We start from the raw sequence: 57,671 nt of genomic DNA on the forward strand, positions 1-57,671 counted from the left end.
CGCTACCAGCTTCGCCTGGCCGCTCGGGCCCGGGAGATGGTCGACCAGGGTACCGCCCTGGAGGCTGCCTGCCGGATCATCATCCTCGAAGACCAGCTGGAGGAAGCCCTCCGGCAAAACCAGAACCAGCAGCATGGGACGCGGCACACTGACGCCTGAGGTCATCGGCGGGCGGTGAGCTGACTGGCTCGCCAGCGCGAACCACCTCGGCTCTGCCGGCGTACTCCTGCTCGTCGCACCTCTTTCCATGTCGGCCGCCAGCCGCCAGACGCCCCCACCGAAGACCGGACATCGGCTCGGACTCGGCGGATGGCGCGGGCGTCCGGTTATCGGATCGGTGCCGTTCGTGCGTCGGTGAGATGTTTGGTGATGCGGAGCAGCACATGGCCCGGTGGCCCGTCGACGAAGGCTGCCGTGTCGGCGAGCGCGGCGATCAGGGGCAGTCCACGACCGCCGACGGTGAGCGGGGCGGGGAGTTCGGCGTCGAGGCCACCGCCGTCGGGGATGCTGCCGCGGTTGCCGACCTCGAGGAGGCAGACGTCGTCGTCGATGACGATGGTGATGTCGACGACGCTGTCGGGATCGGCGTGCAGCACCGCGTTGGCGCACGCCTCGCTGATCAGTACGGCGAGGTGGTCACGGGAGTCCTCGGCGACATCGGTGAGGCTCAGCAGGGTGGTGAGGACGTGGCGGGCGCGGGTCACCGACGACGGTTGCCGTGGAAGTGACAGGTTCATGCTCACCCGCACTGCACAGCTCCTCCCCGGCCCGTGCCTGAACCGTCGGCCTACCGCGTCACCCTGAGGCGCGATGCTCCAGTGGTGATCAGCCCTACCCCGGTTCTGCTGAGGCGAAACAGTCAGAGGTGCCGGCTCGACGTGCCCGGGCCGACGGCGGTTCACCCGTCGGCAGAATAGGGTAGGCGGGGATCATCGGGGCGTGGGGGAGGTTGCTGTGGAACTGCTGCTGTCGGTCCGGCCGGGCCGGGGTTGCACCGTGCTGGAGGCGCGCGGCGAGCTGGACATGGCGACATCCCCGCAGCTGCGCGAGCGTCTGCAACGGTTGGTCGACGCCGGTGACCACCACGTGGTGGTGGACCTGGCCGGGGTGGGATTCATGGACTCCAGCGGACTGGGCGCGCTGGTCGTGATGTTCAAGGCGCTGCGCGACGTGGGCGGTCGGATGAGCCTCGCGGCACCGCAGCCCGCCGTGCACAGCGTCCTGACGGTCACGTCGGTGGATCGAGTGATCCAGGTTTATGACAGCGTGCAGGCGGCCGAAGCCGATGTGCCGTCCACCGACCACGCGCCAGGCCGGTAGTCAGTCGGGCAGAGCGGCGCTGGCACGCTCCTGGTCGGCGCCGGCGCTGGTACGCCGGTCCTCGCGGTGCCCGCCGTGCCAGTCGAGGATGAACAGGGTGGCGTCATCGGCCAGCTTTGGTCCGCTGACCTCCAGGACGGCGTCGGCCAACGCCCGGGCGGCCTCTCGTGGATGCAGACCGGTGATCGACCGCAACATGGTCGGTAAATCCAGGTTGGCGGCGTTGCGCTCCCGCATGCCATCGGTGATCACCACCAGACGGTCGCCCGGCCGCAGCTCGACCTCGCCAGCGCGGTGTCCGGCGTCGGCGAACATTCCCAGCGGGAAGTTGGGCGGTAGTGGCAGCACCCGAGTGTTCCCGTCGCGTACCAGCATCGGCGGGACGTGCCCGGCGTTGAGCAGCGCGCACACGCCGGTGCGCAGGTCGAGACGGCCGAGGACCGCGGTGATGTAACCGCCGGGCACGGTGGCATGGCCGGCCACGTCGGCATTCGCGGCGTCGGCCTGTTCCACCAGACCGACCCCGCGGCGGCGGCTGTTGCGCAGGCTGCCCACGCCCAGGGTGGCCGTGAGCGCGCTGGCCACGCCGTGGCCCATCGCATCGGTGACGCTGAAGTGCAGCACGTCGCGGGCGAGGCTGTAGTCGAAGGTGTCCCCGCCGATGCTGGCGGCGGGTTCCAGCCAGCCGGACAGGGTGAACGCGCTGGCCTCACAGGTGAACGAGGCGGGCAGCAGGCGCCGCTGGATCTCCCCGGACAGGGTGAACGGGGTCGTCCGTTGCCCCCACTCGAACAGATCGGTGTGCCGCCGGTTGGCGATCACCACGAATGCCAACACGTGTGCCGTACGGGTGATCTCCTCCAGCGCCCGCGGGTCCGGCTCGTCCGGCAGGCTCATTTCGAGCAGGCCGATGGCCTCACCGCGGTCGGTCACCGGCGCCAGCACCGTCCACGTGTCAGGCTGCGGGACAACATGCACCGTCTGGGTGCGTAGCGCCTGCTCGGCGGGGCCGCCATCGAACGGCATCACCGTGGCGACCTCGTCACCGCCCCGGCGTCCCGCACCGGTTCCGCCGAGCGGCACGCGGGTCAGCCGGACCAGCGCCCGGCCGCTGAGGTCCGCGATCAAGAACGCGACGCTCCGCGCCCCCAGCGCCACACCGAGTTCCCGGGTGACCGCGTCGACCGCGTCGACGGGGGAGGCGTTCTCCGCCGCATCCAACAGCTGCGCCATGATCCACCCTCGGCTGCTTTCCACGGCCTGAGCCTACGAGACCCGGCTGGTCATCGCCGAGCACGAGGATCCTCACCACAGCGTCGACAGCCCAAACCAGGTTTCACATTCAGGGGCCTGGAGTGAGCTTCCCCTCGTTCCCGGACACCTGAATCTGGCATGTGCGGACACGTGGGGACCGTCGTGGCCAGGATCGCGGCGGGTCCAAGCGAACCGGGGACAGACCCGCGCTCCCAGGTTCTTCGGTGGCAACGCCGGCGACGGGGTATGGGGACGAAGGCCATTGATCCTCGACGATGTGTGCGGTGTGTGCTCTCCAGCGGATGCCAACCGGTGCCAACCGGTGCCAACACGGGTCACTGCGGCCGACCGCCGGTCGCAAACCGGCGTTCGTGTGCTCGGGGTGGTCCTCGGCTGGGAGAGGCGGTCAGGGCAATCGGGCAGGCAGGGGTAATGGGCAAGGCAGGCAGGCCGATCACGAGAAGTGGATCACGACAGGCTGCATCCGTGTCGCAGTCCGGTGCCTGGCGGTCGGCCGGCTTCCCGCTCGGGCCGTCGGCTCGCCAGGGCTACAGCCTGAGCATCGGACCTGGTGAACCTTCCAGATCAGAGCCAAATTGCTCGTCAGGCGTTGGAGTGAACACCGATGCCGCCGGAGACGGTGAGGTTGTCGCCGGTGATGTAGCCGGCGGCGTCCGAGGCGAGGAAGGCCACGGCTTCGGCGATGTCGGCGGGAGCGCCGACGCGGCCGAGCGGGACGTCCCGGGCCCAGGAGTCGATCACTTCCTGGGAGATACCCATCCTGCTGTAGACAGGGGTGTTGATCATTCCCGGGCTGACCGCGTTGACGCGAATGCGGCGGGGGGCGAGTTCGAGCGCGAGGGACCGCATGAGGGGTAGCAGAGCGCCCTTGGCTGCTGTCATCGCGGCCCCGAGCCCTTCGGCGGCGCCCACGGTGAACACGACCGAGGCGCCCTCGTTGAGGAGCGGCAGCGCCTTTTGCAGGGTGAAGAAGTTTCCCTTGACGTTGATGTCGAACAGCACGTCGAAGGCGTCTTCGTCGGTTGATTCGATCGGGCCGGGGCGGGAGATGCCCGCGTTGAGGAAGAGCAGGTCGAGGGAGCCGAGTTGCTGGCGCGCCTGGTCCATCGCCTGGTCGATGTCTGGCAGGGACCGTGCGTCGGCCCGGACGGCCGTGACGTCTTCGGGAAGCCCGGCGTCGGCGACATTGCCGAGGCCGGTGACCATGACGCGGTAGCCGCGGGAGTGGAGTAGTTCGGCGGTCGCCTTGCCGATGCCGCTGGTTCCACCGGTGATCAAAGCTGTGGGTGCAGGCATGATGCGCTCCTTTGCGTACTTCTGGGCCGGGGGCGGCCCTGTCCGTGGGGCCGTGGGCATGCTGCGTCACTGCCTCTGGCAGCGTACGACATCCTGGCAGTGACTGCCAAACGTGATGTCACTGTCAGGATGGCAGTGCCGGGCTAGTCTGGGTGGCATGAAGCAGGAGGCCAAGTCAGCGACGGGCGCACCGACCACGCTGTGGGACCGGACACGGCAGCTGGCTTCCCAGGAGATCCTCAAGACGGCGCTGCGCCTGTTCACCGAGCAGGGCTACGACGAGACGACCATCGCCCAGATCGCCCGGGAGGCCGGCGTCTCCCAGCGCACCCTCTTCCGCTACTTCGGCACCAAGGAGGACCTTCTCGGCGGAGGTCAGGACCGGTTCGGGCAGGTCCTGATGGACACGATCGGCGAACAGCCTGCCGATTCCGGTGTCTGGGAGGCCCTGCGCGCAGGGGTTGCTGCCGTACTGGCCTTGCACGACAGCCGAGAACAGGCCCTGGAGCGGTTCCGCCTCCTCCACAACACCGCCTCGTTGCGTGCCGGTTGGCTTGAAAAGCGACTGCGATTCCAGGAGAACCTGCTGCCGCTCATCGAGACCCGTATGGACGCAGCTACCGACAAGGAGGGCGCGAAGGCGCGCGCGGTGATCGCGACGGCGTTCGCGTGCCTGGATGCCGCATCGATGACGTGGGTCGCCAACGACGGCAAGGGCGACATCATGGACCTGTACGACGAGTGCCTGGCTGCGGTGCGGGGCTGACCCGCAGCGGCCAACGCAGGTGACCTTAGGGTTTCCTGCTCCTGCAGCGCGGGCGCGGGCGCGGGCGCGGGTCGCAGGGACGTACTGCTGTGATCCCTTGTGACCGCGCTGGCACCCGCCCGTGCGACTGGAGGCGCACGGTGCGGTCGCCGGATGGCTGACCTTCCAGCTACCCGCCGACCTGTTCTGACAAGGCGTTGGTATCCAGCGCTACGACGCTGCAGGACGGTCGGGGTATCGCCGTGACAGTCAGTGCGTCAAACGTCGGTGGCCAAGCGGCCGGCGAGACGAGCGCTAGTTCCGCTAGGACGGTGCGGGCCAGACGGCGTCGATGAGCTGGCCGGGATGCTGCGGCTCGCGCTGGCCGACGCGGGCGCGACTCGGATCGACGCGGCGGCGACCGGCACCGCGCCCGACGGCGCCCGGGATCGAGCGCTCGGCGTGATCGCGTTCATCGTCACCGCCCTGCGGACCGCAGGGGCCTCACGAAGGTAGTGGAGGCGATCCGCGGCTGCCTCGCCCGCGTCGCCGGCCGCCGCCGGGTGCGGCTGACCGTAGCCGGGGTCGACGTGGAGGTCGCCGCCGACGTCGATGTCGCGCCGATCGTGGCAGCGCTCCTGGCTCAACCCAGCCGGCCCGTGACCGGGCTGCGGCGGGCGCTCGTGGTCGCGAACGCCCGGTACGACGACCCGGCACTCGCCGCGTTGCGCGCTCCGACCCGCGACGGGCGGACCTTGGCGTTCGTGCTCTCCGGCGGCAACGTCAACGACTGCAGCCGCTTCACCGAGGTCATGGCCGCGATCCGGGTCGAGCGGTCCGGGCCCGTTCGACCTCGGGTTCGCCCGGATCACGTCATCGCCGACAAGGGCTACAGCTCCAAGGCCATCCGGACCGACCTACGCCAGCGCGGTATCGGGCACACCATCCCCGAACGCGCTGACCAGCAGGGCAGCCGTCGACTCGGCAGCTGCGGCGGCCGGCCGCCAGTCTCCGACAAGCAGCTCTACAAGCACCGCAACGTGGTCAGTCCCTGCCAACGCGGGTCAACGCGCAGGTCGTTACACTGACCACTCGCGCCCTCGTAGCTCAGGGGATAGAGCATCGGTTTCCTAACCCGACGCTCCGCCGATGCCCACAGGCCGATGACCTGCGGGTTCTTGTTTTCTACCTGTATGTGCCGGTCGCTTCGCGGCCTTGCTGCGATCGCTTGCCGAAGATCAGCTGGAACGCTGTGGGTCCTGAGTGCAGGCTTAATGCTGCCGCGAGCCGGAAGCCGAGGCATCCTCGGCGGGTTCGTTCTCGCCGAGCAGCTCCCGGCGCCATTCGGCGAATCGGCTACGAAGATCGTCCAGCGCTCGGTCGGCGACGCCGTACTGGGCGAAGTCGTCAGGATCGAGCAGGGTGGCTTGTCCGAGAGCGTCGGCGAAGACGCGGCGGTCGAAACCACGGTCGGCGCGCTGCGCGAGGGTGAGAAGGGCCTGGCGCGTGTAGCGGCCGGATCGGAGCGTGGCGTCGATGTCGATGAAGTCACGAGCGAACGCTCGCCCGTAGAGTGCGCTCATCTTGTTCGCGACCGCGTCGTCAGGGTGCAGTACCGGTCCGATCGCCATGAGGATCGGTTCGTTGGCACGCCAGTCCACGCCGAGTTCGACCTTGGAGATCCGCATGCCGTCGGTGACGGCCAGCCGGGCGAACGTGTCGTACTGCCGCTCGGTCTCGACGGTCAGGCCGTCGTCTCGGTAGGCGTGCACGACGGCGGTGACCGCGGTGGTGAACTCCTCGCGGCGGTCCCAGGCGGTGAACAGGTCGACGTCCTCGCTGGGTCGCTCCAGGAGCCCGGCGGCCTGCACCGCGTAGCCGCCCGCCAGAGCGAAGCCGTATCGATCGGCTGCCCCGAGCCCGGTACGGGCGAGGCGTTCGTGGAAGGGGTCCACCGCTATGCCGCGTTGCTGCGGTTTGCGGCGAGTTCGGGAAAGGCATCTTCCCAGCGCTGGCGGAGCTGGGGTGGCAGCCAGAGGGTGGGCCAGAGCCTTCGGAGGAGGTCGGCGTCGAGCCAGGTGTTCAGGTCCTCGACCGTGCTCGCCTCGGTGAGTACCACCTTGTACATGCTGGCCAGGCGTGTGGTCCGGTTCAGGTCGTACTCGGGGTGCCCGGACCAGTCGAGATGACGCGGAAGCGTCACCGCGCCTTCGGTGGGGCCGTGCAGTTCGGCAAGGGTTTGGGCCACGACGTAGGGCCTCCGGTCGCCGTAGGGCTGGTAGTCCGCCGGCGGTTGGGGTGATGTCCTGCGTCGGTTGATGTTGGTCGCCCGCCGGACCTCCGGTCGTAGCACCTGACGGATCGTCTCCCGGCTGTATCCGGTGACCCGCTGCAGGTCCACCGGCCGCCAGCCGGCCGCATGAAACGCCCGCAACTGCTCGTCCCGCTCGGTCAACGCCTGTGCCCGCGTCGCCTCATACCTGGAGACAACCGCGTGCAGCTCATCCTCGGAGAACCGACCCATGCCCGTCAGCCTACTACGCTAGGCCCAGCACGCTTGGCTTGTTTCCCATCGTGCTGGCGAAGACGTTGCTCCTCGTGGGCATGGTTGGGATCAGCCGCCGCATTGGCACCGAGCGAAGTGGATCAGCCGGCCGCTTACCGCTCCCTGTTCCTCGTTCCGCCAGGCAGTGATGACCGCGATCGGAGGCATTCATGTTTTGGTGAAGCCGAGGGCCCGGTATCCGGGCATGCGGCGTTGGAGTGAGGCGGCGAGGATAGGGGTGGCCGGGTCGTGGTAGTCGTGGACCTCGGCGAGGTCCTTGCCGGGTGCGGCGCGGATGACGCGGCCGGCGCATTGGACGAGTAGCCCGTCGTAGGAGATCGGGCCGGCGAGGAAGAGGGTGTCGAGGGCGGGGGCGTCGAAGCCTTCACCGATGAACGGTGTGGTGCCGATGACGAGGAGGCCTTCGCCGGTCTTGGCCTGGTCGAGTCGTTCGACGATGGTCCGTCGGTTGGTGGTGCTCATCGTTCCTTGCAGCACGAGCGCCTGGTGTCCGAGCGTCGAGAGCAGGGCGCTGAGTGCCTCGACGTGAGCGACCCGCCGGGTAAGGACGAGACAGTTGCGTCCACGGGTCAGGGCCGCGACGACGTCGTCGGCGATCCGAGCGTTGCGTGACTCGTCGACGGCGAGTCTTCGGTGCACCTCGGCGAGCGCGCCGGGCGCGTCAAGGTCGATGTAGCCGGGCTGGAATGTTGTCTCGTGAATGAACAGCGTTCGACGGGGTCCGGCGTCGGCGTGCATCGCTGCCGCGAGGGTGCCCGGTTCCTCGTCGGTCAGGGTGTGGCGGACGGGTCCGAGTTGCCAGGTGACGAGTTGGCCGAGGCCGTCGCGTCGAGTGGGGGTGGCGGTGAGGCCGAGCCAGAACTGCGCGGCGATCCGTTTGACCGAGTGCTCGTACGCGGCCGCGCCGAGGTGGTGGCATTCGTCGACGATGACGTGCCCGTACCCCTGGGTCAGGGAGGCGACGTCGTCGCGTCGCGCGAGAGACGGCAGCAGTGCGATGTCCACCGTGCCGGTGAGTTTGCGTCGGCCGCCACCGAGTTGACCGGGCTTGATTCCGAGGAACTGCTCAATGCGGACGCGCCACTGGTCGGCGAGGGCTTTGCGGTCGACGAGGACCAGGGCGGACGTGGTGCGTTCGGCGATCACGGCGCAGGCCATGACGGTCTTGCCGGAGCCCGGTGGGGCGACCAGAATTCCGTTGTCGTGGGCGAGAAGCGCGCCGACCGCGTCGGCCTGCTTGCCGGTGAGTTCGGCGGCGAACGCGGTTTCGATCTCGGCCCCGGAGTTTCGTACGTCCGTGACAGCCAGCCGCGACTCGGCGCGTTCGACGATCGTGGCGATGGTGTGCCGCAGGCCCCGCGGGAGAACCAGGCGGTCATCGAGGGTGAGGTCGTAGCCCTGGATGAAGCGAGGGGTGTCCCAGGTGGATTTGCGGAGTCGCTGCAGCTCGTAGAACTTCGGGTTGGCTATGGCGGCGGCGTGCTTGAACGTCGCCAGAGCGGCGGGGGTGAGCTGTGCGGCGTCGATGCTCAGCCCGGGACCGGCCTCCGCGTGGACCACCGGAGGCAGCGGAGGATGGACCTGCGTCGCGGCGGACCGGCTCATCGTGGCGACGTCGGCACCGGTGACGGCTTGCTTGGCCTGCCGGGCGACGTGTTCGGCGTCGCCGGGGCTGAGCCGGTCCAGCGTCGACAAGAACGCCCACTGGTCCGCGTACGGCTCGAGCGTGCCGAGGTCGAGAAACGTGGTCAGCCCGTCCTTGCGGCGCCGCCCCTGCAGCGGTGCGGCGATGAGGTTGCCGAAGCCACCCTCGGGCAGGACGTCCTGGTTGGGGAACAGTCGGTCGTACGAGCGCAGATCCATCGACCCGCGCAGCACCATCGCCTCACGCAGCAGGACGGTGCCGACGGCCCGCCCGGTGGCCGCGGGAACCGCGCCGGTGAAGAAGACCCACACGTGGGCGCCGCGGCCCGACTGGGAGATCTCCAACGCGGCGGGCACCGCGCTGGCCCGTGCCGCCTTCACGTACGCGAGGGCGTCGAGCATCGCCGTCGGCCCGTCGAAGTCGGCCACGACGAAGTGGCAGGTGTTGCCGGGCATCAGCGGGTACAGGCCCACGAACACGTCGCCGACCAGATGCGCCGCAACGACCTCCGTCGTCCGTGGCAGGTAGGTGGCACCGCGCCGGTCCATACCCTTACGCCAACCGCCAGCGACCGCGGGCATCCACCCGACAGCGCCGGTACGGGCGTTCTCCCACCGCACGGCGTACACGTCGGACCGGGCCCGGAACCGGTCGGCGAACAACGCCAGCTTGTCCCGAGTCGGCGAAGCCATGGTGACCAGCCCTGGCGGCTCAACCGGCGCGGACAACTGCTCCGGTGCCGCGGTCGTGTCCTGGCCGCGCAGTTCCAGCAGACGCGCCAGTCGAGTGTTCTCCGCCCGTAACCGCTCGACCTCCCGGCGAAGATCGACGAACTCGGCCACCGAACTCATGCCGACCATCCTCGCGTATCTGGCTCCGAACACCCCGACACCGGTCCGATATCCTCCGCCGATGGCATCGAAGGGACACGCCGCACTGGAGGCGATGATCGAGGAAGCCACGGTCGACGCGTACGGCGACGACGAGCAGCTCACCGGCCTGTTCACCATGATCGAGGAGCACCTGGTGGTGCCGTTCACGACCACCGTCCTCGGCGTCGAGGTCACGGTGCTAAAGGTCGACCTGATCGCGGACAGCATCGTCGCGGTCTGCACCCGAGGTCGCCACCGGCAGAGGATCGGCCTACTCGACCTGCCGCTACCCACCCCCGCGCCGGACGGCAGAGCGTGGATCGACGCCTACCGGCAATGGGCCGGAAGGTAGGCCACGATGAGCGAGTACCAGTACTACGAATTTACCGCCGTCGACCGGCCTCTCACCGGCCGGGAGCGGGCCGACCTGCGGTCGATGTCGACCCGGGCCGACATCACCGCCACCAGCTTCGTGAACACCTACGAGTGGGGCAACTTCAAGGGCGACCCGCGCAGGCTGATGGAACGGTATTTCGACGCGCACCTGTACCTGGCCAATTGGGGCACCCGCCAGCTCATGCTGCGGCTACCGAAACACGTGCTCGACCCCGCAACCGTCGCCCATTATTGCCAGGGTGACAGCGCGTCCGTGTGGGCCGCCGGCAAGCACGTCATCGTCGACCTCCATGACGAGGACGAGGACGGCACCGACGAGTGGGACCTCGACGGCCACGGTCTGCTCACCTCCATCATCCCGGTCCGGGCCGGCCTCGCCGCCGGCGACCTGCGCCTGCTATACCTGGCCTGGCTGCGCTGCGTACAGTCCGAGGAGATCGCCGACGACGAGCCCGAACCGCCCGTCCCCGCCGGCATGGGCACCCTCGACGCGCCCCTCACCGCCGTCGCCGAGTTTCTGCGCATCGACCCCGACCTGATCGCGGCCGCGGCGGCAGGGTCGGTGCCGGTCGCCTCCGGTGAACCGACCGCGGCGCAACTCCGCACCTGGGTCGTCGGGCTTCCCGCCCGGGACAAGGACGCCATCCTGACCGACCTGATCACCGGCGGCGACAGCCACCTACGCAGCCAACTGCTGCGCCGCTACCGCGACGCACACCGCACCGATACGCCCACCCCGGCAGTCGCCCGCACCGCCGGGGAGCTACTCGCCATCGCCGCGGACCTGCGCGCCGAACGGGAACGACGGGACGCCGAGCAGCGCGAACGCGACTGGGCTCGCAGGGAACGGTCCGCAGCGGCCGCCCGGCAACGGCACCTCGACGCCCTCGCGGTCGACCAACCCGCCGCCTGGCAGCGGGTCGACGAACTCATCGCCACGAAGAAGCCCCGCGAGTACGACACCGCAGTTCAACTCCTCGTTGACCTGCGCGATCTCGGCGACCGCGACGGAGCCAGCGCATCGTTCCGAAACCGGCTGGCCGAGCTACGGGCGGTGCACGCCCGCAAGCCCAGCCTGCTCGAACGCCTCAACCTCGCAGGCCTCGACACCTAAACAGCCTGCCCGGCGACCGATGGCCTCGCCGCTGTCGGCCGCTGCCCCGATACCACCGTCATGCCGTCGTTCTCCTCCCTGTGCGGACTCGTCGGACGACGTACGGATCGCCGCCGAGTGACCGTCGCCGGAGACGGGAAGGCCGTGAGGCCGCCGCGGCGTGCCGGCGTGACGTCCCGAACAGCCGATGCCAACGGCAGCAGGCTCCAGGAGTTCGTCCGAACCCGCAACCAGACATCGAATGATGTCGTTTGCCGATTGGACCCGGAGGGTCGGGTGACTGTCTGGGTGTGTGCTGCCGATGTCATGGCCAGCTAGGAGTAGGACGCCCCGGCCCTCGCTGACGACCGCTGTATCAGCACTGGATGGAGACTTGCGACCGATCGCCCTTTCCGAAGTTGTGGCTACTGAACCGCGGCGGGTCCATGCCCCTTGACCAGCACGAGCGAGAAGGACCGCCCGCATCCAGGACCTCCTGACCATGATCAGCCCCGCCTTGGAGAAGGCGCTGAATCTGCGCAGCAGAGGTGCGCTCCGGCTCCTCGCGCAGTGGCAGACCCCCGCCGGGCTGCGCCGCGCCGGCGAAGCCCGCATCCTGGCCTACCTACGCCAGCACGGCGTGTGGGCCGCCAAGACACTCACCGCCAAAGTTCACGCCGCCGCGCGGACACAAACCGTCTCCGTCGCGGGAGAGGCCACCGCGGCCCTGATCGTGGGTCAGATGGCCACCGACCTCGAAGCGGTCAACGACCGCATCACCGCCATCGAGGAAACTATCGCCGCGGTGGTCGCCGAGCACGAGCTGGGGGAGATCCTCACCAGCCTGCCCGGCATCGCCACCACCCTCGCCGCCGAGTTCCTCGCCCACGCCGGCACCCTCACCACCTACTCCAGCCCCGCTGCACTCGCCGCCCACGCCGGGCTCGCGCCGATCTCCCGAGACTCCGGCCGCAGGCAGGGTCATCAGGTTCGGCCCCACCGCTACCACCGCGGCCTGCGCCGGGTGTTCAGCATGTCCAGCTTCACCGCCCTGACCCACTGCCCACGATCACGCGCCTACTACGACAAGAAAAGAGCCGAAGGAAAGACTCACCGCCAAGCCACCGCCGCCCTTTCCAGACAACGCCTCAACGTCCTCTGGGCCTGCATCCGCGACAAGACCCTCTACCAGCCCAAACAGCCAAGATCGGCAGAGGTGGCGCTGTGCGAACTCGCATAGAGACTCCCTGGGCTGGGCGAACGGCGGTCCGGGGAACGTGGGTGAACGTGGGCCACTCCCTGCCACCCCAGGTGAACCCCCAGGTCGCTAGACTATGCGCTCGCGCCCTCGTAGCTCAGGGGATAGAGCATCGGTTTCCTAAACCGTGTGCTTCTATAACCCGCAAGCCGATGACCTGCGGTTTCCCGTTTCTTAAGGTCAGTAATTGGTCGCAGGGCGGCACTGCTGTGATCGCTTGCCGAAGATTTGCGGTGCGGCGTTTAGCCTGCTCAGAGTTCCGATGGTGCGATGAACATCCAGTGCCTAATCCGGAAGCAGCCGGCTCAGCGCGGCTCCCCAAAGCCATGCGACGGATGCGCGTGGCGCAACCTCGGGCATGGCCGTTATTGTGTGGTACGCCATTTCATCGACTTCTTGGCTGTCGCTGCGATCGCTGGGTCCTCCTCGTTTAGAAACATGCGCTCAAGGCCACCGATGGTGTTGAGGTACTCCGCCATTTGTGCATCTATACCGCTGACGGCGGCTGAAAGGGAACTGCATGTCCCCGGCTGGTATACGCCGGCTCGGTCGAGAAACCTGCGCATGAGTGTCAGGGAGGTAGCTATAGCCGGCGGGCAGGTTTCAAGCGCAGGCCCCAATCGAGTGACCAGTGCACCCTCGTGTGCCCAGAACGTGCCTGCGCCACTGATGGCAGCGCCATGGATTGAGGCAGAGAGGTATCGGTAAAATGGATAGATGTCCGCCATGCCAGCCTGTTCCGCTCGTACGGCGACCGATCCTGCATGCCAAGATCTGAGGTATTCGCGGCCGTAGCGATTAAGTAGCGAGGTGACTTCGCGCTCAGTGTCGTGGAGCAGTGTCCGCCGGTGATGAGCTGCTGCCTTGGCTGCCTTTCCCGTCAGGTAGCGTGAAAGGGGCCCAGGCCATTGCATGGCGCACGCCAATTGGCCAATGCTCGATGCAACGCTCAGCCAGATCCTCGTCGGTTGACACAGCGTGGAAACTGAGGACATCCTCGATCAGCGTTCGCGTGCCTCTGAGAGCGGAGGTGCCCCGGCCGGCCATCCCGTCGAACAACACATCGTTGAAGTCGTTGAAAGTCTGGCTCGCTACCAACTTTACCGCTGGGTGCTCCATCGACAGAATGAGTTCTTGATAGACCGCCGCGAGGCGGTCGTTGTAATCGTTCACCGATGCGGCCATGCCGGGACTGTTGTCAGTGATCAACTCAAGCATTCGCGATGGGGAGTTGACCGGAAGGTTGAGGGGGTGAAAGTTCATGCAGATCTCCTCGACAGCACGCTTCAAGGAGATCGCCACCCAGCACCGGCATCCGTAGTGGACCGATCTCGCGAATTGACACGGGCTGACCCTGTCGTTTCACTCTGCTCGTGGCCCTAGCCGGGCGCTAGCTTGATTACTCAAAGTAGCCTGACTGACGCGTGCTGGGTCGTGTAGTTGGCTCGGATAGATTGCGGTTCTTCGTGTAATAGCCTTACATGGCCTCGTTGTCGTGCATCGTCCGGACAGCGGACGGACCGGGATGATGGATGGTCGACACAGTGGGGTGGTCGTAGTCGAAGTCAATCTCTGAGAACTCGCGTCGCACCGTGCTAGGCAGTTGGTTGTCGGCGACGATAAACTGCAGCTTTCCCGGGAGGGCGGCCGCAGTGTTCGCGAGTCGCTGGTAGAGGGCTGTCGAGATGTCGGTTGCCGCGTTCAACGCCATGCGAGGGCTGTCAATAAGAAGAAATGACGGGAAGCTGGTGTCGCCGCGGGAGACCACCACGTAGAGAATCGATGTCCAATAGGCTATCTGCGTGGCGGTGATGATGCCGCCGCCTTTGCTTGCTTTCGAGAAGAGCCGCCCGTTCAGCAGCGGGAGGTAGTTCGTGGGGTGGATGGTAGCGGTTTCGATGCTCGGGACCCCGATGCTGCGCATTGCTCGGGCGAACTCGGTGTTCAGGTCATCGAGGATGGACTGCCGCCGCTTGTTGAGGTTCGTCTCGCGCTGGGCAAGGTTTGCCCGGACGCGATCGCGTTCAGCGCTGAGGCGCTTCTCGGAGGCGGCGAGGTCGTCCACACGATCCCACTGCCTTAAGACAGTCTCGAGTTCCCGTTGGCGGGACCGAGCCTCGGCTAATTTGTTGGATGCGTCGGTGTATGCCTGCAGGCGGGGCGTGACCCGCTCGGAGGTACGCGTTTCAATCTCGAGGGTCAGGTGTTTGATCAGCGTTTCACGTTCGTCGACCGCCTCGTTGACGGCGTCGAGTTGACTGTCTAGAGCGTCGAGTTGCTCATCCATCTCCCGTAGCTGGCCGGTTAGCTGGTGTTGTTCGTACTGGTCGTCGTCAGGCCCGGTGGTGACGGGATCGTTCTGTAGGCAAACACGGCATGAACCCTCAGGGACCGGGCGGCTTGCCAGCGACTGTACGCATCGTGGGCATGTAATGAATTCGATATTCGCGATCCTGGCGCCGGCGTCGCGCATGCGCTGCAGGCGCGCGAGATCTGCCTCGACGCGGCGCCGCTCGCTGGTCAAGTCCCGGCGTTGGCGGGTTAGTGTCGTTACCGCAGCACGAGCGTCGGCTAGTCGTCGCTCGGTGTCGGTGAGGAGGTCCCGCATTACTTGGGTCTCCCGGTCGGTGACCGGATTGATCGCTGCTCGCAGCACACGTAGTTGTGCCTCAGCGGCGATCTGATCGTTGGTGGCATCCCCGTAGGCGTCGAGCGCCTCCTCCTTGCCCGTGGTGTTGGTGGTGTGGAGGAAGCTGCGAACGGTCTCGGTCTCTTTCTGCGCTGCGGCTACCTGACCGTGAAGCCGATTTGCCTCTGAGCGCAGCGACAGAATATCCGCATCAGTGAGTCTGAATAGCAGCTCAAACACAGCCTTGCGCTTGGACTCCAGGTACGTGTCCTGGCTGCGGGCGATGTCACGGTTCATCTCAGATTGAGCTATGTACATAAACGAAAGGATGTCTGCGAAGGATATTCGCGTACCAGCGTTTGTGCTGCCCCCGGTCCGAGCGGCAGCACGCATGTTGTCGGGAAAGCCCAGTGCGTTCATGAGCAGCGAGTTCAGGCTGGGCACGTGATCCAGGTTGACGCTGTGGTCCGGCAGCCGCTCCTGTATACGCAGGTCGGTCACTCGCACACTGCCACGCTTGTTGGCGTCGGTGCTACGCACAAGGAGGTAGCGGGCTCTTCCGATGGTCACATCGACGCTGACGTCGGTGACGCTTTCGGTAATGACGGGAGCGAGCATGCCGTCGCTGCCAAAGCCGAATTTGATCGCTTCTAACAACGTGGTCTTCCCGACACCGGTTGGCCCGGAGAGAATCGTCAGATCCGTAGGGAACGCATACCGCACCGGTCCTTCGATGGTGTCGAGAAGAACCCTGTTGAGGCGGAAGTTCGTGGTCAACGGATTACCTGCCGGTGGGGTCGGTCCATGAGGTCAGCCAACCTCTGGTAGATGAGTTCCTTCAGAGCGTTACCAGTTAGGCCGATAGACGCTTGCGCGATGGCCTGGCTACGGTCCGCGATCTCCGACCAAGCGGACGAGCGGGCCATCTCATCGGCCATTTCCCGACCGGCGGCTGTGGCTACGAGGGCTACGCTGCCTTTGCGGCCTCTGGTGTAGCGCAGTAACCCGCGGCCCACCAACGCGCCGATGATGGCGTAGTAGCGGTCGTCCCAAGGCCCGTACTTGTAGCGAGTCATCGGCGCCTCTACCGCAGTCGGCTCCCGGCGCTCCTCGTCGTTAAGATGCAGGCGAGGGTCGTCGCTGCCTAATGCGTCCAGAACCTGAGTTGCCAACGCTGGGTATCGCAGTAGGAAGTCCAACTTCGCAAGCTTCGTCAGACCGTCGAGCTTGCGATTGTGTCCTGGCTCGGCTGCGGTGGCGGCTACCAGCAGCAGGACGCGTGCCTGGTGGTAGGCCAGATCCTCTCGCAGCAGGGCCAGCTCGGCGGCCTGGAAAGTCGTCGTCACAGGCCGGCACCTCGTTCGCCTCGACGGTGAGCCACTTCGGCATCGATGTCGAAGCTCTCGCTGAACCACACTTTGCACTCATTCGACAGGTCACACAGACCGCCGAGAGCTAGGTCTACATCGACCTCGTGCGGCAGCGTCGCGGCCTGCTGCTCCAGTTGAGCTTCGAGTTCGCGCCACAGCTCGGCACCCCAGCTGGTGGTAGGTGCCTTTACCTTTGATGTTGCGACGTCGCTGATGCGAAGCAGTGCACGCCGTAGCCGCATCTGGTCTACGCGTGCCTGGGGATCGGACGCTGTACGGTCACGCCAGAGATCTTGGTAGTCCAGGCGAAGCTGCTCGGCTCGCTCGACGGCGTTGTCAGAACATCCGCCGACCTGCATCTTGATGGCGAGCCGGCTGGTGCGAACCATCCGTGGCAGCCTGGCGAAACCTGCTGGGTGGGCGATCGCGGTGCGGATGGCCATATCGATATCTCCGAGTGTCACGATCCGGCTCGTAAGTTCCTTCTCACGCTCGACGACGCTCGGCGCAGCGGCACCCACGGGAGCGACCAGAACTGCTGGTAGGCCGCCTGCCTCCGTTGGTCCACCAGCTCGCATGCGGGCCCGGAACAAGGAAACCACGGCCTGCCACACCGACTCCGCCGCTACAGTGCTGCCAAGGCGGTTGAGTACTGGTTGGGCGTACATGTTGGGGGCCGCGAAGGTGACAACCTCCTTGGTCGGACTTGCTTGATACCTGAACATGGAGAGGAAACGAGCCATCTGCTGCCGGTGCTCGGCGGTCGGGACCGTCTCGCCCAGGCCACTGGCGTCGGCTTCCCACCGATCTGTAAGCCCGTCGCAATGCTTGAGCAGAGCCTTGCCGAAGGCGGTCAGCAGCTCGTCGAACTCGCCCGGTGCGATTAGCTCTCGCCCGGCCAAACGGCGGTCACGCAGCGTTTCTGCCAGAATGCCCAGATGCTTCGGTTGTCCATCACCCAGTCCTGCGGTGGTAACAAGCCGGCAGATCGCCTTCTCCTGCATGACCAGCCAACGACCGAAGAGGTGTCCCACACCGCCGTCGTCCGCCAGAGAATTCAACGTGGTGTAAGCGCCGAACGACAGCCCCCAGTGCTTGGCTGACACTAGTTCGGCGTCCTCGCCGCGGAGCGTCACCCAGTCCTCATGCCGCTCACACAGCACCCGACAACCATCGGCTGACACCAGGCGCCCGCTCACGTCCAATGAGTCGAGGTACAGCCGTAGGCCGTCGGCCGCCGCCATGACCGCCTGCCACTCGTACTGATCTGCAGTCCGCGCACCGGCATCATCCGGCGGCACCTCTGTCACGACCAGCTCGGCAGCCGTAGCCACACTCTCTGCAACCTGCAAACGCCACCCGCCCGGTCATCCGTGGCCGCTCGACCACTCAGCGTTCTGTGATCGTTCCGGAGTCTGCCCGACTGCTTGAGTGCTAACCCGTTCTCTGTCTCGTACTTGACAGCAGAGGGGGTCTGTCGAGCCTTCGACGGAGAGTTCTTGTCAGACGCCCACGACCACCTGAAACCCGGGCCTCGGCGTCGGCCGAACAACTCATGAAGTCAGCACTGTCGACGCCGCGTGAAACTGACCCCGTGGTTCCTGGAACCCACCCGGACCAGCGGGGTCACATTTCAGCCGGCGTTGACAAGCACCCCGCAGGTTGCAGCACGGCTACGGTCAGGCTGACAGCAACGCGGCGCGCGTCGTCGTCACGCCAGGTCGCGCGGGCCCTCTATGAGCGGCGGCGGCGAATCTCGGCGAGGCGCTCTTCGTAGCTCGTCACGCTGTCTCGCCTGAGCCAGTAGACGTTCGGTTGGCGGGCCGACGCCAGTGCGCAGATCCGGGCCAGGTTCAGCCGCACCAACTCGATGATGTGGTCGCGGGCCGCATCGCCGGGGAAGAGGAACATGTGCACTTTGGCCTTGACGAAGGCTTGCAGCTCCAGCTCCCGCTTGAGGATGTACTGGTCGCGGCCGAACACGACCCAGCCCTTTTCGCCGATCACCGGCAGCCAGTCCTCGTCCCTGACACCCTGCTCCAGCCGATCCCGGGTGAACACAGACGCGGGGCTGTGCACCTGGTAGCCGAGGTCGGTGATGCACCGGCGCAGTGACCGGCCGTGCATGTTCTCGTCGATGTAAAACTCAGGCGGCGCGGCCCAGGAGGACGCGTGCGGCGGCTCGGGCGTCGTGGATGCCGATTCCGAACTCGTCCGCGACTGTTTCAGCGCTCTCACCCGCCTTCATCATGCCGGCGACGTCCACCACCCGGGTTCCCGTGGCTGCGAAGATCGGCTGCCCGAACGAGCGCCGCATGTTGACGATCACCTTGGCTGGCTGCCAGTTGGACAGCGTCAGCTGCTCGGGGATCCCTTCGCTGTCGAAAGCGATGTACTCCATGTGATCGGCCACGATTTCCTTGATCACATGTTGGTTGGTGCCACCGACGATCAGGCCCTCCCCGGGGCGGGTTTTGTTGAAGTCCCACAGCACGTCGATGCCGTCAGTGGCCAGCTCGGGTGCGATAAGGACGTACTCGCGGCCGAACTGCCGCTGGAGTTCCGTCAGGGCTGGGCGGATCTTCTGCGGACGCACGCCTGCGCTCCGCAGCGCCTCCAGCACGTGTGCCTCGGCTAGGGCGATGAACGTGACCGGCAGGACGTCCGGATGACCATCGGCGACGTGCAGCAGCGGACCGCCGCGTTGGTAGCCGCGCGCCCACCGGTGGAAAGTCTGTTGCGGGACCCGGAGATGACGCCCGGCTTGGGCCAGATTGAGAATTCCTTCCGTAAAGCGGACGTCGCTCATTCCTGCCCCCTTTCGGTGCGTCATTGATCTGCTGTCAGCAGCATTGCATACGTGGCGTAGGGAGCGCACCAACGTGGGTCGCGTCCGTGCAGGTGGTGTAAGAGACGGCCACCGCTGGATCCGGTTTGATGTTATGCGGCGATCGGGGTCGGGTTGGGTGGCTCGTTGGTGTGTTGGTCTGAGCCGACGGTGGCGAGGCGAATCCTGGCGACTAGCTAGCCGCTCGTATCCCGCTGTGCGTGCCCGTTCCGAACCGTCACCAATCCCGCTATTAGTCCTACGGCGAGCTGCCGTGCGAATTCTTCGCTTTGCCGGGTGGCGGAACGAATCGCGTCCTCGAGCAGCTGCACCTGCCGGAAGGCCGTGCCCTGCCGCTGCTGTTCGTCGAGCGGGATCCGGGGCACCTGCGCCCGGCGCACATCGAACCGTTGCACGCCAGAGAGACTCAACGCCTGCCGCTCGTTAGAAGCAGTCCGCAGGTGGCCGGCGAGGAACCAGGGGTCGAGTGCCTCCGGGTGACCCCGCAACAAGATCAAGCTTCGCCCGAGCAACTCACCACCGTCAACGATGACCCGGGCGGACAGTGCGGGCGCGGTCGTCGGCACGACGACGTCACCAGCACGCACGACAATGCGCGGGGTGAACATCTCGCCGGCCCGACCGGTGCCGGGCCGCCCGGCAATGACGTCGTCGCTGGTCAGCACCGCTTGGTCAGGCTCTGGCAGCCCACCGGCCCGTACCGGCCCAAGTAGCTCCAGCTGCCCTGAGCGCACGAGATCGCTGACCGCCACCGCGAGCGGCGACTGGGGAGCTGCGGTGGCGTCGACCGCTGGCAGCAACGGCGGAAGGCTGGCCAGGAGGCCCTCCAGCCGATCGCGGCTCTGCCGCAGCGCTGCGACCGTGTCGAGGCTGGATTCGGCCGCCGCTACGTGTCGGCTAGGCGTAAGGTCCACCTCCTCGTCGAGCAGGTCGATGACCGAAGTCGTCGAGCCCAAGCCGCCGTCGCCGTCCACTGCCGCCACAATTCGCTGGTACGCCTGGTCCAGCGGCTCGGTCGAGGCGTCTACCAGGCGGACCGTCGCCGTAGGTTGCGTGGTGCGCTGCAGCACCCACAGATGCAGTCCGATGGCGTGCGGGGCAGCCGCTCCCGGTGGTAGCGCGATAATCGCTACCATAGTGCCTCGACGCAGCAGCTCAGCGCGGATGCGTCGGCCGGCACGCCGGCTCGCTGCCGCGGGCGGCATCAGCACAACGGCGCGGCCGCCCGGCTTGAGATGAGCGAGCGCGTGCTGCACCCAGGCCAGCTCGGGTTCGGTACGAGGTGGGACGCCGAATTCCCAGCGACGGTCGTAGCCGAGTTCCCCGTGGCCCCAGTTGGTCAGCCCGAATGGCGGGTTGACCACGACCGCGTCGGCCTCGAGTCCTCCGAAGGCGTCCTGGCGCAGCGAGTCGCCGAGGCGGACCTCGCCGGGAAGTTCGTTAATCTCCACCCACAGCTGCGCCAGCCGGGTAGCGGCGGGGTCGTTGTCCTGCCCGTACACCGTGGTGGCCCCGGCTGCGGCCGCTGCGCGCAGCAGTCGACCGGTGCCGCAGGCTGGGTCGAGGACCGTGCCGCCTCGCACCCGCGCCAGCCGGGTTATCAGCTCACTGAGCGCCTCTGGCGTGGTGACCGTGCGCTTCCCCGGCAGGTCGGCAAAGCGTCGCCACAACGCCTCGAACGCGTTCCGGACCCCGTGCTTCGCGCTGAGGCCGGTCAGCTCCTCGCGCAGCGCCTCGAACGGGAGGGGGCGGTCGCCGCACAGGTGCTCGCCGGCCGCGGCCAGAGCCGCAGCCGGGTCACCGGCGGCGGCCAGCAGGTTGCGCCAGAGCCGGTCCTCGTCCGCGACCGCGGGCAGCTTGCCGTGCTCGGCCAGCCATCGCTCGATCTCCTCGAGGTCGAACTGAGGACTTGCGGCGGTACCGCCGACCGGCACCGGGAAAGAGTCGTACCGCTTGCGCCAGTTGCTCACCGCTGCCCGACCAACACCGGTCAGGCGGGCGATGTCGGCGGCGGTGACTGTTGGTCTGTGCTGCACACGGGGAATGTACAGTCTCGATGAAGACGTCATACGTGAACAGTGATGTCAGATCTTCCCGTCAATTAGGCGGACATCAGCTTGGCCATCAAAGCGCCTGGCCGGCGGAGGAGATCGAAGGACGTCTCGAGCAGGACGCCGCTGTGCTGCCGACGGATGCGGTCCACGCGCAGGTTGGCGGACGTCGGGGACTGGTCCTCGAACGGGTGCATGATTGCCAGTGGCCGCCGCCCGCGCGCCTGGATGATCGGCACGTTGCCGTCGACTTCGACCGTATAGGAGAAGTCGCGGGCGAACTTCTTCGCCGCGTTGAGATCGCGATCAAGCTGACGGTCGACCGCTAGCGGTCGTCCGCGCAGGAGGTCCAGGAGATCCACCGCCAGCCGCCAGTCCAGCAGCGGGTGCCAGGCACGGTTGTTGTAGTCGCGCAGGCAACTGTGGCAGCTGGAGTCGCAAGGCCGGCCACCCCCGTGCACCCAGAGTGCCTTGGCGTGCCGGTCGGCCTCGTCGAAGAGGACGTCGATCTTGTCGGCCAGTCGGGACGCATATCCGGCGCCGTTCTCCAGGGTATCGGCGATGAACAGCTCGCCGAGCAGGTGCTCGTCCCGCCTGCGCGGGTGTACGCCGACCTGGATTTCATCCGGGCCGATGTCCAGCCACTTGACCGCGGCGTCGCGCAGCAGGTAGCCGAGTGAGGCCCAACCGCCGCGTCCCGCCGCAATCTGCGGGTTGACCACCAGCCCGGGCTCGAGCTGGTCCAGGCCGACGACGAGCACGTCGGTCCGCCGCCGGGCGGCGAGGGCGACCGGCGGACGTGGCGTGCCCTCCTGGGTATGCCCCCAGAGCCTTGCCCGATCCTGGCGCTCCTTGTCGGCGACCAGCGTGATCTCGATCAGCCCGGGAGCCGGGTACGTGTTCTTCTGGACGACGCGGTTGGCCGGGGTGAACTGAAACAGTTCGCCATTGTTGTCGTTGACCGCGAGGATCTCGCTGTTCGTCGACCGGACCACCGCGTTCTCGTAAGTCCGGTCCGCCGTCTCGTCCAGAGCCAGCCGGGGCTGGGAGGCACGCGCGGTCGGCTCGCCAAGCTGCTCGTAGTCTCGGGGCCAGTATGACGCCCGGTAGCCCAAAGGCTCAGCCAGGCTCAACTGGGCGAATTCGGGCTCGCCGGCACCGCAGTGCGGGCACTTCTCGACCGGGTCGTTCGTGACGCCGAGGCAGGACCGGCAGATGCCGGCGAGGCGGGGTTCGCCCAGCGGATCCTCGGCGCTCTCCTGCCAGCTTCCGTCGGGACGGCGCAGATAGTCCACCACGCCGACCGCGGTGTGCACGGACTTGTCCTTGACGATCTCCGAGCCCGGCGCGAACTCGGAGATCGCGATCCCGGCGTCGCGGTCCAGCGTGCTCGGCTCCTCCCAGCCTCGCGGCCGGCCGGTGTAGAGCACGCGCACCTGGGTTGGGAACCCGAACATCGGCAGCAGACCGGCCTGGGCCAGCGCCTCCGACAGCTCCGGCACCCGCGCCGCTTTTGCCACCGCCGCGATCTCGTCGGCCAGCAGCGTTGCCGCCCAGGTGGCCAGGTCATCGGCGTACGTGTCGGCCAGCAGGGTGCCGGCGAGCAGGCCACGGGCGACGTTCGCCCACTGGTCGTGCCCGGTGGCAAGCGTTTCCCCGACCACGTCCGCAAGATCGGGATGTTCCGCCCAGGTCCGGGTCGAGCCGAACTCGCCGTGCACGCTGCGGCCGCCGTCGAACCGGACCCGCAACGCCGCGGCCCGGAAGACCTGGGTGAGCACCTCGGCGGTGAACGCCCGCCGGAAGATCGGCTCGGACCGCATGTCGAGGAACGGCTGCGGCGGCTCGTCGCCGGTGATCGAGGCCGGGTTCGCGAAGTAGTGCTCGTCGTGGCTGCGGGCACCGCGGCAGACGGTGAGCGCGACCGCGAGGTGCTCGCTGCGCCGCCCGGCGCGACCGACCCGCTGCTGGTAGTTGAACCGTTGCGGGGGCATGTTGGCCATAACCACGCCACTGAGGGCGCCGATGTCCACGCCCGCCTCCATCGTGGTCGTCACCGAGAGTACGTCGATCTCGTCGACCGCCGGCACTTCGGTCCCGTCCAGGAAGACTCCCTGGAAGCGCGCCTGCCGGGCCTGTGCGTCGAGCGGGTCGGTCTGTCCGGTGAGTTCCTCGCAGTGCAGCCGGAAGGCCCCGCCGTCCTGGTCGGCGAGCCACGCGTAGTAGTCGTCCTTGTGCGGGTCGAACGGCTCCGGATCGGCCGGCAGCGGCCGCTTACAGGTGACGCAAATGCCCGCGCTGGCGTGCAGGTGCTTGGTGCGGCAGGTCAGGCACCGCCACACCTTCGGCTGATCGGCCAGTGCGATGCGCATCTGCCCCGGATCGACGCGGTACCCGGAGGACTCGCCGACCTTAAGCCGGGCGCCGAGGGCCTCGAGTAGTCCTTCGCCGTCAAGACCACTCCCGTGCGCCGCCGCCACCTTGTCGGCGTACTCTTTGAGTTCCGTCGGCCAGTCGAACACCGCGTCCTGGGTCCACGGCAGCCGGCGGCGCCGCCCCAGGATCCGCAGTGTCGAGCAGGCGAACTCGTGGGCGACCCGGGCATCGAGGGCGCCGAGTGAGACCGGCGCCGCAGGCACTACGTGCGCCACCCCGAGCGACTCGACATCCCGGTCGCCACCCGCGAACACCGTCGCGACCACCTGCTCGGCGAGGGCCTTCTCGATCCGGCCGAGCAGGTTCCTGGCGTCGCTGTCGAGCACGCTGCCCCGGTCGCGGACCGGATTGGTATCCCAGTCGTAGAGCGTGGTCCACGAAGCGTCGCCCACCTTGCTGCGGCTAGGTGCCGGTCCGCCAGGATTCACTCCGAGCGCCAATAGCATCGGCTGGAGGTCCCGGACGAGGTCGATGAGGCTGGGCCGGCCGCCTAACCGCTCGGTGACCGCGGCGAGCGCGCGTTCGTCGCCTGCGTCCAGGGGCGGGAACCCGCTCATCTTCTTGAGCACGGCAGCGGCGCCGTCCCGGTCGGCGGCCTGCAGGCGGTTGAAGAACTCACTGACCTCCGGTGCCTTGTCGCCGTCGAGCAGCCGCTGCAGCAGCGTCCCGTCCCCCGACTGGGCGCGCAATAACGTGAGGAGCAGGGCCCGGATCAGGTCGAGGTAGTGGGCAAGCTCGAGGTTCGCGGACACCCGGGCGGCGCCCTGCCGGCTGTCCGAGAAGGCCACCAGCCGGGAATTCAGCCGCCGCTTGAGGGCACCGGTGAGGACCTGGTTGGCGCGGTCGAAACCGACACCCTGCGTACGGATCGACGACCGCGACCGCTGCCGGTCCTCCACCCGCTTGCTCTTCTGCACCCATTCCTTGTCGTCGCCGCAGGACGGGCACCGCGTGGGGAACGCGGGCATCCGGTCCTCCGCGCCGTCGGCCGCCAGCACGAACACGTATCCGGTGGGCCTTCGCTTGTTGTTTAGGTCCAGCAGCCCGGTACCCGGCGAATAGCTGACGCCGACGAACCGCATCTTGTAGACCGGAGCCTTGGCGTCGTTGCCAATCCGGGTGCCGGTGCGCTGCCAGGACTTGGTGACCACCGGCTTGCGGTCGGTCGGCCAGTAGACCCGGTAGTTCTGCGCGTTTCGACCGGCCGGGGCACGGTCCGGAAGCTCGTCTAGTGAGGCGATCGAAGAGACCAGGAAATCGCGGTTCCCAGCGCGCGCCACGTACCCGCCGAGCATGCTCTCACCGCACGACTGGCAGTACAGCAGCTCCAGGACGCGGGCGCCGCACTCACAGGTGAACCGCTGCGACGCGTACAGCGCACCCATCCGCCGCTCGTCGTCGCGCAGCCCGGCGGGCACCTCCGAACACTCTGGGTCGGTGCACGCCCAGAGGCCCTGCAGCGTACGCACGAAGAGGTGCCCGCGCAGCCGGGCGGCCGGCGACGACTGCTGGCCCAGCAGGCGGACCAGATGGTCGAGCGCTTTGCGTGCCTGATCCGGGTCAGCGCCGGGGAACAGCCGCTCGGCGACGGTGGTCACCGAGCGCGGTCGGAAGCCGTCGTCGCCCGACATGGCCAGCGTGAACGCCCGCTTGACCGATTCGTCGGCCGGCAGGTCATCGACGGTAGCCGTCCTCGCCAGCAGCGGCTCGAGTAGACGGCTGAGGTCATCCGAGCCGGCCGGTTTGCTGGGATTGGCCTTGATGAAGGTGAAGTCCCTGCTGCCGTTGCGCGCGAAGAACTCCCCGAGGAAGGCACGGCCCTCCTCATCGTCCTGAATGCTGGCCGACGTGCCGATCACCCGGAGCTGATCGGGGCGCCGGTTCAGGCCGAGCGCGCTCATTAGGCGGCGCAACAGGTAGGCCACTTCGGTGCCGGCGGTTCCCCGGTACATGTGCAACTCGTCGACGACCAGATTGAACTGGTGCGCCGGCGACGCCTCCAACCAGCGACGGGTCGCCTCGATCATCGGTGCCTCGTCCGAGCGGGACAGCGCGATAGACAGCATGCTGTAGTTGGTGATCAAAATGTCCGGCGCAGCGTGCTGCATGTCCCACCGCGAGCGCATCTCCGCACCGTCCAGCGCGGGCAGGAAGTAGCGCGCGGTCCCGGCGATTTTGCCCGCGTCGATGCCCTCTTGCAGGCGCCGGTGCCGGGCCTCCGCCGAGCGCATCAGCCGGGCGAGGTGCCGCACTTTCTCGGCGCTCGCGGTCTCCCGAGTGCCCGGCAGCGGGGTCCGGCCGGTGTACCGGCCGAAGTAGAAGCGGTGTCCGCTACGGTGTCGGCCCAGCCACTCACGGGCGGCGGGTGAGTCCAGCGCGGTCCGTAGTCGCACCAGCTGGTCCTCGACGAGCGCGTTCATCGGGTAGAGCAGCAGGGCCCGGATTCCTGCGAGCCGGCCCATTTCGCCGCTGCGCTGCGGCTGGAAGGCGCCGCCCTTGCCGGCCCACCAGCGCGGGGCGCTGGGCGTCGATGCCTGGGTCTTCCAGTCCCGCGACTCCTGCACCAGGCCGGTCACGACCGGCAGCAGGAAGGACTCGGTCTTACCCGAGCCGGTGCCGGTGCCGACGATCACGTCTCGGCCGGCCAGCGACTCGCGGAGCGCCTTCTCCTGGTGCGCCCACGGCGAGGGGTGCGGCAGCAGGCCGGCGCCGACGAGTTCGGCAGCCTCTGGCAGGCCGAGGCTGTCGAAGATCTGTTCCCGAGTCGCGGACGATGACGGGTACGACGGCATCAGCTCGACGTACGGGTCGATGAACGCCGTGCCCCGGGCGCTGAGCAGCTGCCGCCGCTCGGCCGCCAGCTTGGCGTCGCGCAGCTCGTAGGCGGTCTCGTAGTAGCGCAGGAACGCGTCCTCGAGGTAGCCCTGCAGCCCGTCCAGGGTGAGAGGGAAAGAAGTCATCGATGCAAGCTCCTTATGCAGCGAGGCGCGTCGTGATGCCAGTGTGATCAGGGGTCTGCGCGAGCAGGTGGGCGACTCGCTCTGCGGTCCGCGCGTCAACGTTCCCGTAAATCCGATAGGGCTTGTCGCCGATACGAGGCTGGGCGATGCGCGGCGGCAGGCCGGTGCGCAGCACGAGCGCCCGGGACAGCATTCGGGGCAGCGGCAGGTCCGCCGGAGCGGCCAGCAGCCGGCGGGCACCCTCCTCGGCCAGCAACAGCCGGGTCTTGCCTACCTCCGCCCGAGCAAGCCATTCGCCGACTTCGTACGCGACCCGGACCAACTCGGCGCCGACTGTCGGCCGCCAGGCGTACATCTTCCGGTAGCTGAGCTGGTAGCAGTAGAAGCCAGGGGCGGCATCGACGGAGACCTCGACCCAATCGAATACGTTCTGCGGCGTGCGCCGTCGCGTCCACATCTGCCGGCTCGGCGACATCGTCAGCGGCTCACCGACCAGGTCTAACCGTCGGATTTCGGGCAGCAGTTCCAGCAGCGCGTCGGCCGTCACGCCGGTCAGCTTGACGCCCAGACGCAGGAGGCCGGCTCGGATGGTCACTCGCTGCGCCGGGTCGCACTCTAGATAGATCACCTGAGGACCGGCAGGTCGGCCTTCGCCGTCCAACGGGCTACGAACGTGCACGGCCCAAGCCTCGGCGGCGTCCGCCACGAGCGGGTCCGGGTCGTCCGGAGTGGCCAGCCGCTCGACCAGCCGAACCGGCCGGGCGCCGGTCAGCACGTACAGGCCCGAGGAGGCGGGCAGGGCCACCAGTACGGCCGGGGCGACACCGACCTGCCGGGTCCCGTAGTCCCGCTCGATGTGGCCGAGTTCTTCGAGCGTTCGCAGCGCCCGGCGCCACCAGAGCGCCATTTCCGGGTAGCCGTTCCGGTCGCAGGCCCACTCCCAGGCCTCGCCGAAGTCGCGGATCGACGCCCGCCCATACTCGCGCTCGGAGAGCCAGGTCAGCACATCGTCGTACGGATTGTCGGGGAGCGGACCGTCGTCCACGTCGGTGCGTACGGCGACCTCGGCGGGCCGGCGCCAGACCGTCACGGGTGGCGACGACGGCGTACGGCGGATCGCCATGCTCAGGATCTGCCGAATCCGCGGATGCGGCGTGCTGATCCACGACCAGGTGCCGACGGTGGTGGCAAGCTGGCCCAGCACGTCCGGCCGCGGCCGCAGCTCGACCCGGCCGTCCATGCGGGGCGTGCCGGGCGGGACGGCGATCGCCTGGACGCGGTGCTTGTTGCAGAGCACGACGCAGGCCACTGGGGCGTCCGTCGAGGTGCGGATCGCGGCCAGCACGTCGATCGTGGTGGGCTCCAGGTCGAGCGCACGCAGCCAGTGTGCGGTGCCGGGGCGTACCTCGCTGATCTCGCCGTGCTCGGTGATCAAAAGCATTTCGGCCGACGCTGAACGCCGGACCACCATCGGCTCGGCGACTTCGACGCCGGTCAGCAGACCGCCGGCGATCATTTCCGGTGTGCGGTCGCGTACCGCGGAACCGAAAACCGGTTCGCCGCCCGGCTGTCGCTTGACCGGTATGCCGATGTCGCTCGCCGCCGCTTGCTCCCGGCAGAAGTTAACCGTGGTGAACGTGAGGTCGCCGAGCGGGGTGCCGATCGTGTGCTTGGCAGGGTCCAGGTAGAGGTCGGCCAGGCGCAGCCGCGGCGGCTCCGCGGCGAGCGGCTGAGGTGAGCCGTCTATTTCTACTTTCGACAGCTCGTCGCCTTCGACGACGAGATCAGGCTCACCGCCGACCAGGTAGGTCGTGTTGCGCAGGCGAAGACCGCCCTGCAGGAGCACCGGCTGGGACTGCGTGGCGGCGGCCACCCGAGCGAGGCCCAGGCAGGCGAGGACCGCGGTGTCGGTGGGGCTCACGGTCAGATGCCGGAACCAGCTCCAGCCCGGCTTGGCCGCGGGGCTCTCCTTGGCCGCCACACCATGCTCACTCAGCGCAGCCCGTACGGTCGGCAGTCGGTCCTGACGTACCAGGACGTCCGCCGTGCCCCGGCGATCCCAGGAGCGGACCTGGAGCAGGCCGGTGACCAGCGGGTCCCCGCGCAGGACATAGACCGACTCGCCGCCGAACCGCTGCACCACGCCATCGGTGAGCCGGTGCTCGAAGCCCTCGCGCAGCAGCACCTCGGTGGTCACGTCGGTGGCCACTGTGAGTACGCCGTCGGACTCATCGGCCGTCCGGAACTCGCCGGAACCCAGGTCCACGACCCGACCCGCGAGGGCGTCGTCCACCCGGAGCGCGCCGTGAAACGAGCCCATCCAGTCGTCGTACAGCAGCAGGCCGCGACCGCCGGAGCGGTTCGGCACCCGCGGTCCCTCCTGGCGCCAGCGCGCGGTCTCCTCATCGAGAACGTCGCCGAGGATGACCAGGGCCGGCTCCTCCCGGAAGCGACGCTCCATGTCAGGGCGGCGCAGCCGGAGCCAGGCCAGGAGGTCCGGGAACGAGACCACGCCGCCGTGGGCGGCAATGTACTGCTCGATCTGCAGCCGGTCGGCGAAGCGCACCAGCGCCTGGCTCCGTGCCCAGCCCTGGCGGGACCAATGGTCGTGGGTCACCGCCGTCCGTACGCCGTAGGCGCTGCCCGGACCGTCCAGCCAGGCGTTCCAAACGGTCCAGAGACTGATCATGTCGTCGCCGTAGCCCGAGGGCTCGGTCGGTGTCGCCTCGAAGCCGAGCAGACGGTTCTGCCGGGCGTAGATGCTGTGGGTGCCGACGAGCGGCTCCTCGGTCACCGCGAGAACGGCCATCGCCAGGTGAGCCACGATTGGAGGCTCGCCGGGGAAACCGGCGCGCCGCCAGTGCCGCGCCGCCGCTGCCCCGCGGCGGAACGGGTCGGTTCCCATCGTGGCGCGGAACGCATGGCAGAAGTCGTCGAGGGCGTCCTGGGCGGGCCGGTCGGAAAGCTTCGCCAGCAGGTTGCGGTCGACGTACAGGTAGAGCCGTTCGCCCGCGCGTCCGCGGTCACGGATGTCGGCGAAAAGCTTGGCGTTCCAGGCTGGCAGGTCCACGCTCACCCCTCGGTCACAGCGTCCGCTCGGAGAGTTCGTGGCAACCTCCAAGAACACCAGGGAACCAGCCTTTGAAAGCTGTGTCAACAGCTTCTGCCTCGCGGTGGCGTGTATACCGAGAATGGACACAGCCATGCAGGGTCGCCGTAGAGTGTCAGCACGGCAACGAGGAGGAGATTTGCCCGAGCGCACGCTCAGTGGCGGACGATATCGGCTGGACAGCCCGTTGGCCCACGGCGGAATGGGTGAAATCTGGGTAGGTTGGGACAGGAAACTCGACCGGGAGATCGCGGTCAAGTTCATCCGGACTCCCAGCGGCACGCCGAAACCCGAGCATATCCGTCGGTTCCGGCGCGAGGCCCGGATCACCGCCCGCCTCGAGCACCCCGGAATTGCAACGGTCTACGACTTCGGCACCGGCGACGAGGACCAGCCGTTCCTGGTCATGCAGCGCCTGCACGGCATCACGATCGCCGATCTGGTCGCCGAACAGGGACCGCTGCCGGTCGGCTGGGCCGCAGCGATCGCCGCGCAGGTGTGCGCTGTACTCGCTGCCGCACACGCAGCGTCGCTCATCCACCGCGACCTCAAGCCCAGCAACCTCATGCTGACCAAGGACGGGTGCGTAAAGGTCCTCGACTTTGGCCTCGCCACGGCGCCGACGCTGGCCGACTACTCTCGGATCACCGTCACCACCGATCAGCTCGGCACTCCGGCGTACATGGCACCCGAGCAGGTCGAGGCGAACTTGAGCGAGCCGGCAACCGACCTGTACGCGCTCGGCTGCACACTGCACGAGATGCTCACCGGCCGCCACGTGTTCGAGGGCAGCCTCTTCACCGTGCTAACCCGGCAGGTCACCACCGCACCGCCGGCGGTTCGCGAGATGCGCCCGGAAATCCCAGCTGAGCTGGAACAGCTCGTCCTGCAACTGCTGGCGAAGAAGCCCGGTGACCGGCCGGGCGGCGCCGAGGAGGTCTACTCGCGGCTGTTGCCGTACGCGGACGCCGCCGGACTCACCAGCGTGCTCGCACCCGCCCCGGGGCCGAGCCCGGTGGAGAGGTACGCCGCAGCGATGGTCGCTGTCCATTCCGAACGGGCGCCTTCTTTCGCGCCGGCACGGCCCGCAAACACTCACGTGACTCTCGCCGACGTCGCTGCCACACGCGAACGCGCCGACCGCCTCGTCGGCAACGGCAGTTACGGCCAGGCGGCCCACCTCCTGCGCGGCATGGTCTCTCGAGCGGCTGGGACGTTTGGCAGCACCAAACCTGAGGTGCTGGGCATACGCCGTCGCCTAGCCGAAGCGCTGTACGGTGGCGGCGCCTACCAGGAGGCCGGCCCGGTCTATCACGCGCTGGCCGCTGACCTGACCGACGATGTGCGGGTATTCGACTGTCGGCTTAAGTCGGCGCTGTGCGACGCCTCAACCGGACACACCACGCGGGCGCTCCTTCAACTGACCGACCTCGTAGCCGGTGAGGAACCGCGGAGCCCTCGATCGCTGCTGCTGCGCCGGCAAATTGGGCTCCTACAGCTGTGTGCGGGGCAGCACGCGGCAGCACAGGAGAGCTTCGGCGCTCTCCTCGACGACCTTCGCCGGCCGGGGCAGGGCCGGGGCCAGGTCGAACCCGACGAGATCGCGGGCCTGCTCGGCTCGGTGAAAGTCGATGCCGTCGCGGCTGACGAGGATGCCTGGCGCGAGGTGATGCGCCAGGCCGACCGAAGCAAGCCCGCGATGGAGTACCTGCTGCAGGATTTGGTCGGTCGCGGGCTGCCAGCCCCAGTAACCGGTTTCGAGTTGGGCGACGAGGGCCAGCGCGCCGAGCTGGCCTGGCCGGCCCAGAAGATCGCCGTCCTGAGTGGCAATCCGGAGAACGAAGAGCGGGACTGTGCGTTTCGGTCGGCCCGCTGGGATGCCCGCCCGGCTACCGACTGGACCGCCGATGAGCTGGCTGCTCGACTAGGATAGGAATGCTGGCCATGGTTCCGCCTCCTGCGCGCCTACCGACCGCCGTGCTCCCGACGTCCCAATGCGTTGCTCCGTCATGGTGGCCCTCACCCTTGCGCTTCCGCTCGCCCTACCGTTTCAAAGTGCGCTTCACTAACGAGTCTCGCTGATGCGTATCCGGCAACGGTGAAGGCCAGAAAGCGGATCACTCTCTGGTGGAACCTCCTCGCGACAAGCTGGATGCCGCCTCCCGTGGTGATGGGCCCTTCCCGGCGCCGGGGTGAGCCTTTTTGCTGCCTACCAACGGCCGAAAGCGCTCGGGTACCGGCGCCGGCGGAACAGCTGCCGGCACTTGCCCCTCTTGCCGCTCCTTCAACAGCTGAGGTTTTCCCTGTTCCTGCCCCTGCGCCGACGCACCACGTAGATGTGCCAGTAATGCCCGGCCGACCACCTCGGCAAGCAACGGGGGCGTGGCGTTCCCGGCCTGCTTGATGCGCTGCCGGTGAGGGCCAACCAGATGCCACTCGTCGGGGAAGGTCTGCAGCCGGAGGCACTCGCGGACAGTCAGCGGCCGGTTATCCCAGTGGAAAGGTCCGGTTGACGGCCCAGGGCTGGCTGGCAAAGTCCATGCGGGCTGGTCCTTCGCCAGCTTCAGTAGGAATGACCAGTATCGTGTGCGGTATCCGAACAACTCCTCACCGCCACCGCGAGACGTCAGGTACTGGTAGTTCCCCCCCTCCGGAATTGAGGCCAGCAGCTCGGCCCAGGTGCCCTGGACAGGCGGAATGTCCGTCTCGGCCAGGTCGCCGATCGCATCCCAGGCTCGTACCGGCGCGTCGGCGTGGGTCGGGGATGGCATCTCCATCGCCCGCCCGTCCCGGGTTGCGATGCCGATAACTCGATTGCGTCGTTGTGGCACGCCGTAATCGGCCGCGTCGACGATTCGCGCATGTAGGTCGTATGCGGTGCCGTGCTTGTCATTGATCGCAGCAAGGCGATCGCTGATGAACGGCGAAGCCGAGATCTTCCCGCGCAGGAAGCCGGCAACGTTCTCGATGAACAATGCCTTGGGAAGAAAGGCCTCCACCAGGTCCAGCATCGCAACCACGGTCTGCGCCCGGTCGTCGTCCATGCCCCTGCGCCCGCTGCTCGCCCACTGAGCAGCCATCGAGAACGGCTGACACGGCGGCCCGCCGGCAACTAGATCTAGTTCCCCGACTTTCATGCCAAGATGCTTCGGCGTGACGGTGCGGGCGGCGACGGTCACGTCGCCGCTGTCCAACTGCTTCCAGGAAGGCCGATTTTCCCGCAGCGTGTCAGCACAGAAGGGGTCGATCTCGATACAGGCTTTTGTCTCGAAGCCGGCATACTCCAAGCCCAGATCCAGACCGCCTGCCCCCGTAAATAGCGAAAGAACCGAGCCTTGGTCGCCCTGCACCGTTACGCCACCCTCCAGTCGAGCTTCGTGCCGGTATGAGCTCAGCCCATCTGCCCGACCGTGTCAAGCGTCAACATCACTTCGAGCAAATTTGGGCTCCACGATGTTTCGCAGCGCCGACAGAGCCGCCTCGAACCCGGTCGGGTACACGACACCGTCGGGTGACTCTCCGCGAAGGCCAAGCGCTTCGGGCTGCAGCCTTGAGATCGAGGAATGATTCCTCATATCTACAGCTGATCCCCGGGGCCTGAACTCGCGGCGGCTCAATGCCGCGTACGTGCAAATCGCCGTCATCCGTAACCGCTCCGGCCGGCCGCAGGCGGCCTGTACGTCGCAGCACATCCACACCACCCGGCGCGCGGCCCTCACCGACGCGATCCGGACGGACTGCCCAACGACAACGGCACGGTGAGTGGGACGCCCCGCACGGCATCGGCCCGGAGCCCTGGTGTGGACTGAGGCTCTGGTCGCCGCGTGGCGAGCCACCGGCGAGCGTCTTTCCGTCGCCGTGTGGCGGCGTCGACCGGGCGCACCATACCCGCCGGCAGCGCCGCGTTCCATGATGAGAACCAAGCTTGTTTAGGTCCTGGGTCAGCACCTTTCGGGCGGTTTTCTCTGCGAGGCGGTGTGGGCTGGAGAAGGGTACAGGCTCGCCGTCGAAAGCGGCAGGTGGCACCTCGCTGCCCGTGCCGCTCGTAGGGCAGCGGCGTTCCGGTGGCGCAGTACGGGCACCTCGCCGTCACGACAGTGCTCGCCCTCGGGGTCGGGGCGGGATAGGCGATCGCGCAGGTGTCGCAGACGAGCAGGTGCTCGCGGTCGTGATCAGCGCGGAGCTGCTCGAGGGTGGTTCGGCGGCGGATGCGCCGCGGGAGGTGTGCTCTGACGGCGGCGACCTTTTTCTCGCGGGCGGCTGCCGCCCGTACTCGCTCCCAGCCGTTGCGCGGCGGGTGGGGTGGGAGGCTGAACTCCCGTGTGGGCAGGAACTGGTAACGGTTGACGAGTGTGGTGGCGGCGGCGCGTAGCCGGGGGTGGTCGCCGTGGCGGTCGGCGGCAGTAAGGAGTTGTTCGGCCTGAGTGTCCAGGCATTCAGGTGCCGGTTGAGCAGCGCGATGCGGGCTTGGTGGGTTAGGTCCGGGTCGTCGCGGTTGGCCCATCAGGCCAGGACCATGTCGACGAGTTCGGGGTCTTGGTCGTTCAGGTCGGGGAGGGTGGCGGGGTACCGGGAGGTGCGCAGCTGCGCGATGGCGAAAGCGTCGAGGAGCTAAGCGACCTCGTCGGCGGCGTCGAGGATGTCGCCGACGAGGTCGATGCGCTCGCGCCGGCCGGAGGCTGCGGCTGCCTCGTCGTAGTGACGTTAGGCGCGGTCCTGAGCGGTGACGCGGCCGGAGGGTGCTGCGGCAGCGTCGCGCGGAAGCTGGGCTCCTCGGGAGGCAGCCATACCCGAGCGGCGATGGCGGCGGTCGGGTCGCGTACGAGCACGCTCGTGGCGATGACGACGCTGTTGCCGTCGGCGATGTCCCGCCAGGCCTGCCCGCCGCCGATCTGGTGGGCGCGGTAGGCGGCGGCGAGTTGCTTGCGTTTCGCCGGCCGGGGTCGGCGGCGGGTCGGCGTGCGGTGAAGAACCGCAGACGATACCTCTGGTGGCTACGCAAGTGAAGTGGTTCGCCGCTCACAGCAACTCACAGCGGCGTGCCGCCGGTGTGAGTGCGGGCGCTGTCGCCGGACAGCGTGGTTGTCAGACTCTGACAGCTTCCCGATCGACGCGCAGGCCGATTCCGGTCGCCCCGGTGCGCGCCCGTTCGGCGGGTGACGGTTACCGGCTGGGCGAGCTGGCGGTGGGGTGGGTTCGGCGGCGTGTGCGGCCTGCAGGCCGCCGCACGCGCAATGTATCGCGCTGCCCCATTAGGCGGCCCGATCGTCGGGGGTGGGCTGGTCGGTGGGGTAGTGGTCGTCGTGGTGGGTGTCGGTGTAGGGCAGGTCGATGAGGCGGTGACGGCCGGGACGGCCGGGTAGTTGCCAGATCTGGTGGGCGGGGTTGGCGGCGAGGGCGGTGCGTAGTTCGGCGGTGGTGGTGGCGATGACCGTCTTCAGGCCGGTGCCGGCGATCCGGTGGTGCAGGTTCGCCTCGCGTCGTGCGGAGGGTAGGTGCAACAGCACCGGCCATGCCCAGGTGCTCAGCATGTACAGCCGCTCGTATTTGATGACTTTGTCGATGAGGACCTGCAGGTTCTCACCGCTGGTGTCGTACTCGAGGAAGAACGGCACGGACCGTTCGTGCTCTGTCCATATCCCGGCGCCGTCCGGGCGGGGGAGGCCCGTCGCTCCGGCAAGGATGAGGTGCGGGTTGGCGCCTTTGCGGTAGAGGGTGCCGGGTTCGTGGTAGGCCGACGCGGGCTGCCAGCGGACGAGGTCGCTGTCGGGGTGGGTGCGGGCGTGGGCGGCGAGGTCGATGAAGACCTGGTTGCCGCCGAGCAGGTGCGGCAGGTCCGGTCGGTTGGTCAGGGAGTGTTTGCGGCGGCGGGCCTGGTCCCGGCGGCCTCGTGGGAGTCCGCGTTGGGCGTGGACGTGGTCGTAGCCGAGTTGATCCAGGACGTAGTGGTATGGGTGCGAGCCTCCGTCTGCTTTGTTGGGCCGGAACCGGTCGACCGCCCGCAGGGCGGTGAGGCGGCGTAGCCGGCGTTGGGTGAAGTCCAGGGATGGGAACAGGGCGGCGGCGATCTGGTCGGTGGTGAGCACGCCGTGGTCGTAGAGCCAACCGAGGAGCCGGTCGTCGCGGGCGGTGATGCTGGCCTGCAGACGCAGCAGCGGATCCGCGGCCGGTAGGTGTTTACCCATGAGCACCAGCCCTGGGGGAGAGACCCCAGACTGGAGGGTCTGTCTGGAGCGGTCCCAGACTCCTGACAGCGGGGCTGACCTGGGCTGTGAGCGGCAGCGGGGGGTCAGGTTGGGGGTCAGGATCAAGACGGACGGTAGAACGGAGATCGGCACTGACCGCTGAAGCGCCGGGCACAACGGGTTCGGCGTGACGGTGCGGAGAGGGTGGGTGTGAGTCGGGCCGGTGAGGCTGGTGAGGTTCGCGGTGCGGGGTGATCATCATTGTTGCTCCAAGGTCAGAGGTGCGAGCGGGTGTGAGGTTGGTGCGCCCAGCGGCCGCAGCGGGCGGGAGCCGGCGGAGGTCCGCGGTCGCTGTCCGAAAGCCTGGTCGGACATGCCAACCTGCCTGGTCTCACGCGTGTGACGAACTTCCGGTGATACGGGCAGTCAGCCAGCTGTCGATCGAAGTTAGTCACAGCGGCTGCGGCCTGCGGTGTGAGAGCTGCCGGCGTTGCCGTTCGGGTTCGAAGCGAACGGCAACCTCCGGTAGTCCTCTGACAGTGACCGGGTGGGCGCTTCGTTGGGTCGCCCCGGTCTGCTCCTCGACCGGCCCGGGTGGGCCGGTCGAGGAGCAGCGGTCGGTTGGTCAGGGTCGCGGCGGGTAGTGGTACTCGCAGTCGGCGACGGATTCTTCGTAGGGGCGCTCGGGGTCGTAGATGGGGTGTGGGGCTTGGGGCCGTACCTGCTTGAAGGTCACGGTGTCGGGCGGCCACTGCTCGGGGGTGTGGGGAAGGTCGGTCAGGGCGAGGCGGTGTGTCTCGCCGATCGGCTGCCAGACCGGGTCGGCCGGGTGGCCGTGCTCGGGGTTGCTGGTGACGACGGTGAGGTGCCGCGTGTTGCGGCGCTCGAGGTAGCGGCGCAGGTCCTGCTCGCGCTGCGGGTCGGCGGCGTGGAACAGCAGGGTCGCCAGGCCGGTCTGTTCGGCCAGCCGCCGGTAGGCGTGGACGCGGTCGGCAAGGTCGGCGGGACGGATCTCGCCGGGGTCGGGCTGGTACCAGAACGCGTGGCGGTCGCGGTCGTGGATGTACTCGCCGTGCCAGGCGGCATGCCGCGCTCCGGTGACGTATCGGCAGGTGCGCGGTGACCACCAGGTGCGTAGGTCGCTCCCCGGTTCGGTGAGCGCGTGGGTGGCCAGGTCGACGAAGAAGTCGTTAGCCTGCAGCAGGCCGGGCAGCCCCGCATGCTGGCGGAGCCGGTCGCGGGCCCGGTACACCTGCGCCGGTGGGACGTCGTGGTCTTCGCCGAGTGGGGTGAGTTGGGCGCCGATCGGGCCCAGGCACCACCAGGTATCGGCGGTGACCGCGGTGCCGGTGTTCCAGAGGCGGTCGATCCAGCCGCGGCGGGCGAGGATCGCCAGACGTCGGGTGGCCGACGCCGTGGTGGTGGCGAAGCCGAGTGCGGTGAGCTGCGCGGTGGTCAGGACCCGGTGCTCGGCGAGCATCTCGACGGCCCACCAGTCGGGCAGGCGCATGCGGCCGCACTCGGCCAGGAGCAGCTCCGCCGGGATCGGTCGGGTGGACGGGACAGTGAACTGAGGATGGTAGGTGGTCAACATGACCGGTACCTCCAACATGGCGCCATCCCCGGATAGGGGGTGGCAGGGGTGGATGAATGCCCGTGTGACCGCGTCGATGCGGCACACCTCGGGCGGATCACGCCACCGCGGTCGTGCGTCGCAGTGGGTGACAGTGCGGTGCCAGATCGCCGGTTCCGTGCCCGGACGGCCGCCCTGGCACGGAACCGACTGGTCCGCGCGGCCGGATCACCGGCCGGTCATGCGGTGCGGCGAGAATCCGAGCGCGGCTTCTGGCGCCGTCATTAAGAAACCGCCGTTTGTGTGCTCTGGCGAACGCCTGCCCCGCTCACAGCCGCTCACAGCCGCTCACAGCGGGCGGTTTTCCCAGCCGAGGTGATCTTGTCCGTTGCCGCCGACGTTGAGCTTCTTGCCATCGAATCTGGTTCGGATCGAGTTTCTGCCATCGAAGATGACCCACCCCCTGTTCACGGGGCGGACGCGGTTCGACCTCGCTGTCAACGGACAGATCCAGCCCAGGCTCAGGTGAACCCGGCAAGGAAATGACGTCGTCACGAGGGGGTCTCCGGGAGCGGACCTACGCGACTGCCGTCGATGTGGCGGTGGTGGTGGGGATGCGATTGCGGCTGGCGGCGCGCAGACTGGCGCGGCGTTGGGCTCGCGCCGCCAACGCTTCGGTGGCCTGCGGGGACGCCGCGCCGGTCAGCATGCCGCTGGCGAGGGCCTCGGCGAGGCGAGTGTCGATGCGACCCAACCGCATGCGCAGGGCGTCGGTGCTGATGCCCATCTGGGCCGCGATCGGGTCCATGGCCCGCCGTCCCAGCCGCACGTCGATGTAGGGCTGCTCGTCGTCGGCGTCGAGGATGCCCAGGCGCACCGCGCGGCGTACCAGCACGTCGGGATGCCCGTAGGGCACCTGCGGGGTCCGTGGTCCCGTGACGCGCTCCACGTCCTCGACCGGGATGAACTCGCTGGCCTGCTGGCGCAGCGCGTGCCCGGCGCGCCACCCGGCCCGGCACAACGACGCGTACGGCGCCCGGCGGGCCACGTCCACGTGGTCATGCAGCGCCGCCAGGAATCCGGCGAGGACCTCCGCGCCGATGTCGTCGGGGTCACCGCGGTAACCGTCGGACAACCGCCTCGCGTAGCGGCGCAGCGCCGGCATCGCCATGCCGACCGCGGCGATGACCCACTGCGGTCCGTCCAGGCGGGCGCGACGGATCAGCTCCCGCCACACCGTGTCGCGGGCCGTGTAAGCGCGCGGGTTCGTCAGCAGCCAGTCCCGCAGCGCCGGCAGCGCCAGGACACCCGTCGGTAGGCCTACATTCGGACCGATCTCGTCGAGGTCGAGGGACAGGGGCACCGGGTCGCTGGTCAGCGCCGCGAACGCCACGTCGACGGCGTCCAGGGGCGCGGCAGGGAAGATCGTGTCGGACACACTCATGATCAGTACTCCTCGGTCAGAGACCATCGAGGGTCGCCGCCGTCTTTTCGGCGACGCTGGGATGCCGATTACGCCACGGCCCACTCACAACCGCTCACAGCGCAGGTCAAGCCCGCCTTTCGCCCCCAGCGGGCCGCAGTAGCGCCCCACTCGAACTCCGGGCGTCAGTCCGGCACCTGGCGGGCGACGCGGACGGGCCGCAGTACGGCTGAACAGGGCTGTGGGTCACCGAGGCGCACCGTGGGTGGCACCCGGACGGCTGAGCGAAAGGGTCACGATCGTCGGGCCGCGCCCACCACTCACAGCGGCTCACAGCCACTCACAGCCACTCACAGCGGCTCACAGCCGCTGGCCCCGCCCGTCTGGTCAGCGAATCGCGTCCGTCATACGCGATCGGGTCACTGCTGTTGGCCAGGAACCATCTCGGTTGCCATCGGACTGACATCTCCGTTGATCTTCGCGCCACCGAAGGTGCGCCGCTGCCGTTCTCGCCACCGAGGTCGCACCGCCGCTGGTCACGTCGCGCGAGGGGTGCTGAGCAGGGCTGTGAGCGTAGGGGCGGGTGCGAGAAGTGTCCGACAAGAGAGTCTCCGGAGGGCCCCTATACACCCTCGCACTCACAGCGACTCACAGCCGCTCACAACAAAGACTCACAGCGACTCACAGCGGCGTGGCATCCTCTGCCCGCACGAGCCAACGCCAGCGACGACGCCGGCAGTGGCGCGAAACCCGACCACCTGCCGCATCCCCCCGCCCGGGGGAACATGCCTGGCACCGCACCGTGTCAGTCGTCGGCGGGTGCAGCAGTGGTAGGCAACCCGCCGTCCCGGCTGCCTCGCCGGGAGGCGCGTGAACCAGTGTCAACGAGGTCCGTCGATGGACATCCTGTCCACGCAGGCGGCGGCGACTGCCTCCCTGAGGGCAGGAACGTCGGCGGAGACGCTGTGTCACTTTGTCCGGACACGCGTTCGCCGACGGTCACGTGACGTCGAGGTATCTCGCTCGATAGCGTGCGCGGCGGCCATGGACTCAAGTTCGGCGCAGCGTGTCATCCGTGTCCGGCCCAGTGTCCGCGACGCCGCGCATGTCATCGATGCCCGTCGTTGACAAAACGTCCGGCGGGGTCGCTGAGCAGGGCCGGGACATCTCGGTCACGCGCGTGCCATTGACCTTGAGTGACACCGGCGCAGGTTGGCAGAAGTCCGACCCATGTCGGCGATGGCCAGGCCGGCGTGACATCACCGCGCCGCATGGCCGAGTGTGTCAATCACCCCCCAGCCGTGTCCGCGCCCGTCGGCCACGGACATGCCCCCGGGCAATATGTCATCGACGCGCCTGATTTCCCGACCGGTTGTCGCCGCTGAGCCCCGTGACGCGTTGGCATCGCAGCCGAGTCGTCGGCGGACACGCTGTCGGAGCACCCGTGAACCGCCACGCCATCCACCGTTTCATCGACTTCTGCCACTGTCCGTGGGGTCGGCGACAAGGCGGAGGCGCATCCGCGGGGTCCGGGCGAGCGGCCGGACGGGCGGTCCTGTGAGTCCCTGTGAGTTGGCGGTGAGTCAGGCAGGCGTTCGCCAGAGCACACAGGCGCGGTTTTACAGATGTCAGCGCCCTGACCGGCGCGGCGCGGAGCCGCTATGGAGATGAGCGAGCACCGATGTAAGCACCGCTTGAGTCGTCCCGGACGGCCGTGCCGCATGTCGCCGGGCCAGATCGACGACCTATCGGATCTGCTCCTGCCTTCCGGCGGTGAGGGCCGAGTCCATCTCCGAGCACTTGGCCTTACCGCCGTGCCCTCTGCCTGATGCCGTACGCCCGTACCCACCGTTGAGGAGATGACCATGAGATCGTCCAGACGCACTCGAACCGTGCCACTGCAGTCTGGGGAAGAGGCGGCCGCGGGTGAGCGGGAGCCGACGTGGACGGCCGCGCGGGTCCGCGCCCTGGGTGCCAGCACCGACCTGGCAACCGCCGCGGCGGTGCTCGGCATGTCCCGCTCTGCCGCCTACAAGCTGATCCGTCGCGACGCGTTCCCCGTGCCGCACTTCCGCGTCGGCGCCCACTACCGGATACCGACGGCGCCGCTACTCGCCGTCCTGCACCTGCACGACCCGGGGACCACTCCGGAGCAAGCCGCTGGTGCCGCAAGCGTTCCACCGTAGGTGCCTTCCGCGCCGGCGGGGACCCATCCCGTCCAACTCTCACGCCGCGCCAACGCGCGCGGCTTTGTACCCGCCCCGACCTTGCGCCGGGACCGTCGTACGACGGTCCCGGCGACTTGATCGTGCTCGCGGATCACGCGTGGATGTCGATCGACGAAACCGATGCACCCCTACCTGATCGAGGAGCACCACCTGTCATGCCTGACGGAAGCATTTTCAAACGCTGCGGCTGCCGCCACCCCGACACCGGCAAACCCTTTGGAAACGACTGTCCCAAGCTGCGCCGCCCCAACCGTGCCTGGAGTTCCGAGCACGGCCACTGGGCCTACCAACTTGAACTCCCACCTACCGCCGATGGCCGACGCCGCCAACTACGCCGCGCCGGCCTACCCAACCGCCGCGCGGCCTCCGACGAACTCGACCAGGCCCGGGAACTACTCGCCCTCGCCGGCAAAGACCGGCGGCGGCGGAGCGACATCGCCGACGTGCTCCAGGCCGCGGTGCGGGCCAAGCGGCCGCTGCCCGAGGTCGACCGCCTCCGGCAGCGGCTGCGCGGCGATGGCCCTCTGGCGGACATGCCGACCGTCGCCGAGTACCTGACCGGCTGGCTGGGCCACCTCACTATCGACGCGAACACCGTCGGCGGCTACGAGTCGATCGTGCGTGTGCACCTCGTCCCGCACCTCGGGGAGGTTCCGCTGGACAAGCTGCGCACCAGCCACATCCGTGACTTGTTCGCCGCGATAGGACGCCGCAACGGGGAGATCCTCGCGGCCAGAACCAGCCCCGACCCGGCGGTGCGCCAGTCGGTCGCGGGGGTGCGCCCCACCGGCCCCGCCCGGCGTCAGCGCATCCGCGCCTGCCTGCGTAAGGCCATCAACGATGCCCTCGCCGACGAACTCATCGTCGGCTCCAACCCGGCCGCGCTGGTCAAAACCCCGGGTGACCGACCGTTGCCGATCGTGTGGGAGGACGAACGCGTGCAGCGCTGGAAGGACTTCGGCACGGTGCCCGGACCGGTGATGGTGTGGACCGACACCCAGCTCGTCGACTTCCTCGACCACGCCGCCCAGCACGCTCCCGACCTGCACCCGATGTGGCACTACATGGCCTACCGGGGGCCTCGGCGCGGCGAGGCCTGCGGACTGCGCGACAGCGAGGTCCGCCTGCACCGACGGGAGACCACCATCAACAACCAGATCGCCACCCACGGCTACACCCCCGTGCAGAAACTCCCGAAGAGCAGAGCCGGCAACCGCGACGTCGCCCTCGACGCCGACACCGTCAAGGTCCTCACCGCCTACAAGGCCCGCCGCGCCCAATGGCAACTCGCCGCCGGCCCGGCGTGGCCCGACACCGGACTGTTCTTCGTCCGCCCCGACGGGCAGCCCTGGCACCCCAACGCCGTCACCCAACGCTTCCGCCGGCTCGTCCGCAAGGCCGGCCTACCACCGATCCGGCTGCACGACCTGCGCCACAGCGCCGCCACCATCGCCCTCGATGCCGGCGTCGACATCAAGGTCCTCTCCGACCAACTCGGCCACTCCACCACCACCCTGACCCGCGACACCTACCAGAGCGTCACCAAACAGCTGCACCAGGACGCCGCCGACGCCGTCGCGAAGAAGATCGACCAGAAACGCCGCAAGGCGGGGTGAAGCCCACCCTGACGCAAGCGGCGGCGCACAACGCGTGCGGTCGGGCCGGGTCCCGGTCGCCCGAGCGAATACGCTCGCGACGTGGGCGGTGACGACCAGCGGCTGAGCCGGCGCGGCAGCTTCGACGAGGACCCGGACAACTACCACGCGGCCCGGCCGGGATACCCGCGGCGGGTGTACGAGGTGCTTGCCGAGTGCGGGCTGCGACCGGGCGCCCGCGTCCTGGAGGTCGGACCTGGCACCGGGCAGGTGACCCGTTCCCTCGTGGACGCCGGCGCGTCGGTGCTGGCGGTGGAACTCGGTGGCCGGCTGGCGGCCCGGTTGCGAACGAACCTGACCGGCCACGACGTGACCGTGATCGAGGGCGACTTCACCACCGTGGCGCTGCCCGACGACACCTTCGACCTTGCGGTCTGCGCCACCGCCTTCCACTGGCTGAACGCGGGCGCGGCGGTGCGACGGCTGGCCCGCCTCGTTCGGCCGGGCGGAGTGCTGGCGGTGTGGTGGACGGTCTTCGGTGACCCCGACCGCAGCCCGCCCTGGCGCACGGAGCTGGACGCGGTGTACCGACGATGGCTACCGGGGCAGGGGCGCGGCCCCGCCGGAAGGCCAGCGCCGCTGCGGGTCGTCGAGCGCACGGCGGAACTGCGGGCAGGTGACTGGTTCGGCCCCGTCCAGGTCGAGATGATCCGCTGGGAGCACCAGCTGACCCCGCACGGCGCGCGCGGGCTGTGGGGGACCTTCCCGAACGTCCGTGAGTTGAGCACCGACCAGCGCGAGGCGGTCCTCGACAGCGTCGCCGAGGTGATCGCCCGCCAACCCGGCGCGACGGCGACCGACCACTACGTCACCGCGCTGTACACGGCGCAGCGGCGAAACAACTCGGCCTCTCCGGCCGGTTCTTGATATCGAGCAGCGGACGGCTGAAGGGTGCCAGCGATCCACGCCGTCGATAGGGACTGGGCCAGCCGGGACTCCATGCGCCGGACATCACCGGCGAGCTGACGCGCCGGTGCGCCCCTCCGAGTGGACGGGGCAGCTCAGGGCCGCCCGGCAAGTGTTCGGGTGTCGGTGGCGGTGTGGCCGCGTTCGAGGATCAGCACGTAGGAGAACAGGCCCGGCTTCGCACCGTGCACCTGTTCGTGGGCGGAGAGTACTTCGCCAGTGCTGGGCTGGATGATGAGCTGCGTCTGGGAGTTGTCGGCCCTCACGGTGAAGCCGAGGCCGGTTCGTCCGGCGAGGTCAGTCCGCTCGCCCTGGTAGCCAATGGTCGGCACGTCGGCTAGGACACGCAGCGTGGCTGCGCGCTGTGCTCGGTCGAGGTATTGGCCGATGGCGACGCCGATGACGCCGTGGACGAGCATGCGCGGGTAGGCGGGCTCGCCGGCCAGTTCGCGTGGGGCCAGCGCACCAGCGAGCTCGGCGATGTCAGTGGTCAGCGGTTCGGGAAGGTAGGGCTCGAGATCGCCGCTGAAGTATCGCGTCGTCTTCGTCCTGGCAGCGGCGAACTGGCGGCGCTCGTCGGATCTCGGGCGGTGGGCGAGGCCACGCACGTCGGGGAGCCGGCGCGTCACCTCGCGCCCGGAATCATCGGCGTCGCGGCGCCAGCGCTGTAGGTCTGAGCGGCTGATGACATTGGTGGCACGGGTCCAGGATTGGGTGTGCAGGTAGGTGTAGGGCAGGTCGATGGTGCGATCGGCGGGGGCGGCCGTGATGGTGTCGGCGAGCAGGCGCAGGCGCTGCTGTGGGGTGAGGCCGGGCGCGGTCGCCGCGAGTGCCGGGGATGGGGACGCCGAGGGCGTCGCGGGAGCTGGTGTGGCCGATGTCGAGCCGGAGGGTCCGGGTTGGCAGCCAGTGAGGAGGAGGCCGGCGATCAGCCCCGCCGACCATCGGCGCGCGCTGAGGGTGGTGTGGAGCAAGGTGTTTCGTGTCCTTCCGATGCGAGTCTGGTGCGGGTGCGCCCAGGCAATCTGTCCCGGTGGTGGGCGTTCAGGTTCGGTCGGTGCCGGGCATGGCGGTCATCGCAAAGTGCGTGGGATGACCCGGCGGGCCGGTAGCTGTGGTGTGCATGCGGTACAGGGCGGCTGCCATGCGCGCGACGACGGGGTGGTGAGGATGGACACGGCGGTGATAGGCGATGGTCCTGGCGAGGAGCTGCCGCGCCGGTTCCTGGCGGCCGTGTTCATGCAGGACGACGGCGAGGCTGGCTTGGGCGGCGAGGGTGGGTAGTGCGTAGGGTCCGTCGGCTTGGGTGTGGTGGCGGATGAGGTCGCTGTAGCAGTCGGCGGCGGCGGTGAGGTTCCCGGCGGCGCGGTGGGTGGCGGCCAGGACGCGCAGGGCGGCCCGGACGTCCGGGTTGGTGGGGTCGCGCAGGAGGTGGCGCAGGCTGCGGTGTCCCCACTGGGCCCAGGGCAGCGCGGCGGCTGGGTCGCCGCTGGTGAGGTTGAGGGCGGCCAGGAGCATGGCGGCGCGGGCGGTCGCGGTGTCCAGAGCGAGTCTGCCGCTGGTGGGGTCGATGTGCAGGAGCCCGCTGTGCAGGACGTCGATGGCACGCTCGGGCGTGTTGTCGGCGGCGTGGCGTCGGGCCAGGTGCAGACGCTGGGCCATGGCCATCATCGGATTGGTGATCTGCCGGGAGACGGCCCTCCAGGTGATGTGCAGGTCTGTGCCGGTCGCGCCGACGGTGACGCGGTGGATCGGGCCGAGCGCGTAGGAGGCGGCCTGGGTCGTCTTGCCCGGTGGGACGAGGTGTGGAGTGCGGTGCAGGACCACGGCGGCGACGGCGTCGCGGATCTCGTCGGCCGGCACGGGTGTGCGCCCGCAGGACGGCGCGCACAGGTAGGTCTTGCCGCAGCTGGGCAGTTGGATGAGGATCATGGCTCGTGCGCAGGTGTGGCAGGCCAGGAGGTCGGGTGGCACGGGCGCGGCCTGCACGGCGCGGGCGCGCGCAACCCATTCCTCGACCGTCGCCGGTGACAGGCCGTGGCGGCGGGCGACGCCCCGGGCCGCGTGGTGCAGGCCGTGGACGGCGGCGTGCTCGAGGGTCGCGGCGACGGCCTCGGCGACGAAGGCGGGTGTCCACGCGGCGAGGACGGGCGTCCGCGTCGGCATCGGCGTTCCTTCCTGCTGTTGATGATCGGGTGGTGGGTGCGGGTAGCACCGCCGGGCGGTTGCGGCCGAGGGCTGCGCGTTCGGGCGGAGGGTGTGGCCGGCGACGACAGCGGGGGAATGTCGTCGCCGGCCACGTCGGTCGCCGCTGCCGTCCCCGCACGGGCGGGCGAACGGCTTGTCCGTCCCGAAGTGGGCCCGGGGCGGCGAGGCGGGACGGTCGGTGGGAGCTGTGACCTGGGCGTCCGCACCCTGCCTAGCGCTGCGCGTCGGACTGGGGGCGCGCCGGCGCGGTGACGGTCGCCGGCCTGGCGGTGTTGTCGGGCCAGGATCCGCGAGCTGGGCGAGGGTTGCGGCGCATCGGTGCGATGACCGGCCCGTCGGGCAGTGTGAGCGCGGGTCTCGGAAGGTAGCCGTGCCGCCGGTACACGTCCTGGCTGCCATGAATGGTTTCGGTCCAGGAGGGCATGTCGATGCGGTCGAGGCGGCTCTCGTGGTGGGTGAGCATCGCCGCGCCGATACCGCGCCGCCGGGCGACGGGAAGGACGGCGAGAACTGCCAGGTGGTAGTGAGGTTCGGTAGGTGGTCGGGCCTGGGTGAGTAGTTGATCGAGGAGTTCGAACTGCCGCGCGTGCGGGCCGGCGGCGTCGGCCAGTCGAGTGCGGTAGTTCGACGGTGGCGGGATGCTGCGGTAGCGGTGAAAACCCATCGCGGCGGCGCTCAGGTCGTCGGTGATCTGGATGTCACCGAAGAACATGGCGTGTTCCACCCAGATGACCGCTACGTCGGTGAGGATCCGCCGCCGGCAGGTCGGGTCGGGCACCAGCCACTGGGCGAGCGGACCGGAATGTAGGGCGTCGGCGACGATCGCGGCGACCGGTTCTTTGTCCGCCCACCGGGCGGCACGGATACGCGGAATGACGTCCATAAGATGCCTCCAAGGGCAGCGGATCGTGTGGGATGGCGCGGGGCTCACCGGTAGGCGGCGGTGGCGAGGTCACCGACGGCGGCGTCAACCGCGGCGGTAATGTCGCGTACCTGCCGGTAGTGCTGCGCGGCGATGGTGCGTAGCTGCACGGTGAGGGCGGCGATGTCGTCGGCGAGGTACAGGTGGTTGGTCAGGCCGAGGGTCGCGACGAGGCCGCCGAGGGCGGCGGTGTGGTTGTCGGGCTGGTCACGGCCTGCGGCGATGTAGTGCAGCCGGGCGCGGGCGACGACCGGCCACTTGAGGTCGGCGGGCAGGTAGCGGTCGGTGCGGGCCAGCCCGCCGAGACGGCGGCGCACGTCGTGGCGCAGGATCCCGCCGGCGTGCAGGCCGGCGCGGGTGCGGTCGTACAGATCGTCGGTGAACCCGCGCAGCCACCTCCGCAGGGGTGGGGTCGGATGGGCGTAGCGGATGGAGGCCAGGGCCGTGTCGGCGATCAGGTCCCCGACCGGGCGGTCCAGGTGCAGCCAGAGACTCTGTTCCTCGCCCGGCCCGGTGTCGTCGTTGGTGTCGAGAGCGATCCGCCCGGCGAGGAACAGGTCGATGAGAACCGCACCAGCCAGGCCGAGGGCGAGGGCCTGGCGGTGGATGTGCGGCTGGCCGGTGTCGTCGTCGTGACCGAGCAGGAACAACTCGTCGCGCAACGGCAACTGGGGGATGGAGGAGGTCATGTGGATCCCGCCCTCTACCGTGGCCCGCCGGCGTGCTGTCGGAGGCGTGCGTGCATCCCGCCGTAGGCGGCCTGCGGCTGCGGAAGCAGCAGCTTGTCGACGGCGGCGAGGACCGTGTAGTTCGGGTCGCAGACGTTGCCAATCGGCGCCCTCCCCGCCTGCGACACCAGCTGGTAGGCGTCGAGCTGCTCCAGGCCGGTGACGTCACTCACCCAGCCGACCATGTCGCGGTGCGCGATCCGGTACGCGTCCTCCAGGGGACGGGCGCAGCCAACTGACATGATCGACGTGTCGGTCTCGAGGCGGGGCCACACCGTCGGGACGCCCTTGATGACTTCGATGATCAGGGTGGCGGTCGTGGCGATCTCCACCCCGACGCCGCAGGCCTCACCCTCGCCCTGGCGGGCGTGGCCGTCGCCGAGGGCGAGCATCGCCCCGTGCACGTTCACCCCCAGGTACAGGGTGGCCCCGGCGCGCAGCTCCGGGCTGTCCAGGTTCCCGCCATGGGAGTCGGGGACGATCGTGGAGCGGGCCTCGAACCCGCCGGGCGCGACGCCGATCGTGCCGATCATCGGGTCCAGGGGCAGGTCGACGCTGTGGTCGCTGCCCGTGGCATGGAAGCGGACCGTTCCGGCCTGCCGGTCGATGTCGTACATCCACACGCGCTCTTCGAGTGGCGGCTGCAGGGTGGCGGTGTGCGAGGTCGAGGTGAGTGCGCCGAAGTGCGGGAACGTCGAGGAGACTCCCCAGTCCCGGGCGGGTTCGATGGCGGCGAGGTGGATCGCGAGGGTGTCGCCGGGCTCAGCGTCCTCGACGAAGAACGGCCCCGACACCGGGTTCAGGTACGGCATCCGGCACACCCGCGACGGCAGATCCGCCGGCCCGCGCACGAGACCGCCGAAGCAGTCCTCCGTGAACACCCGCAGCACGTCGCCGGAGCGGACGTGGGCCACCGGCATCCGGCCACCGAAGGTGTAGGCCAACTCATCGCGAGCCGGACGGTAAGTGATCGTGTCCATGCCGGTCACACCCGTTCCACGTGACGGGCCTGCGGCTGCGCGGGCGCCAAACCCGACAGCGCGGGCCGGCGGCCGGCCAGGTACAGGCCGGCGAGAACGACCATGCCGAGGGCGAGCCAGGCCAGGCCGAGGCGCTGCGCGGCGATGTTCGCGTTGACCACGACGAAGGCGAGGATCGCGAACCCGATCCCAGGCATGACCAGGTGCGCCCACCAGTTGCCGCTGCGCCGGCGGATGAGATGGTGCACGACCACGGAGACGTGCAGGACCAGGAAGGCCACCATCGCTCCGAAGTTGATCAGCGACGACAGAAGGGTGATCCCGTCGGCGCGGTTGGCCATGTACAGGCCGAGGGCGAGGGACACGGCGCCGGTGAGCAGGGTGGCGTTGATCGGCACGTTGCGGCGGATCGACACCTTCGCCAGGAACGCGGGCAACTGCCGGTCGCGGGCCATCGCGTACAGCAGCCGCGAGGTAGCGACCTGCGCGACCATCGAGTTCGGCAGCCCCCAGGCGATGGCCGTCGCCACCGCGCATAGGGTCGCCAGCCAACTCCCGCCGGCCACGGCGGCGGCGTCGTAGAACGCGGTCCCGTTCGGGTCACCATTCGCCAGGAGACCGGCCGGGTCGGGGACGAGCATCGCGGCCAGCCACGTCTGGACGATGAACAGCACCCCGGCCAGGATCAGGACGGCGGCCATGGCGCGGCCGATCTGCCGGGAACCGCCCTTGGTCTCCTCCGCCAGCATGCTGATGCCATCGAAGCCGAGGAACGACAGCACCGCGATCGACACCGCGCCCGCGACGAGCGACCAGGTGAAGGTATCGGCGTTGTAGAACGCCTCCCAGCTGAACCGGCCCCTGCCCGAGGCGAGGGCCCAGCCGGCAATGGCCAAGAAGATCGCCAGGACGATCAACTCGCCGACGAGCATGACCCGAGTGACCACCGCGGTCATCCGGATCCCGACCGAGTTGACGACCGTGTTGACCGCCACGAAACCGAGCAGCCACAGCCACACCGGCACCGACGGGACCGTGGCGTGCATCGCCATCGACGCCACCAGGTACAGCAGGCCAGGCACGAGCACGTAATCGAGGAGGATCACCCAGCCGGCCAGGAAACCCACCGGCGGGCTGATGCCCCGACCGGCGTAGTTGTAGACGCTGCCGCTCATGGGGAACGCCTTGACCATCTGCGCGTAGGAGAACGCGGTGAACACCAGCGCCACCACGCCGATCGAGTACGCCAGGGCCACCATCCCACCGGAGCCGGCATAGACGCTGCCGAAGATCGCCATCGGCGCGATCGGCACCATGTACACCAACCCGTACGCGACGAGATCCCGGAACCGAAGCCTCCGAGCCAACTCCTGGCGGTAGCCGTAGCGCGTCAATTCATCCTGTAGCTGCATTGCACCCTTCCGAAAGGCTCGTGTCGGCGGCGGCGCAACGTCCAATGTTGGGCCGCGTGTGAATTGCTTCACGCTCCGAATGGTCGCTCGATTCGAATGGCGCGGTCGATACCGGAAATGCGGACAAAGGATTTTGTCCGCATCAAATTTGTCGCTCCGAACTTGAGCTGCCCAGCGGCAGTTCGAGCCGTACCGTCCAGCCGCAGGGACGAAGTGCTTGCGCGTAGAGTCGACCGTGCCTGGGAGCACTCGCGCCGGCTTGGCGGCACGACAACTTCTTCTACGCCGTCGCCGGTGCACCCGAGGCCGGTCGACGAGGGCGCTGTCTTACGGTCGCGTACGGAAGTTGTTCGAGGAGGACCCGTGAGGCTGGCGGACAGGATCGCTGTGGTCTCGACGGAGGACGCGGTTCGCGCCTCTGTCAGCTATGACCAGCTGCGTGCCGGGGATGGCGCGCTGTACTGGTTGGAGACCCGCCCCGAAGCCGGGGTCGCGACGGTGACATGTTGGCGGCCCGGCGAGGGTGCGCGAGACGTCAGTCCGGAGGGCTTCGACGTCACCAGCGGCGTTCACGCGTACGGAGGCGGGGCGTTCGCTGTCACTGACGGGACGTTGTGGTGCGTCGGCGGAGACGGCCTTTACCGGAAGCGTCTTCACGACGATGAAATCGAGTTGGTCAGTCTGGGATCCTTCGGCGACCTGACGATCGGCGACGGCGAGTTACTGGCCGTGCGGGAGTCAGAGCATGGTGACGACCTCATCGCGGTGTCGCTTACAAGCGTCCCGGACATATGGGCTCTCGCAGCATGCCGGGGATTCCTCGGCGCACCTCGGCCGGGTCCAGGCATGTTGGCCTGGACCACTTGGAGCGAGCGCGACATGCCCTGGGATGGGTGTGAGATATGGGTCGCCTCCTACTCGCCGCGTGGCCAGGTCGGGAACCCGGTAAAGCTCGCCGGCGGTTCGGAAGAGTCGGCGGTGGAGCCGAGGTGGGGTCCCGACGGGGCGTTGTACTTCGTGTCAGACCGCAGCGGCTGGTGGAACCTTTACCGGTGGGACGGCCACCAGGTGAAGCGGGTGGCATCGATCGCGGGTGAGTGCGCCGCGGAGCCGTGGGAGCTGGGCTACGCGTCGTACGACTTCCTTGACGACGGCCGGATCGTCGTGGCGGTGCAGGACGGGCCGCGGCACCGCCTCGTCGTCATCGACCCTGACGGCACTGTTCGCCCGGTCGACCTTCCATATACGTCCATCAAGCCCTATCTGGCCGTTCAAGGAACGACGGTGGCGTTGATCGGGGCGTCGCCGACCGCGGCCCCGCAGGTCGCGCTCGTGCACCTAACGGCCGCCAATCCTCAGGTGGAGGTGCTTGCCCGGTCGGAGCACGCCAAACTCGACGGGGCGCAAGTGTCGACGCCGACGGAACTGCGGGTTCATGTCGCGGGTGATCGAGAGGTAATTGCCCTGGTGTATCCGCCAACGGCCTCGGCGGCGGACTGGCGGGCACCGGTGATCGTGAGGGCACATCCTGGGCCTACCGCCTCGTGCCTCCTGCGCTTGGACTGGCAGGCGCAGTTCTTCACCAGTCGAGGGTTCGCCGTCGTGGACGTCGACTATCTCGGCAGCACCGGGTACGGCCGGGTCTTCCGGGAAGCGCTGTACGGCCGGTGGGGCCTCGACGATGTTGATGACTGCGCGGCGGTGGCGGACCATCTGCTCGCAACAGGACGAGCCGTACCGGGTCAAGTCTTCATTCGCGGAGCCAGCGCCGGCGGATACACAGCCCTGCACGCCGTGGCGCAGAGCGGTCCGTTCGCTGCCGCCACGGCCGTGTCAGCGATCGTGGATCCCGACCGTTGGGCGGAAACCGTGCCCCGCTTCCAGCGCGCGCACGCCAGACGGCTGCGAGGCGGTGCCGGGCGGGTCGATGCCGCAAACGTTCAGCGGCCGGTGCTGCTCCTTCATGGCACCGCTGATGACGTGGCGGTAGTCGAGGATGTGCGAGAGCTCGCCGAACAACTGACAGCTCACGGCGTGCCCCACGACATGCTGCTTCTCCCCGACGTCGGCCACTACGTGGCGACCTCCGCCCAGGCGGGCACGGCGCTGGAAGCGGAATTGGCGCACTACCGTTTCGTGATGGCGGCTGCGGCTACTGATTAAGGGACTACACGGCGGCCAGCGGTAGCTGAGACCGCACGTACTCGCCGAACTCACGGACCTCCGGCTCACACCGGTAGGGCTCAAGATCGGCTTGCACCTCAACGATGCGCTCCAAGCAGCGGTGCGAGGTGGTCCGCGCGGCGTGATCCACCGCCACTCGGCCAGCTGCACAGGCTTCGTCGATGCGGCCAGCGGCAGCCAACGATGAGGCCAGGAGCGCGGTGTCAATGGCCAGTCGGCGGACGTGTGTGGGGCTCAGCGCGCCAAGGGCATCACCCAGGTGCCGTTGGGTCTGCTGCGGCCGGCCCAGATCATGGAAGCAGTGGGCAAGCTCATCGGCGAGGTAGGCCGGATCGAAGTACTGGATCCACAGCGGCTCGTCCCCGGGCCTGCCGCGATTCAGTTGCCTCTCTGCGATGTCGAGGTGGACCATGCAGTCGCTTTCTCGCCCGAGTCGGGCGTACGTCCGCGCCACCACGGCGTGTAGCGCGGCCTCCACGGCGGGCGTCGCCTGGGTCTCACTACCCCTCACCGCCGTGAGCGCCATCCGCAGCGCCGGCTCGGGATGGCCGCAGTGCAGCGCCAGGTGGCCGATGTTCGCAGCGAGCAGGTAGCTGCCGTAGAGGCGGTCGTCGGCGGCTTGCGTCAGCCGCAGAGCGCGCAAGTAGCGGCGCTGCGCGAGACCGTGGGCTCCGGTGTCGACTGCCTGATACCCGCACAGTTCGAAGAAGCCCGCCGCCAGCCTGTACAGGCGCCGACCGATCGTTTCCGAGGCGGGGGTGTTTGCCAGCAATCGGTTTAGCTCGCCTTCGACGTACCGCTGCACCTGGGCATGGACTCGTCCGGCACCGTGGGTGTGGTCCAGCTGCCGGAACATCGCCAGAGCGGTCTCAGCGGAGCTGAGGTCCTCCTCGCGAACCTGATCAGGTGAGCCGGGCCGGCCGGCCGCAGACAGTCGGGGTCCCGCAGCAGCGTTCAGCCAGTCCAGAGCGGCGCGATCTAGGACACCTGGCTGGAACGGAACCCGAACGACCATGTCGGCCAACCCCGAGGTCTCCGCCGGCTGAGTGGAGAGCAGGGTGATGACGCCCGTCGGCGCCGTCGCTAGCTTGCCCGCGTTGACCCGATTCTTCTCGAGTAGCGGTAGCAGGCGCATCAAGGCACCGCCGGTCGCCAACGCCTTGTCACATGCCTCGACGAAGTCCCGCGAGGGGAACCGGTCTGCCGTCTCGACTCGACGCACCAGGTCGGCACTGAATCGGATCATGGCACCCAGCCGCGCCTGCGAAAAGCCGGCGTGCTCCCGCAGTCGACGCAACTCAGCGCCGAAGAAGTGTCGCTCCGAGATGGACGGCTCAAGCGCCCGCGGGGTCTGGCCCATGACACCGCCTTTCAGGCTGCCTACTTGCGGATGGCATTGAGCAGCGTGGACATCGCGCTTATAGGGTCACTCAGCGTTCAGCGCGGCGCAAGCAGGAACGACGAAAGGGTGGTCGATCCGAACCGCTCACGGGGCGAGCGCCATGCGGACAACCACTCCGTCCGCATGCTCGGTGTTCACGACTGCGGCTCGGAGGGCGAGGGTGTGGAGGACGGGGTTCCGACCACCCGTCAATCCGCTTCAGATCTCAAGGAACCCTCGGAGGTGGTAATGAAGCACGAGACGAGGCCATCCTCCGTGGCCGTGACGGGTACTGGGATTGAGACAGAGCCCGCAGCTCGGGCATCAGGCGATGAGCCCAATACAACGTCCCTGCTGATGGATCACTTGGCTCTTCGTGACGTTCGGATACCGGACCTAGACTCAAGGTTGTTTGTCCAGCGGTCGGCGGGCGCTGCTTATTACCGCATGCAGTTCCCATTGATACCTGTGGGCCTACGAGCTTCTGAAGTCAACGAATGAAGAGGGGTTTTCTCATGCCGGAGCGGGTCACCAAGGAAAAGGTTCTCTGCTACGTCGTACGTGACGGTCAACTGCTGGTCTTCCGGCACACCGATTACAGCTACGAGGAAGTCGGCATCCAGGTTCCGGCGGGCAGCGTCCGCGCCGGCGAGACGCCGGAGGCGGCGGCGCTGCGCGAGGCCCGCGAGGAGACCGGCCTGAAGCACTTCAAAATCGTGCGGAAGCTCGGCGAGACCGAGTACGACATCAGCCCGTACCGGTTCGAGCTCCAGCGCCGCCACGTCTTCCACCTAGAACTGACCGAGCCGACGCCGGAGCGGTGGAAGAGCCAGGAGGACCACGACGGGGAGCAGGAGCCGACGCACTTCGAATGCTTCTGGATTCCGCTGGAGGCCGCCCACATCCTCCAGTCCGGCCAGGGCGCCCTGCTGGGACGCCTGTACGACTGATCCCCGTCCGGTCACGGCCACCCCTGGGAGGCAGCCGATGTACGGCACCACCGATCAGCACGACCCGATGGCCCATCTGTACCGCGGCCTCGACGTCGAAGACGCCGACAGTGCCGTGTCGGTGATCCTCAAGCTACGGGGTGAGACCTGCGACATCGACTGCCTGTATTGCTACGAGAAACGCAAGGAGGTCCCGGGGGGAGCCCGGATCGACGCGAGCCAAGTGCGTCGACTCACCGAGCTCTTCTCGGGGCGTCCGCTCGCCGTGGAACTGCATGGCGGCGAGCCGCTGACGGCCGGACGCGACCATGTCGCCGAAGTCCTGCGCGAACTGGCGTCCCAGCCCAGCGTCGTGCGGGTATCGATGCAAACCAACGGCGTGTTGCTCGATGAGCAGTGGCTGGATCTGTTTGACGCCCTGTACCCGCGCCTTCAGATCGGCATCTCCCTCGACGGGGACGCAGCGGGCAACGCCTGGCGGGTTGGTTACGACGGCCAGCCGGTCTACCCCCGCGTGGCCAACGCCCTGCGGCTACTGGCCGAGCGCGGCCGGGAAGGTGGGCGTGATCGCCGCGGTCACACCGACCGTGCTCGGCCGCGCCGAGGCCGTCCTGGACCACCTCGCCGGCTTCGAGGCGGTCAACGCCGTCAGCTTCGTGCCCTGCTTTGATGCCTCCGTTCAAGGCCCTACCGCTGCCCAAGGGCAGCGCCTTACCGCGAGCCGGCTCCTTCAACGCGCGGCTCTGCGCGGCCCGCAAGGGCCCGGGTGGGCGACCACCCCAGATCAGTACGCCGAGTTCGTACTCGCCGCCACCGTTCGCTGGATCGGCGCTGGCCACTTCGCCCGGCTGAAGCTAGAACCGTCCGTATCCACCATCCGACGGCTGCGCGGGCTGGACACCGGCTTCTGCCACTTCTCCAACCTGAAGTGCGACCATGTCTTCACGCTCTATCCGGACGGAAGGCTCGGCAGTTGTGACGAACTGCCCTGGCCACAGGCCCAGCTCACCCTCTTGAACCAGCCCTCCGGACAGAAAGCGGTCGTCGCGGCTCAGCGGCGGCTGCCGCTGCTGAACCAGGGCAAGGCACTCATGGAGCGGTGCACCACCTGCGCGTACCAGTCAACGTGCGGCGGCGGCTGCGTGGCCACCCGCTGGCGTCAGGACCAGGCTGGCGACCAGGACGCCTACTGCGACTACCGGATGCGGATGATCGACGGCATCGCCGCACTCCTCGCCCAGCCCGCCCACCCGGCAGGGGCCTGGTGCCGCAAGGTGCGCTCGCACCCGCGTATGCCGAACAGCATGCGTGACGTCGCCTCCTTCCTTGCCCACTGGGACCACCCCGAGGCGAACCGCCCACCTGTACGGCTGCGCACCAGCTCGCACGGCAACATCAACACCGTTGGCCTGCCCGGCGTGCACGAGGCCGATGACCTCGACCCGGCCCACCCCCAGTGGCGAGAGGCCATCGAGCCCGGCGTCCGCCCCCTGGTCGACGCCGTCACCCATGACTGGCGTCTGATCACGTACGACAGCTGTCAGGGACATCTCTATCCAGGCCTTGATCTGCCGCCTGCCGAGCGCCGGGTCGGCATCCTTCCGCGTGACCGCACCGAGTACGCGCGAGCTGCTGCCGCCCTGTGCCGCGCGATCACCGCAGTGACCACCGACCTACCCGACGCGGTGCAGGTGGCCGTCGGTCGGGCGGAGCTGACGTGCGAGACCACCGGACGCACGAGCCCCGTACTCGACCTGGTGCTGCGCCCGGACACCAGGCACGGCTGGCCGGCGTACTTCGACGCCGTTGACGCGGCCACCCGCGCCGTCAGCGACGCGCTACGCGGCGAGCGGCCCACCGAGGACGGCTGCTATTGCCCAGCGCCTCAGAGCACTGCTTCAACCAGCGAGGAGGCGGCGTGGGTAGCGTCACGGCCTCGCTGACGATCCATCAGCTGCTGGGGCGGATCGTGTACTTCCATGCCCTGTTCATCGAGCCCGCACTCCTTCCCAGCGCCGCGCGCCGGCCCGGTCCGGTGTGCTGCAACCATGGCCCGGACTCAGGCCGCAGCACCGTCAGTGAGTTTTTGACGGACTCAGCCTGGGCGGCTCTCGTTGAGGTCGCCGCCACCCTCCCCGCCCATGATCATCCATGCCCGATGGCCAACGGCGCGTGCTGTGCCACCTGCCGCGTTGTGGTCGCCGCTGCGGCGGTCGGGGCTGGATGGGCGCAGACCGAGCACCGCAGCTACCAGCGGGCTGAGCCTGCCGAAACGCTCCTGCGCTCCTGCCGGCTCGTCGCGGCGGCACGGCTGGGGCGGGCCTTCGCCACACAGCACCTCGCTTGGTGCTCGGCGTTGGACCAGTTGACGGTGTGGGAGCCGCTGCCCGGCGCGAAGGAGCTGCCGTTGACCGACGAGTTGCTGGCCCTGTGGGCCAATCCGACCGCCAACCCTCACCACCCTGTGGCCAGTTGGCTCAATCACTGCACCGGCCTGGACGACGTCCGCCGAATGCTCGAGACGAGGAGGACCGACCCGTGATTCACATCGCCGAGACCGTCGCGGTCGGCAGCATCGAGGGATTCGTCGACACCGAGGAGCGAGACCAGCTCGCCGCCATGATGAACGACTTCCTCAGCGATGAGGCCCGGCTACGCTTCGGCGCGAGGCGGGCCACCACCATCCATGAGATCCCCGGTCGCTCCAAGGAGCAGGCCATGGCCGTCTACGAGCCGGCCGGACGGATCGAGGTCCCAAGGATCCCGGACAGAGCTGAGGCCCTGCTTCAGCAGGCCTTCGACCGCGCCCGCCCCGCTCTGTCCCGCGTCATGCCGTCGATTACCGCTTGCCGGCCGTGGACCTACGTCGAGTACGGCCCCGGCCAGCACATCACCGGCCACCTCGACGGCATCGCCCCCGACCCGCTCGCTTGGCCGCGACAGATCGCCGGCATCAGCGTCGTGATCCGTGAGGCCGAGGCCGGCGGCGCGTTCTACGTCGAAAGCACGTCCAGCGACCGCCTGTGGAACACCCGGCTGGAGCACGACGCCCGGGAACAGGGATACG

The 57,671-nt window shown here is 68.4% G+C and carries 44 protein-coding genes and 1 pseudogene (1 of these 45 running past the window's edge); 19 read left to right on the forward strand and 26 right to left on the reverse strand.

Annotation, left to right across the window (positions count from 1 at the left end; genetic code table 11):
- Positions 1–159, forward strand: a pseudogene (locus ACFYPR_RS05590) (MerR family DNA-binding transcriptional regulator); the annotation flags it as partial.
- Between the two features lie 167 nt (positions 160–326).
- Here the strand turns inward: ACFYPR_RS05590 and ACFYPR_RS05595 are convergent.
- Positions 327–749 (reverse strand): ATP-binding protein, encoded by a 423-nt coding sequence (locus tag ACFYPR_RS05595; protein ID WP_354859505.1) that lies wholly within the window; start codon positions 747–749, stop codon positions 327–329.
- 190 nt (positions 750–939) lie between these two features.
- On the opposite strand from ACFYPR_RS05595, the gene ACFYPR_RS05600 reads away from it, so the two are divergent.
- Entirely contained in the window at positions 940–1,320 is a 381-nt protein-coding gene (locus tag ACFYPR_RS05600; RefSeq protein ID WP_355068614.1) for an STAS domain-containing protein, read from the forward strand.
- On the opposite strand, the gene ACFYPR_RS05605 is transcribed toward ACFYPR_RS05600, so the two are convergent.
- Complete coding sequence (locus ACFYPR_RS05605; protein WP_387185762.1) at positions 1,321–2,577, reverse strand: PP2C family protein-serine/threonine phosphatase; 1,257 nt, start codon at positions 2,575–2,577, stop codon at positions 1,321–1,323.
- Between the two features lie 600 nt (positions 2,578–3,177).
- Positions 3,178–3,951 carry an SDR family oxidoreductase gene (locus ACFYPR_RS05610; RefSeq protein ID WP_363936589.1) on the reverse strand — a complete coding sequence of 258 codons (774 nt, stop codon included), beginning with the start codon at positions 3,949–3,951 and terminating at the stop codon, positions 3,178–3,180.
- Positions 3,952–4,048: 97 nt separating this feature from the next.
- On the opposite strand from ACFYPR_RS05610, the gene ACFYPR_RS05615 reads away from it, so the two are divergent.
- The 3 genes from ACFYPR_RS05615 to ACFYPR_RS05625 all read left to right on the forward strand — a co-directional run bounded on the left by ACFYPR_RS05615 (position 4,049) and on the right by ACFYPR_RS05625 (position 5,724).
- Positions 4,049–4,657, forward strand: a complete 609-nt coding sequence (locus tag ACFYPR_RS05615) for a helix-turn-helix domain-containing protein (protein WP_354859512.1) — start codon at positions 4,049–4,051, stop codon at positions 4,655–4,657.
- Positions 4,658–5,002: 345 nt separating this feature from the next.
- Positions 5,003–5,152 carry a hypothetical protein gene (locus ACFYPR_RS05620; RefSeq protein WP_363936587.1) on the forward strand — a complete coding sequence of 50 codons (150 nt, stop codon included), beginning with the start codon at positions 5,003–5,005 and terminating at the stop codon, positions 5,150–5,152.
- Positions 5,152–5,724 (forward strand): transposase, encoded by a 573-nt coding sequence (locus ACFYPR_RS05625; RefSeq protein WP_363936584.1) that lies wholly within the window; start codon positions 5,152–5,154, stop codon positions 5,722–5,724. The genes ACFYPR_RS05620 and ACFYPR_RS05625 overlap by 1 nt, the downstream gene beginning before the upstream one ends.
- Before the next feature lie 183 nt (positions 5,725–5,907).
- Here the strand turns inward: ACFYPR_RS05625 and ACFYPR_RS05630 are convergent, their stop codons facing one another.
- From ACFYPR_RS05630 to ACFYPR_RS05640, 3 genes are all read right to left on the reverse strand, one after another.
- Entirely contained in the window at positions 5,908–6,591 is a 684-nt protein-coding gene (locus ACFYPR_RS05630; protein WP_354859518.1) for a nucleotidyl transferase AbiEii/AbiGii toxin family protein, read from the reverse strand.
- A gap of 2 nt (positions 6,592–6,593) precedes the next feature.
- Positions 6,594–7,160: a hypothetical protein gene (locus ACFYPR_RS05635; RefSeq protein ID WP_354859520.1), complete on the reverse strand. Its 567-nt coding sequence runs from the start codon at positions 7,158–7,160 to the stop codon at positions 6,594–6,596.
- Between the two features lie 189 nt (positions 7,161–7,349).
- On the reverse strand, positions 7,350–9,698 hold the full coding sequence (locus tag ACFYPR_RS05640) for a DEAD/DEAH box helicase family protein (protein WP_387185769.1): 2,349 nt from the start codon (positions 9,696–9,698) through the stop codon (positions 7,350–7,352).
- 61 nt (positions 9,699–9,759) lie between these two features.
- On the opposite strand from ACFYPR_RS05640, the gene ACFYPR_RS05645 reads away from it, so the two are divergent.
- From ACFYPR_RS05645 to ACFYPR_RS05655, 3 genes are all read left to right on the forward strand, one after another.
- The gene (locus ACFYPR_RS05645; protein ID WP_355068604.1) at positions 9,760–10,071 is read left to right on the forward strand and encodes a hypothetical protein; all 312 of its coding nucleotides are present in this window, start codon (positions 9,760–9,762) and stop codon (positions 10,069–10,071) included.
- Positions 10,072–10,077: 6 nt separating this feature from the next.
- On the forward strand, positions 10,078–11,229 hold the full coding sequence (locus tag ACFYPR_RS05650) for a hypothetical protein (protein ID WP_387258706.1): 1,152 nt from the start codon (positions 10,078–10,080) through the stop codon (positions 11,227–11,229).
- 481 nt (positions 11,230–11,710) lie between these two features.
- Positions 11,711–12,448 (forward strand): transposase, encoded by a 738-nt coding sequence (locus ACFYPR_RS05655; protein WP_387258708.1) that lies wholly within the window; start codon positions 11,711–11,713, stop codon positions 12,446–12,448.
- 840 nt (positions 12,449–13,288) lie between these two features.
- Here ACFYPR_RS05655 and ACFYPR_RS05660 read toward each other — a convergent pair.
- The 9 genes from ACFYPR_RS05660 to ACFYPR_RS05700 form a co-directional block, all read right to left on the reverse strand.
- The gene (locus tag ACFYPR_RS05660) at positions 13,289–13,768 is read right to left on the reverse strand and encodes a hypothetical protein (protein WP_387258710.1); all 480 of its coding nucleotides are present in this window, start codon (positions 13,766–13,768) and stop codon (positions 13,289–13,291) included.
- Between the two features lie 175 nt (positions 13,769–13,943).
- A complete protein-coding gene (locus ACFYPR_RS05665; protein WP_387258711.1) occupies positions 13,944–15,872 on the reverse strand; it encodes an AAA family ATPase in 1,929 nt (642 codons plus the stop codon).
- Positions 15,869–16,441, reverse strand: coding sequence for a hypothetical protein (locus tag ACFYPR_RS05670; RefSeq protein ID WP_387258713.1), 573 nt, complete (start codon positions 16,439–16,441; stop codon positions 15,869–15,871). Before ACFYPR_RS05670 ends, ACFYPR_RS05665 begins: the two co-directional genes overlap by 4 nt.
- Complete coding sequence (locus tag ACFYPR_RS05675) at positions 16,438–17,775, reverse strand: hypothetical protein (protein WP_387258714.1); 1,338 nt, start codon at positions 17,773–17,775, stop codon at positions 16,438–16,440. Before ACFYPR_RS05675 ends, ACFYPR_RS05670 begins: the two co-directional genes overlap by 4 nt.
- Positions 17,776–18,199: 424 nt before the next feature.
- A complete protein-coding gene (locus ACFYPR_RS05680; protein ID WP_387258716.1) occupies positions 18,200–18,703 on the reverse strand; it encodes a hypothetical protein in 504 nt (167 codons plus the stop codon).
- On the reverse strand, positions 18,612–19,274 hold the full coding sequence (locus ACFYPR_RS05685; protein ID WP_387258718.1) for a DUF433 domain-containing protein: 663 nt from the start codon (positions 19,272–19,274) through the stop codon (positions 18,612–18,614). Before ACFYPR_RS05685 ends, ACFYPR_RS05680 begins: the two co-directional genes overlap by 92 nt.
- A 215-nt stretch (positions 19,275–19,489) precedes the next feature.
- Positions 19,490–21,349, reverse strand: coding sequence for an N-6 DNA methylase (locus ACFYPR_RS05690; RefSeq protein ID WP_387258719.1), 1,860 nt, complete (start codon positions 21,347–21,349; stop codon positions 19,490–19,492).
- A 65-nt stretch (positions 21,350–21,414) separates the two neighbouring features.
- Positions 21,415–26,760 (reverse strand): DEAD/DEAH box helicase, encoded by a 5,346-nt coding sequence (locus tag ACFYPR_RS05695; RefSeq protein WP_387258721.1) that lies wholly within the window; start codon positions 26,758–26,760, stop codon positions 21,415–21,417.
- Positions 26,761–26,773: 13 nt separating this feature from the next.
- The gene (locus tag ACFYPR_RS05700) at positions 26,774–29,830 is read right to left on the reverse strand and encodes a hypothetical protein (RefSeq protein ID WP_387258723.1); all 3,057 of its coding nucleotides are present in this window, start codon (positions 29,828–29,830) and stop codon (positions 26,774–26,776) included.
- Between the two features lie 178 nt (positions 29,831–30,008).
- On the opposite strand from ACFYPR_RS05700, the gene ACFYPR_RS05705 reads away from it, so the two are divergent.
- Entirely contained in the window at positions 30,009–31,802 is a 1,794-nt protein-coding gene (locus ACFYPR_RS05705) for a serine/threonine-protein kinase (RefSeq protein ID WP_387258725.1), read from the forward strand.
- Positions 31,803–31,986: 184 nt separating this feature from the next.
- Here ACFYPR_RS05705 and ACFYPR_RS05710 read toward each other — a convergent pair whose 3' ends face one another.
- A complete protein-coding gene (locus tag ACFYPR_RS05710) occupies positions 31,987–33,219 on the reverse strand; it encodes a DNA cytosine methyltransferase (RefSeq protein ID WP_387258727.1) in 1,233 nt (410 codons plus the stop codon).
- A 1,186-nt stretch (positions 33,220–34,405) separates the two neighbouring features.
- Between ACFYPR_RS05710 and ACFYPR_RS05715 the strand changes: the two genes are divergently transcribed.
- On the forward strand, positions 34,406–34,777 hold the full coding sequence (locus tag ACFYPR_RS05715; RefSeq protein ID WP_387258728.1) for a hypothetical protein: 372 nt from the start codon (positions 34,406–34,408) through the stop codon (positions 34,775–34,777).
- 344 nt (positions 34,778–35,121) lie between these two features.
- On the opposite strand, the gene ACFYPR_RS05720 is transcribed toward ACFYPR_RS05715, so the two are convergent.
- From ACFYPR_RS05720 to ACFYPR_RS05730, 3 genes are all read right to left on the reverse strand, one after another.
- Positions 35,122–36,054: a replication-relaxation family protein gene (locus ACFYPR_RS05720; protein WP_387258729.1), complete on the reverse strand. Its 933-nt coding sequence runs from the start codon at positions 36,052–36,054 to the stop codon at positions 35,122–35,124.
- 625 nt (positions 36,055–36,679) lie between these two features.
- Positions 36,680–37,666, reverse strand: coding sequence for a replication-relaxation family protein (locus ACFYPR_RS05725; protein WP_387258731.1), 987 nt, complete (start codon positions 37,664–37,666; stop codon positions 36,680–36,682).
- 538 nt (positions 37,667–38,204) lie between these two features.
- On the reverse strand, positions 38,205–39,071 hold the full coding sequence (locus ACFYPR_RS05730) for a hypothetical protein (protein ID WP_387258733.1): 867 nt from the start codon (positions 39,069–39,071) through the stop codon (positions 38,205–38,207).
- Between the two features lie 1,871 nt (positions 39,072–40,942).
- Between ACFYPR_RS05730 and ACFYPR_RS05735 the strand changes: the two genes are divergently transcribed.
- The 3 genes from ACFYPR_RS05735 to ACFYPR_RS05745 all read left to right on the forward strand — a co-directional run bounded on the left by ACFYPR_RS05735 (position 40,943) and on the right by ACFYPR_RS05745 (position 43,800).
- Complete coding sequence (locus ACFYPR_RS05735; protein ID WP_387258734.1) at positions 40,943–41,236, forward strand: helix-turn-helix domain-containing protein; 294 nt, start codon at positions 40,943–40,945, stop codon at positions 41,234–41,236.
- Positions 41,237–41,433: 197 nt separating this feature from the next.
- Positions 41,434–42,894, forward strand: a complete 1,461-nt coding sequence (locus ACFYPR_RS05740) for a tyrosine-type recombinase/integrase (protein ID WP_387258736.1) — start codon at positions 41,434–41,436, stop codon at positions 42,892–42,894.
- 81 nt (positions 42,895–42,975) lie between these two features.
- A complete protein-coding gene (locus tag ACFYPR_RS05745; RefSeq protein ID WP_387258738.1) occupies positions 42,976–43,800 on the forward strand; it encodes a class I SAM-dependent methyltransferase in 825 nt (274 codons plus the stop codon).
- Between the two features lie 134 nt (positions 43,801–43,934).
- Here ACFYPR_RS05745 and ACFYPR_RS05750 read toward each other — a convergent pair whose 3' ends face one another.
- The 6 genes from ACFYPR_RS05750 to ACFYPR_RS05775 form a co-directional block, all read right to left on the reverse strand.
- The gene (locus ACFYPR_RS05750) at positions 43,935–44,813 is read right to left on the reverse strand and encodes a hypothetical protein (protein WP_387258740.1); all 879 of its coding nucleotides are present in this window, start codon (positions 44,811–44,813) and stop codon (positions 43,935–43,937) included.
- Between the two features lie 70 nt (positions 44,814–44,883).
- Entirely contained in the window at positions 44,884–46,005 is a 1,122-nt protein-coding gene (locus tag ACFYPR_RS05755) for a tetratricopeptide repeat protein (protein WP_387258741.1), read from the reverse strand.
- 253 nt (positions 46,006–46,258) lie between these two features.
- Positions 46,259–46,930, reverse strand: a complete 672-nt coding sequence (locus ACFYPR_RS05760) for a GNAT family N-acetyltransferase (RefSeq protein WP_387258743.1) — start codon at positions 46,928–46,930, stop codon at positions 46,259–46,261.
- A 44-nt stretch (positions 46,931–46,974) separates the two neighbouring features.
- The gene (locus tag ACFYPR_RS05765; RefSeq protein WP_387258744.1) at positions 46,975–47,658 is read right to left on the reverse strand and encodes a GPP34 family phosphoprotein; all 684 of its coding nucleotides are present in this window, start codon (positions 47,656–47,658) and stop codon (positions 46,975–46,977) included.
- Between the two features lie 14 nt (positions 47,659–47,672).
- Positions 47,673–48,686 carry an acetamidase/formamidase family protein gene (locus ACFYPR_RS05770; RefSeq protein ID WP_387258745.1) on the reverse strand — a complete coding sequence of 338 codons (1,014 nt, stop codon included), beginning with the start codon at positions 48,684–48,686 and terminating at the stop codon, positions 47,673–47,675.
- A complete protein-coding gene (locus ACFYPR_RS05775; protein WP_387258747.1) occupies positions 48,683–50,089 on the reverse strand; it encodes an APC family permease in 1,407 nt (468 codons plus the stop codon). Before ACFYPR_RS05775 ends, ACFYPR_RS05770 begins: the two co-directional genes overlap by 4 nt.
- Positions 50,090–50,452: 363 nt before the next feature.
- On the opposite strand from ACFYPR_RS05775, the gene ACFYPR_RS05780 reads away from it, so the two are divergent.
- A complete protein-coding gene (locus ACFYPR_RS05780; protein WP_387258749.1) occupies positions 50,453–52,252 on the forward strand; it encodes a S9 family peptidase in 1,800 nt (599 codons plus the stop codon).
- 4 nt (positions 52,253–52,256) lie between these two features.
- Here ACFYPR_RS05780 and ACFYPR_RS05785 read toward each other — a convergent pair whose 3' ends face one another.
- Entirely contained in the window at positions 52,257–53,633 is a 1,377-nt protein-coding gene (locus tag ACFYPR_RS05785; protein WP_387258750.1) for a helix-turn-helix domain-containing protein, read from the reverse strand.
- Between the two features lie 536 nt (positions 53,634–54,169).
- Between ACFYPR_RS05785 and ACFYPR_RS05790 the strand changes: the two genes are divergently transcribed.
- The 5 genes in view from ACFYPR_RS05790 to ACFYPR_RS05810 are tightly spaced (at most 37 nt apart) and all read left to right on the forward strand, a layout consistent with a single transcriptional unit that may run on beyond the window.
- Positions 54,170–54,604 (forward strand): NUDIX domain-containing protein, encoded by a 435-nt coding sequence (locus ACFYPR_RS05790; protein WP_387258752.1) that lies wholly within the window; start codon positions 54,170–54,172, stop codon positions 54,602–54,604.
- 37 nt (positions 54,605–54,641) lie between these two features.
- Entirely contained in the window at positions 54,642–55,274 is a 633-nt protein-coding gene (locus ACFYPR_RS05795; protein WP_387258754.1) for a radical SAM protein, read from the forward strand.
- Positions 55,168–56,547: an SPASM domain-containing protein gene (locus ACFYPR_RS05800; RefSeq protein ID WP_387258756.1), complete on the forward strand. Its 1,380-nt coding sequence runs from the start codon at positions 55,168–55,170 to the stop codon at positions 56,545–56,547. The genes ACFYPR_RS05795 and ACFYPR_RS05800 overlap by 107 nt, the downstream gene beginning before the upstream one ends.
- On the forward strand, positions 56,523–57,146 hold the full coding sequence (locus ACFYPR_RS05805; RefSeq protein ID WP_387258758.1) for a hypothetical protein: 624 nt from the start codon (positions 56,523–56,525) through the stop codon (positions 57,144–57,146). Before ACFYPR_RS05800 ends, ACFYPR_RS05805 begins: the two co-directional genes overlap by 25 nt.
- A protein-coding gene (locus ACFYPR_RS05810; RefSeq protein ID WP_387258759.1) for a hypothetical protein crosses the window boundary here: on the forward strand, positions 57,143–57,671 show its 5' portion. 200 nt of this gene lie beyond the right edge of the window; the window shows 529 of its 729 coding nt (coding positions 1–529); it begins with the start codon at positions 57,143–57,145; its stop codon lies beyond the right edge, outside the window. The genes ACFYPR_RS05805 and ACFYPR_RS05810 overlap by 4 nt, the downstream gene beginning before the upstream one ends.

It is taken from the genome of Micromonospora sp. NPDC005254 (genome assembly GCF_042872525.1).
In the GTDB taxonomy this organism is placed as follows: Bacteria; Actinomycetota; Actinomycetes; order Mycobacteriales; family Micromonosporaceae; genus Micromonospora.

Excerpts from the sequence above, each read along its gene's own strand:
- ACFYPR_RS05610 (WP_363936589.1), bottom strand. The coding sequence starts at position 3,951 with ATGCCCACGGCCCCACGGACAGGGCCGCCCCCGGCCCAGAAGTACGCA.
- ACFYPR_RS05615 (WP_354859512.1), top strand. The coding sequence starts at position 4,049 with ATGAAGCAGGAGGCCAAGTCAGCGACGGGCGCACCGACCACGCTGTGG.
- ACFYPR_RS05620 (WP_363936587.1), top strand. The coding sequence starts at position 5,003 with ATGCTGCGGCTCGCGCTGGCCGACGCGGGCGCGACTCGGATCGACGCG.
- ACFYPR_RS05635 (WP_354859520.1), bottom strand. The coding sequence starts at position 7,160 with ATGGGTCGGTTCTCCGAGGATGAGCTGCACGCGGTTGTCTCCAGGTAT.
- ACFYPR_RS05640 (WP_387185769.1), bottom strand. The coding sequence starts at position 9,698 with ATGAGTTCGGTGGCCGAGTTCGTCGATCTTCGCCGGGAGGTCGAGCGG.
- ACFYPR_RS05645 (WP_355068604.1), top strand. The coding sequence starts at position 9,760 with ATGGCATCGAAGGGACACGCCGCACTGGAGGCGATGATCGAGGAAGCC.
- ACFYPR_RS05650 (WP_387258706.1), top strand. The coding sequence starts at position 10,078 with ATGAGCGAGTACCAGTACTACGAATTTACCGCCGTCGACCGGCCTCTC.
- ACFYPR_RS05655 (WP_387258708.1), top strand. The coding sequence starts at position 11,711 with ATGATCAGCCCCGCCTTGGAGAAGGCGCTGAATCTGCGCAGCAGAGGT.
- ACFYPR_RS05685 (WP_387258718.1), bottom strand. The coding sequence starts at position 19,274 with ATGAGCGACGTCCGCTTTACGGAAGGAATTCTCAATCTGGCCCAAGCC.
- ACFYPR_RS05695 (WP_387258721.1), bottom strand. The coding sequence starts at position 26,760 with ATGACTTCTTTCCCTCTCACCCTGGACGGGCTGCAGGGCTACCTCGAG.
- ACFYPR_RS05720 (WP_387258729.1), bottom strand. The coding sequence starts at position 36,054 with ATGGGTAAACACCTACCGGCCGCGGATCCGCTGCTGCGTCTGCAGGCC.
- ACFYPR_RS05725 (WP_387258731.1), bottom strand. The coding sequence starts at position 37,666 with ATGTTGGAGGTACCGGTCATGTTGACCACCTACCATCCTCAGTTCACT.
- ACFYPR_RS05730 (WP_387258733.1), bottom strand. The coding sequence starts at position 39,071 with ATGAGTGTGTCCGACACGATCTTCCCTGCCGCGCCCCTGGACGCCGTC.
- ACFYPR_RS05740 (WP_387258736.1), top strand. The coding sequence starts at position 41,434 with ATGCCTGACGGAAGCATTTTCAAACGCTGCGGCTGCCGCCACCCCGAC.
- ACFYPR_RS05755 (WP_387258741.1), bottom strand. The coding sequence starts at position 46,005 with ATGCCGACGCGGACGCCCGTCCTCGCCGCGTGGACACCCGCCTTCGTC.
- ACFYPR_RS05760 (WP_387258743.1), bottom strand. The coding sequence starts at position 46,930 with ATGGACGTCATTCCGCGTATCCGTGCCGCCCGGTGGGCGGACAAAGAA.
- ACFYPR_RS05765 (WP_387258744.1), bottom strand. The coding sequence starts at position 47,658 with ATGACCTCCTCCATCCCCCAGTTGCCGTTGCGCGACGAGTTGTTCCTG.
- ACFYPR_RS05775 (WP_387258747.1), bottom strand. The coding sequence starts at position 50,089 with ATGCAGCTACAGGATGAATTGACGCGCTACGGCTACCGCCAGGAGTTG.
- ACFYPR_RS05785 (WP_387258750.1), bottom strand. The coding sequence starts at position 53,633 with ATGGGCCAGACCCCGCGGGCGCTTGAGCCGTCCATCTCGGAGCGACAC.
- ACFYPR_RS05790 (WP_387258752.1), top strand. The coding sequence starts at position 54,170 with ATGCCGGAGCGGGTCACCAAGGAAAAGGTTCTCTGCTACGTCGTACGT.
- ACFYPR_RS05795 (WP_387258754.1), top strand. The coding sequence starts at position 54,642 with ATGTACGGCACCACCGATCAGCACGACCCGATGGCCCATCTGTACCGC.